At 67.9% G+C, this 55,310-nt stretch carries 53 protein-coding genes, 1 tRNA gene and 2 pseudogenes (2 of these 56 only partly in view); 23 read left to right on the top strand and 33 right to left on the bottom strand.

Translation table 11 applies throughout. The annotated features are described in order from the left end of the window. Positions 1–575: the 3' portion of a helix-turn-helix transcriptional regulator gene (locus ACZ5SK_RS20170; RefSeq protein ID WP_334579567.1), read on the top strand. 310 nt of this gene lie to the left of the window's left edge; 575 of the gene's 885 nt are visible here — the last part of the coding sequence; its start codon lies beyond the left edge, outside the window; its stop codon occupies positions 573–575. A 22-nt stretch (positions 576–597) separates the two neighbouring features. On the opposite strand, the gene ACZ5SK_RS20175 is transcribed toward ACZ5SK_RS20170, so the two are convergent. The 3 genes from ACZ5SK_RS20175 to ACZ5SK_RS20185 form a co-directional block, all read right to left on the bottom strand. Continuing rightward, positions 598–1,149 (bottom strand): hypothetical protein, encoded by a 552-nt coding sequence (locus tag ACZ5SK_RS20175; protein WP_334579568.1) that lies wholly within the window; start codon positions 1,147–1,149, stop codon positions 598–600. 277 nt (positions 1,150–1,426) lie between these two features. Further along, positions 1,427–2,719: a serine--tRNA ligase gene (gene serS, locus ACZ5SK_RS20180; RefSeq protein WP_468576377.1), complete on the bottom strand. Its 1,293-nt coding sequence runs from the start codon at positions 2,717–2,719 to the stop codon at positions 1,427–1,429. A 290-nt stretch (positions 2,720–3,009) separates the two neighbouring features. Continuing rightward, entirely contained in the window at positions 3,010–3,567 is a 558-nt protein-coding gene (locus ACZ5SK_RS20185; protein WP_334581327.1) for a DUF6879 family protein, read from the bottom strand. 85 nt (positions 3,568–3,652) lie between these two features. Between ACZ5SK_RS20185 and ACZ5SK_RS20190 the strand changes: the two genes are divergently transcribed. Continuing rightward, positions 3,653–4,510 (top strand): hypothetical protein, encoded by an 858-nt coding sequence (locus tag ACZ5SK_RS20190; protein ID WP_468576378.1) that lies wholly within the window; start codon positions 3,653–3,655, stop codon positions 4,508–4,510. A gap of 153 nt (positions 4,511–4,663) precedes the next feature. On the opposite strand, the gene ACZ5SK_RS20195 is transcribed toward ACZ5SK_RS20190, so the two are convergent. The 3 genes from ACZ5SK_RS20195 to ACZ5SK_RS20205 form a co-directional block, all read right to left on the bottom strand. Beyond that, on the bottom strand, positions 4,664–5,083 hold the full coding sequence (locus tag ACZ5SK_RS20195) for a hypothetical protein (protein ID WP_361700926.1): 420 nt from the start codon (positions 5,081–5,083) through the stop codon (positions 4,664–4,666). A gap of 85 nt (positions 5,084–5,168) precedes the next feature. Then, the gene (locus ACZ5SK_RS20200) at positions 5,169–5,609 is read right to left on the bottom strand and encodes a glycine-rich domain-containing protein (RefSeq protein WP_334579571.1); all 441 of its coding nucleotides are present in this window, start codon (positions 5,607–5,609) and stop codon (positions 5,169–5,171) included. A 33-nt stretch (positions 5,610–5,642) separates the two neighbouring features. Further along, on the bottom strand, positions 5,643–6,215 hold the full coding sequence (locus tag ACZ5SK_RS20205; RefSeq protein WP_334579572.1) for a hypothetical protein: 573 nt from the start codon (positions 6,213–6,215) through the stop codon (positions 5,643–5,645). A 163-nt stretch (positions 6,216–6,378) separates the two neighbouring features. Here ACZ5SK_RS20205 and ACZ5SK_RS20210 point away from each other — a divergent pair, with 163 nt between their 5' ends. The 3 genes from ACZ5SK_RS20210 to ACZ5SK_RS20220 are packed head-to-tail and all read left to right on the top strand — an operon-like array spanning position 6,379 to position 8,022. Then, the gene (locus ACZ5SK_RS20210) at positions 6,379–6,636 is read left to right on the top strand and encodes a hypothetical protein (RefSeq protein ID WP_306952092.1); all 258 of its coding nucleotides are present in this window, start codon (positions 6,379–6,381) and stop codon (positions 6,634–6,636) included. Then, complete coding sequence (locus tag ACZ5SK_RS20215; RefSeq protein WP_334579573.1) at positions 6,611–7,147, top strand: DUF6879 family protein; 537 nt, start codon at positions 6,611–6,613, stop codon at positions 7,145–7,147. The genes ACZ5SK_RS20210 and ACZ5SK_RS20215 overlap by 26 nt, the downstream gene beginning before the upstream one ends. A gap of 23 nt (positions 7,148–7,170) precedes the next feature. Continuing rightward, complete coding sequence (locus tag ACZ5SK_RS20220; RefSeq protein WP_334579574.1) at positions 7,171–8,022, top strand: helix-turn-helix domain-containing protein; 852 nt, start codon at positions 7,171–7,173, stop codon at positions 8,020–8,022. A 55-nt stretch (positions 8,023–8,077) separates the two neighbouring features. On the opposite strand, the pseudogene ACZ5SK_RS20225 reads toward ACZ5SK_RS20220, so the two are convergent. The 4 genes and pseudogenes from ACZ5SK_RS20225 to ACZ5SK_RS20240 form a co-directional block, all read right to left on the bottom strand. Beyond that, positions 8,078–8,320 (bottom strand): annotated as a pseudogene (locus ACZ5SK_RS20225) (transposase); the annotation flags it as partial. 7 nt (positions 8,321–8,327) lie between these two features. Further along, complete coding sequence (locus ACZ5SK_RS20230; protein ID WP_266529664.1) at positions 8,328–8,726, bottom strand: hypothetical protein; 399 nt, start codon at positions 8,724–8,726, stop codon at positions 8,328–8,330. Next, positions 8,723–9,577 (bottom strand): IS5 family transposase, encoded by an 855-nt coding sequence (locus ACZ5SK_RS20235; RefSeq protein ID WP_266529666.1) that lies wholly within the window; start codon positions 9,575–9,577, stop codon positions 8,723–8,725. Before ACZ5SK_RS20235 ends, ACZ5SK_RS20230 begins: the two co-directional genes overlap by 4 nt. A 101-nt stretch (positions 9,578–9,678) precedes the next feature. Beyond that, positions 9,679–10,683: pseudogene (locus tag ACZ5SK_RS20240) on the bottom strand (IS256 family transposase); the annotation flags it as partial. 88 nt (positions 10,684–10,771) lie between these two features. On the opposite strand from ACZ5SK_RS20240, the gene ACZ5SK_RS20245 reads away from it, so the two are divergent. Then, positions 10,772–11,281, top strand: a complete 510-nt coding sequence (locus tag ACZ5SK_RS20245; RefSeq protein WP_334579576.1) for a GNAT family N-acetyltransferase — start codon at positions 10,772–10,774, stop codon at positions 11,279–11,281. A gap of 78 nt (positions 11,282–11,359) precedes the next feature. Here the strand turns inward: ACZ5SK_RS20245 and ACZ5SK_RS20250 are convergent, their stop codons facing one another. Both ACZ5SK_RS20250 and ACZ5SK_RS20255 read right to left on the bottom strand, forming a co-directional pair. Then, positions 11,360–11,476, bottom strand: coding sequence for a hypothetical protein (locus ACZ5SK_RS20250; RefSeq protein ID WP_334579577.1), 117 nt, complete (start codon positions 11,474–11,476; stop codon positions 11,360–11,362). Positions 11,477–11,486: 10 nt separating this feature from the next. After that, positions 11,487–11,795 (bottom strand): hypothetical protein, encoded by a 309-nt coding sequence (locus ACZ5SK_RS20255; RefSeq protein WP_334579578.1) that lies wholly within the window; start codon positions 11,793–11,795, stop codon positions 11,487–11,489. 195 nt (positions 11,796–11,990) lie between these two features. Between ACZ5SK_RS20255 and ACZ5SK_RS20260 the strand changes: the two genes are divergently transcribed. Then, on the top strand, positions 11,991–12,974 hold the full coding sequence (locus ACZ5SK_RS20260) for an HNH endonuclease (RefSeq protein WP_334579579.1): 984 nt from the start codon (positions 11,991–11,993) through the stop codon (positions 12,972–12,974). 34 nt (positions 12,975–13,008) lie between these two features. Here the strand turns inward: ACZ5SK_RS20260 and ACZ5SK_RS20265 are convergent, their stop codons facing one another. Continuing rightward, positions 13,009–13,221 carry a DUF397 domain-containing protein gene (locus ACZ5SK_RS20265; protein WP_334579580.1) on the bottom strand — a complete coding sequence of 71 codons (213 nt, stop codon included), beginning with the start codon at positions 13,219–13,221 and terminating at the stop codon, positions 13,009–13,011. Next, positions 13,218–14,066 (bottom strand): helix-turn-helix domain-containing protein, encoded by an 849-nt coding sequence (locus ACZ5SK_RS20270; protein ID WP_334579581.1) that lies wholly within the window; start codon positions 14,064–14,066, stop codon positions 13,218–13,220. Before ACZ5SK_RS20270 ends, ACZ5SK_RS20265 begins: the two co-directional genes overlap by 4 nt. A 215-nt stretch (positions 14,067–14,281) precedes the next feature. Here ACZ5SK_RS20270 and ACZ5SK_RS20275 point away from each other — a divergent pair, with 215 nt between their 5' ends. Further along, on the top strand, positions 14,282–14,911 hold the full coding sequence (locus tag ACZ5SK_RS20275) for an ATP-binding protein (RefSeq protein WP_334579582.1): 630 nt from the start codon (positions 14,282–14,284) through the stop codon (positions 14,909–14,911). 261 nt (positions 14,912–15,172) lie between these two features. After that, on the top strand, positions 15,173–17,068 hold the full coding sequence (locus ACZ5SK_RS20280; RefSeq protein ID WP_334579583.1) for an ATP-binding protein: 1,896 nt from the start codon (positions 15,173–15,175) through the stop codon (positions 17,066–17,068). Positions 17,069–17,173: 105 nt separating this feature from the next. On the opposite strand, the gene ACZ5SK_RS20285 is transcribed toward ACZ5SK_RS20280, so the two are convergent. The 10 genes from ACZ5SK_RS20285 to ACZ5SK_RS20330 form a co-directional block, all read right to left on the bottom strand. Continuing rightward, positions 17,174–18,520 carry a DNA cytosine methyltransferase gene (locus ACZ5SK_RS20285; protein ID WP_334579584.1) on the bottom strand — a complete coding sequence of 449 codons (1,347 nt, stop codon included), beginning with the start codon at positions 18,518–18,520 and terminating at the stop codon, positions 17,174–17,176. 9 nt (positions 18,521–18,529) lie between these two features. After that, a complete protein-coding gene (locus ACZ5SK_RS20290) occupies positions 18,530–20,368 on the bottom strand; it encodes a DNA cytosine methyltransferase (RefSeq protein ID WP_334579585.1) in 1,839 nt (612 codons plus the stop codon). Then, on the bottom strand, positions 20,368–21,264 hold the full coding sequence (locus ACZ5SK_RS20295) for a hypothetical protein (RefSeq protein WP_334579586.1): 897 nt from the start codon (positions 21,262–21,264) through the stop codon (positions 20,368–20,370). Before ACZ5SK_RS20295 ends, ACZ5SK_RS20290 begins: the two co-directional genes overlap by 1 nt. Beyond that, positions 21,261–23,252: a hypothetical protein gene (locus tag ACZ5SK_RS20300; protein WP_334579587.1), complete on the bottom strand. Its 1,992-nt coding sequence runs from the start codon at positions 23,250–23,252 to the stop codon at positions 21,261–21,263. The genes ACZ5SK_RS20295 and ACZ5SK_RS20300 overlap by 4 nt, the downstream gene beginning before the upstream one ends. Beyond that, positions 23,249–24,274 (bottom strand): PD-(D/E)XK motif protein, encoded by a 1,026-nt coding sequence (locus ACZ5SK_RS20305; RefSeq protein WP_334579588.1) that lies wholly within the window; start codon positions 24,272–24,274, stop codon positions 23,249–23,251. Before ACZ5SK_RS20305 ends, ACZ5SK_RS20300 begins: the two co-directional genes overlap by 4 nt. Continuing rightward, positions 24,271–26,820: a Z1 domain-containing protein gene (locus ACZ5SK_RS20310; RefSeq protein WP_334579589.1), complete on the bottom strand. Its 2,550-nt coding sequence runs from the start codon at positions 26,818–26,820 to the stop codon at positions 24,271–24,273. Before ACZ5SK_RS20310 ends, ACZ5SK_RS20305 begins: the two co-directional genes overlap by 4 nt. Positions 26,821–26,973: 153 nt before the next feature. Continuing rightward, positions 26,974–27,414, bottom strand: coding sequence for a very short patch repair endonuclease (locus ACZ5SK_RS20315; RefSeq protein ID WP_334581328.1), 441 nt, complete (start codon positions 27,412–27,414; stop codon positions 26,974–26,976). 223 nt (positions 27,415–27,637) lie between these two features. Further along, on the bottom strand, positions 27,638–28,537 hold the full coding sequence (locus ACZ5SK_RS20320; protein ID WP_334579590.1) for an RICIN domain-containing protein: 900 nt from the start codon (positions 28,535–28,537) through the stop codon (positions 27,638–27,640). A gap of 71 nt (positions 28,538–28,608) precedes the next feature. Next, the gene (locus tag ACZ5SK_RS20325) at positions 28,609–29,109 is read right to left on the bottom strand and encodes a hypothetical protein (protein ID WP_334579591.1); all 501 of its coding nucleotides are present in this window, start codon (positions 29,107–29,109) and stop codon (positions 28,609–28,611) included. Between the two features lie 100 nt (positions 29,110–29,209). Next, a complete protein-coding gene (locus tag ACZ5SK_RS20330) occupies positions 29,210–30,955 on the bottom strand; it encodes an ABC transporter substrate-binding protein (protein ID WP_334579592.1) in 1,746 nt (581 codons plus the stop codon). Between the two features lie 555 nt (positions 30,956–31,510). On the opposite strand from ACZ5SK_RS20330, the gene ACZ5SK_RS20335 reads away from it, so the two are divergent. Beyond that, the gene (locus ACZ5SK_RS20335) at positions 31,511–32,290 is read left to right on the top strand and encodes an SDR family NAD(P)-dependent oxidoreductase (protein WP_334579593.1); all 780 of its coding nucleotides are present in this window, start codon (positions 31,511–31,513) and stop codon (positions 32,288–32,290) included. A gap of 6 nt (positions 32,291–32,296) precedes the next feature. On the opposite strand, the gene ACZ5SK_RS20340 is transcribed toward ACZ5SK_RS20335, so the two are convergent. Together ACZ5SK_RS20340 and ACZ5SK_RS20345 are read right to left on the bottom strand one after the other, a co-directional pair. Next, a complete protein-coding gene (locus ACZ5SK_RS20340) occupies positions 32,297–33,313 on the bottom strand; it encodes a hypothetical protein (RefSeq protein ID WP_361700890.1) in 1,017 nt (338 codons plus the stop codon). Positions 33,314–33,463: 150 nt separating this feature from the next. Continuing rightward, positions 33,464–34,939 carry a glycoside hydrolase gene (locus ACZ5SK_RS20345; protein WP_468576383.1) on the bottom strand — a complete coding sequence of 492 codons (1,476 nt, stop codon included), beginning with the start codon at positions 34,937–34,939 and terminating at the stop codon, positions 33,464–33,466. A 201-nt stretch (positions 34,940–35,140) separates the two neighbouring features. Here ACZ5SK_RS20345 and ACZ5SK_RS20350 point away from each other — a divergent pair, with 201 nt between their 5' ends. Both ACZ5SK_RS20350 and ACZ5SK_RS20355 read left to right on the top strand, forming a co-directional pair. Further along, entirely contained in the window at positions 35,141–35,956 is an 816-nt protein-coding gene (locus ACZ5SK_RS20350; RefSeq protein WP_468576385.1) for a class E sortase, read from the top strand. A 136-nt stretch (positions 35,957–36,092) separates the two neighbouring features. Further along, entirely contained in the window at positions 36,093–36,545 is a 453-nt protein-coding gene (locus ACZ5SK_RS20355; RefSeq protein ID WP_334579597.1) for a hypothetical protein, read from the top strand. A gap of 167 nt (positions 36,546–36,712) precedes the next feature. On the opposite strand, the gene ACZ5SK_RS20360 is transcribed toward ACZ5SK_RS20355, so the two are convergent. Further along, positions 36,713–37,096, bottom strand: a complete 384-nt coding sequence (locus ACZ5SK_RS20360) for a GntR family transcriptional regulator (RefSeq protein WP_334579598.1) — start codon at positions 37,094–37,096, stop codon at positions 36,713–36,715. Next, on the bottom strand, positions 37,089–37,844 hold the full coding sequence (locus ACZ5SK_RS20365; protein ID WP_334579599.1) for a hypothetical protein: 756 nt from the start codon (positions 37,842–37,844) through the stop codon (positions 37,089–37,091). The genes ACZ5SK_RS20360 and ACZ5SK_RS20365 overlap by 8 nt, the downstream gene beginning before the upstream one ends. Positions 37,845–38,096: 252 nt before the next feature. Here ACZ5SK_RS20365 and ACZ5SK_RS20370 point away from each other — a divergent pair, with 252 nt between their 5' ends. The 3 genes from ACZ5SK_RS20370 to ACZ5SK_RS20380 all read left to right on the top strand — a co-directional run bounded on the left by ACZ5SK_RS20370 (position 38,097) and on the right by ACZ5SK_RS20380 (position 40,238). Then, on the top strand, positions 38,097–38,408 hold the full coding sequence (locus ACZ5SK_RS20370) for a DUF6412 domain-containing protein (protein ID WP_334579600.1): 312 nt from the start codon (positions 38,097–38,099) through the stop codon (positions 38,406–38,408). Between the two features lie 120 nt (positions 38,409–38,528). Continuing rightward, positions 38,529–39,227, top strand: a complete 699-nt coding sequence (locus ACZ5SK_RS20375) for a YidC/Oxa1 family membrane protein insertase (RefSeq protein ID WP_457494587.1) — start codon at positions 38,529–38,531, stop codon at positions 39,225–39,227. Between the two features lie 153 nt (positions 39,228–39,380). After that, the gene (locus ACZ5SK_RS20380; RefSeq protein WP_468576388.1) at positions 39,381–40,238 is read left to right on the top strand and encodes a fumarylacetoacetate hydrolase family protein; all 858 of its coding nucleotides are present in this window, start codon (positions 39,381–39,383) and stop codon (positions 40,236–40,238) included. A gap of 53 nt (positions 40,239–40,291) precedes the next feature. On the opposite strand, the gene ACZ5SK_RS20385 is transcribed toward ACZ5SK_RS20380, so the two are convergent. Together ACZ5SK_RS20385 and ACZ5SK_RS20390 are read right to left on the bottom strand one after the other, a co-directional pair. After that, positions 40,292–40,798, bottom strand: coding sequence for a heme-degrading domain-containing protein (locus ACZ5SK_RS20385; RefSeq protein WP_334579602.1), 507 nt, complete (start codon positions 40,796–40,798; stop codon positions 40,292–40,294). Continuing rightward, a complete protein-coding gene (locus ACZ5SK_RS20390) occupies positions 40,798–41,877 on the bottom strand; it encodes a Gfo/Idh/MocA family protein (protein ID WP_468415534.1) in 1,080 nt (359 codons plus the stop codon). Before ACZ5SK_RS20390 ends, ACZ5SK_RS20385 begins: the two co-directional genes overlap by 1 nt. A 56-nt stretch (positions 41,878–41,933) precedes the next feature. Between ACZ5SK_RS20390 and ACZ5SK_RS20395 the strand changes: the two genes are divergently transcribed. The 6 genes from ACZ5SK_RS20395 to ACZ5SK_RS20420 all read left to right on the top strand — a co-directional run bounded on the left by ACZ5SK_RS20395 (position 41,934) and on the right by ACZ5SK_RS20420 (position 48,366). Then, on the top strand, positions 41,934–43,406 hold the full coding sequence (locus ACZ5SK_RS20395; protein ID WP_468576390.1) for an ROK family protein: 1,473 nt from the start codon (positions 41,934–41,936) through the stop codon (positions 43,404–43,406). 174 nt (positions 43,407–43,580) lie between these two features. After that, positions 43,581–44,570, top strand: coding sequence for a hypothetical protein (locus ACZ5SK_RS20400; RefSeq protein ID WP_334579604.1), 990 nt, complete (start codon positions 43,581–43,583; stop codon positions 44,568–44,570). Positions 44,571–44,715: 145 nt separating this feature from the next. After that, positions 44,716–45,495: an HAD-IIA family hydrolase gene (locus tag ACZ5SK_RS20405; protein WP_361700866.1), complete on the top strand. Its 780-nt coding sequence runs from the start codon at positions 44,716–44,718 to the stop codon at positions 45,493–45,495. A gap of 104 nt (positions 45,496–45,599) precedes the next feature. Beyond that, on the top strand, positions 45,600–46,277 hold the full coding sequence (locus tag ACZ5SK_RS20410) for a hypothetical protein (protein ID WP_468576392.1): 678 nt from the start codon (positions 45,600–45,602) through the stop codon (positions 46,275–46,277). Between the two features lie 3 nt (positions 46,278–46,280). After that, on the top strand, positions 46,281–46,940 hold the full coding sequence (locus ACZ5SK_RS20415) for a class F sortase (protein ID WP_468415537.1): 660 nt from the start codon (positions 46,281–46,283) through the stop codon (positions 46,938–46,940). A 352-nt stretch (positions 46,941–47,292) separates the two neighbouring features. After that, positions 47,293–48,366 carry a glycoside hydrolase family 6 protein gene (locus tag ACZ5SK_RS20420; protein WP_468157121.1) on the top strand — a complete coding sequence of 358 codons (1,074 nt, stop codon included), beginning with the start codon at positions 47,293–47,295 and terminating at the stop codon, positions 48,364–48,366. Positions 48,367–48,421: 55 nt separating this feature from the next. Here ACZ5SK_RS20420 and glxA read toward each other — a convergent pair whose 3' ends face one another. The 3 genes from glxA to ACZ5SK_RS20435 form a co-directional block, all read right to left on the bottom strand. After that, positions 48,422–50,371, bottom strand: coding sequence for a radical copper oxidase GlxA (gene glxA / locus ACZ5SK_RS20425; protein ID WP_468415539.1), 1,950 nt, complete (start codon positions 50,369–50,371; stop codon positions 48,422–48,424). Further along, positions 50,368–52,314 carry a glycosyltransferase family 2 protein gene (locus ACZ5SK_RS20430; protein WP_334579610.1) on the bottom strand — a complete coding sequence of 649 codons (1,947 nt, stop codon included), beginning with the start codon at positions 52,312–52,314 and terminating at the stop codon, positions 50,368–50,370. Before ACZ5SK_RS20430 ends, glxA begins: the two co-directional genes overlap by 4 nt. A 262-nt stretch (positions 52,315–52,576) precedes the next feature. After that, positions 52,577–52,650: transfer RNA gene (locus tag ACZ5SK_RS20435), tRNA-Lys, on the bottom strand. Between the two features lie 194 nt (positions 52,651–52,844). Here ACZ5SK_RS20435 and ACZ5SK_RS20440 point away from each other — a divergent pair. Both ACZ5SK_RS20440 and ACZ5SK_RS20445 read left to right on the top strand, forming a co-directional pair. Continuing rightward, positions 52,845–54,386, top strand: coding sequence for a peptidoglycan-binding protein (locus ACZ5SK_RS20440; protein ID WP_468576394.1), 1,542 nt, complete (start codon positions 52,845–52,847; stop codon positions 54,384–54,386). A 67-nt stretch (positions 54,387–54,453) separates the two neighbouring features. After that, positions 54,454–55,310: the 5' portion of an SPFH domain-containing protein gene (locus ACZ5SK_RS20445; RefSeq protein ID WP_361700845.1), read on the top strand. It continues 253 nt past the right edge of the window; 857 of the gene's 1,110 nt are visible here — the first part of the coding sequence; its start codon is at positions 54,454–54,456; its stop codon lies off the right edge, out of view.

Genomic DNA, 55,310 nt, shown 5'->3' on the forward strand with positions numbered 1-55,310 from the left:
CGAGCGTGCACCGCATGCTCGACCGCCTCACCGGAACCCCGGTGGCGGTCTCCGACGCGGCCTGGACGCTCCTCCTCGCCAACCCCCTCTACACGGCCCTCATGGGCGAACGCCACGGCCGCGAACGCAACGGCGCCTGGCGCGCCTTCCTGGGCTCGGGCGACCGCATCCGCCACACCTCACAGGCCCGCCAGGCAATGGAAACAGCGGTGGTCGCCGACTTGCGCACAGCACAGACCCGCTACCCGGCGGACCAGCGCCTGCGCACCCTGATCGCGGACCTACGAGCAAACAGCCCCCGCTTCGCCGACCTGTGGACCTCGGGTGCCGTAGGCCACCACCAGGCCTCCCGCAAAACCATCGACCACCCCCAGGTAGGCCCGCTCACCCTGGACTGCGACGTCCTCACCGTCGCCGGCAGCGACCTCCGCATCATGATCTACACAGCCGAACCGGCCACCGAGGACGCGCAACGCCTCGAACTCCTCGCGGTACTGGGACCCCAGCCACTCGTCGAGGAGGAGCAGGCGGGTTCGGCCGCTGGGGTGCACGACACGGGGCAGCGGTCACCCTGACGGAGCCCACTTCCAGATCTGGTCAGCTGTCGTGCCGTCGCCCCAGCAAGTGGGCCTGCTCCCGCTTCAGCCGCGCGAACCCCTGGCGCGCGTACGCGGCGATCTCCTCGCTGGGGAACGACACGACCGAGAGGTGCTGGTCGTAGCTGCCCTGGGCCCATCGGGCGGCTGTGATCTCGTAGCCCGATACATGCGCGCACAGTTGAAGCAGGAGCGGCGGCATGTCCGGATCGCTCAACAGGTCGGCGTGCTTGATGACGAGGTCGCGCATGGCCTGGATGTTCGGAAGGAAGACGGTCATGACCCACAGCCGCCACTCGGCCAACTCCGCTTCGGTGGGAGGCGTCTCATGAGCGAAGGGCGATCTGCCGTCAGCACGAGCGTTGCCTTCCATGAACGCGCCGAAGACACGGCTGTTGGCCTCAGTAAGGGCGAACAAGGGGCCGTAGAAGTCGCTGAGCTGGCGATTCACGCGAGCGAGGCGCTCATGGCGCTGCGACAGGCGCAACCCGTTGAGGTAGGTGACGACATAGCCGACGAACGCCAGCCCGATGGTGACGACCACTGCGATCATGAAGACCGATGCTAGTGAGCACGGCGTCCTCTGATCAGTCCGCGGCACCAGGCCGGGGCCGCCACGACACCGACGAAGCCCACGACGCGAAATCTTTCACCCCTACGTCCGGTCCGCAGCGCCGCTGAGGCCTACGGCAGTCCCGTCGCGGAGCCGCACGCGCGGCTCGCCTGCGTGAGGAGCCATCGGGCCTGATCCGATCCCTGGGGTCGACCGCCGAGGTCGCCGGGGAGCCGCCACGGCGTCCGGCGGACAAAGTCGCGGACGCCGACGAGCACTATGCCTCCGGTGATCCGTCCGCCGAGATACGGCGGAAGCCGAGGTACGGGACGAGTGATTCGGGCAGGACGACCGAGCCGTCCTCTTGCTGGCCCTGTTCGATGAGCGCGGCCAGGGTGCGGCCGACCGGGAGACCCGAACCGTTGAGTGTGGCGACCAGCTTCGGCTTTCCGTCTGTACCACGGGTGCGGATGTTCGCGCGCCGCCCTTGGAAGGTGCCGAAGTTCGAGACCGACGAAATCTCGCGGTAGGTGCTCTGGCTGGGGAACCAGACCTCCAGGTCGTAGGTGAGCTGGGCGGAGAAGCCCGTGTCACCTGCGGCGAGGGTGACTACGCGGTAGGCGAGGCCCAGCTCCTTCAGACAGGTTTCGGCGTGGCCGAGCATCTTCTCCAGCTCGGCGTCGGCCTCCTCGGGATCACAGATCCGCACCATCTCCACTTTGGTGAACTGGTGTTGACGAATCAGGCCCCGGGTGTCGCGGCCGTACGAGCCGGCCTCCGAGCGGAAGCACGGAGTCTGTGCGGTGATCGCGATCGGCAGCTCGGAGGGCGGAATGATCTCGTCGGCGTAGAGGTTGGTCAGCGGGACCTCGGCCGTCGGGACAAGGAACAGCTCACGGTCCGCGACGCCGGTCTTGAACAGGTCTTCCTCGAACTTCGGCAGCTGGCCCGTGCCCGTCATCGTCTTGCGCGTGACCAGGAACGGCACCGAGTGCTCGATGTAGTCGTGCCGACGGGTGTGGAGGTCGAGGAAGAGCGTGGTGAGCGCCCGCTCAAGGGCGGCCCCGGCTCCTCGTGAGACGGCGAAGCGGGGCCCCGACAGCTTCGTGGCCCGAGCGAAGTCGAGGATGCCGGTGGCCTCGCCGAGATCGACGTGGTCCTTCGGGGTGAACGAGAACGACGGCGGAGTACCGACCCGGCGGACCTCGACCGCGAACTCCTCGGAGTCGCCATCGGGCGCCCTGTCGTCGGGGAGGTTCGGGATGGTGAGAAGGAGCGTGCGGAGAGCCTCCTGCACCCGTTCCTGATCGGCCTCGAGCTCGCGGACCTGATCCTTGATCTCGCGGGCCCGCTCCTTCAGCTTGGAGATGTCCCCGCCCTGTTTCGCAGCCTGCTGAACCTCGCCGGCCACGCGCTTGGACTCTGCCCGCAGCTCGTCGGCCGAGCGGATGTTCTGGTTGCGCTGCGTCTGAAGACTCTCCAGCGCGGACAGGTCCAGTGAGTATCCGCGGCGAGCAAGGCGACGAACCGCTTCGGCACCCATGTCGAGAAGGGCGCGGGCATCATGCATGAGGGGCTTCCTCTTTCTCCGGCGAGTGGCCAATCGCGTCGAAGGTAGCAACTGCCGCACCTGGGCCGATCCGCATTTTCGCGGCGCTGCCGTGAGCCTCGGAATCCTTGTGGACTTCTCGCACCGATCACACGATCCGGTAGTCGGAGTGAGGTACGCCCAGCTCCCAGACCGACTCAAAGGCGTCGGCGCACAGCTTGACCTCGTGAGGGTCCGTGCTGATGGACGGCTTTGCCGCAGCTCGGGAGGCCGCGCGCCCAGGGCCTCTCCGGCGGTCTAGTAGTCCGTGATCACACGGTGGAACGTACCCGCCTGGCGAACTCTTCTGTACGGACCGCATGGTGCCAGGCGGCGTCACGAGCCTGACAGGCTGCAAGGACGTCGGCCGGGTCTTCGGTGATGTACACGCCCAGGGTCGTGTCATCGTCGTCGAACGCGAACCGGGCGAGGACCTTCGAGTCGAAGAGCCAGAAGTCGTGGTCCGGCAGCCGCAGTTCACCAGCCTGGGTACGGCTGAGGTTACGGATGTCCTCGCCCGCGGCGACATTGCCGGGCGCGCTCGCCAGCAGGAACTGCTGTCCCGTCGTGAGCGGTTCGTCGACCAGACGGACCCGCTCGAAGCGCTTGCCCTGCGCAGTCTGCGCCCGGACGTTCTCACGCCAGTCGTTGTCGGGGTCGTGCGAGATGTCCTCGCCCGCGAGGAACCGTCCCCACTTGGGACTGTTGCGATCGGAGGCGTAACCCCGGCGCGTCTCCAGCCGCCAAGCGGTGTGCTTGAAATCGCGGAAGAGATGGGAGATGGAGGCGAACGGCTGAAGCAGGAGCGCCTGCTCACTGGTACGGAACATGCTCGTCACGTGGGTCCTTCTCTCTTGTTGGCGGTGGTCAGGAATGCCCCTGAATCGAGCGGACAGCACTGTTACGGTCGCCTTCATGACGCTCTCGGTCTCCGCTGGTCGTGCTGTTGATCTACGAGTTGAGCCGGTTGATGAGGTTCTTGACCGTGTAGAGCGGTCTCTGCAGGTGCGTTTGGACCTGGACACGGTGGTGCGCAAACGTCGTTCCGTGGGAGTCAGGACAGACCGCGGCACCTGGGTCCGGGTGGAACGTCGAGTGCTCGACAAGATCAGCGACCAGGGCTGGAACGGCACCGAGTCAGCCGCTCGTCTCCAACACATTGCCCAGCCCGCATGGCAGGGATGTGTGGTCTGGCGGGACCCTGAAGAGCCCGTGATGTGGCGGGCCGACGAGACCGACCTACTGCCCGGAAGTCCCGTCGGCACCGCCGTTCTGATCGACGACCCAAAGCTGACGGACACGTGGTGGCACGCGTTCAACGACTCGCTGGACGCACTCGCGGAGCAGCACACCAGGAGGGTCGCCACCCCGGACACCGTCACCATCACACAGGCTCTGGTCACCGAGGCCATTCGCACCGCGTTTCCCGGTGACTTCGACACGACCGTCGAACGGTGGGCGCCGGCGCACGCGGATCTGAACTGGGCCAACATGACCGCCCCCACGTTCTGTCTCTTCGACTGGGAGGACTGGGGGAACGCGCCGCGAGGGCTGGACTCCGCGACGCTGTGGGGAAGCTCGCTCGCCGTGCCGGCTCTGGCCGATCGTGTGCGGCAGGAACGACGTCATGACTTCGAGAGCCGGGACGGCAAACTGATGACACTGTTCACGTGCTCGAAGATCCTCGGGCCGGGCGCGCACCTGGAGGACCCTCGGTTGGAGCCCGCTCGCCGCATTGCGGAGCAGATCATCTCGGAGCTTCAGACGGTCTGACCACCTGGGCGGTCCCGCAGGAGCTTTCGGTACGCGCCGATCACGCGCTCATCAACTGGCAAGCCCGAGCGTCGATCAGCCGTCGCCCTCTCCCCAGCCTTTCGCAGGGAGGTCCCCCCCCAGGCCGCCCTGGCCGCGGCGGAGCCGCGCATGTCACGGCCCCGCGTCCCCTCGGCGCGCTTCCGAACCGCGCCGGATTTCGCCGGATCCGCTGAGAGTGATCCGGCCCGTCATGAGGACTTCGTGGTTCGCGAAGAGCGTGTCGAGTTCGAAGCGCCGACGGATGTTTGCCGTCCACTTGACGTCCGGCAGGTTCCTGTACGCGGCGACCACGCGGGCGCGGCTGGCCTGGGTGAGGATCCATCGGGCCTGGTCCGGGCCGTGGGGTCGGCCGCCGAGGTCGCGGGCGAGTCGCCACAGTTCCTCGCCGTCGGTCTGTTCGTCGACGACGGCGACGAGTCCGATGTCGCCGAGGCCGCGTGTGTCGCTGGAGTGGGTGGTGTAGGCGACGGTGAGGTTGCCGAGGGGGAAGACGGTGACGCGGCTGGTTGCGGTCAGCTCGGTCAGGGACACGTCGGTGGGTCCGTTCTGGCACGGGGAGGGGCGGGCCGGCCGGTCGTGGAGGACGGCCGACCCGCACTGAGGGGGAGGGGGTGTGTCAGCAGCCGTCGCCGTCGCCGCAGCAGGTGGGCGGGTTGCACTCGGCGGCCGTGCCCCACAGCCGCTCGTCGACCTCGAACCCGGCGGTACGCAACCGGCCGACGACGTCGACCATCAGCCCGCGCGTACGGACTGTGGAGTTGGGTTGGTGGTGCAGGAAGTAGCCGAAGCTGCGCTCGCACCAGTCGGCGTACCACCCGGTGTGCAGGATGAGCGTGTGCCAGCCGGGGTCGACCTGCTGTGACGGTGCCATGCTCGCGCCGTCGCCGCTGCTCCCCATGACGAAGACAAGGGCGAGCGCTTGGTCGACGACCCGGTCGGCGACACAGCGCTCGAGGCCATACTCATCGGCGCAGAAGGCGGCGAGAGTCTCGAACTCCGTGTCGGTGACGAGGGAACGACCGGTGCGGGGCTTGGCGGCGACCGCGGTGAGGGTCATGGGGTGGCTCCTTCGCAGTTGGAGGACTTTGCTTCACTGCTCGTCGCACGAGAGCCGCTTTCCGGCGGCGATGATCCGGGCGACGTCAAGTGGGCGGCACAGCTCGCCCGCCGAGGGCATGGGCACGGACCAGTAGGAGTGCCACACATGGGGGTTGAGGGAGTCGGCCCGCGGCTCCGGGACACCGAGGTAGGTGCCGCGGCCCAGGCACTCCACGCCCAGCGCATGCCATTCCACGGCGGCCACGTGCCAACTGGCGGGCATGCCGGCCGGGACCAGGGCGTAGTACCTGCACCCCTGCGGGTCGCAGATGACCGGCCCACCGTTGAGGGCCTCGTCGAGGAATGAGTCGACATCGTCGCGTCCGCATCGGTCGGCCACGGCGTGCACAAGGTCCTGTGGCAGCCGTACGGCCGACATGAGGGTGCCGAGGGGCAGCAGCGCGATGCCGTACTCCACCCACTCCGTCGCCGCCCGGCTGGGGGCGGGGTGAGCCGACAGCAGCCAGTGGGCGGTGGCCAGCTCGCGGTCGGCGCGTGGATGGATGAGGATTCCGGGTTCTGGTTCGGCGGGATGCAGAGCCCGCGTTCTCGTGTCCGTGGTCACCTTGCCGAAGCTAGGGGTGCGGTGTGCTCCTCCACCAGCAATGTGCACAGATGTGCATGGCACTTCAAATGCGATGTCTGGCTGCTTTGTGGCCTTGACTGGGCATCACAGAGCCGCGAAGTTTGGTGCACATCAGCGCACAGCATCGACAAGGGAGGCAGCCATGCGCTTACGGTTCATCGGGATCGACCCGGATACGGGAAAGAACGGGTCGCCAACAGCATGGGTGGATCTGGAAACCGCGGACATCGTGATCCAGAGCTACACGGCGGACGAGCCGACGCGAGCCCAGTGCGTGGACAACCCGGCACCCGGACACGTAAAGGGCATCCCCGACCACGAGACGGTGGTGCGCATCCCGGCCCGCCTGGTGCCGATCCTGAGGGAGGCCTGCGATGTCGCAGAACGTACCCAGCTTTGACGAGCTGATGGAGGCCGCGCAGCGCTCCGCCGTGCACCTGGAAATGCGCGACCAGTACGCGGTCGGCGATGAGGCCGACGACTACGACACCTGGCTGCGCGCCGGACGACGGGACGCGGATCCCACCTCGGAGTACTGGGCACCGTGGGTCGACCTGATCTCGCGAGCGGTCGCCCGCGGAGTGGTCGTACGACGTGCCCGCATCGTGTCCGAGCCGGTCACCGACTACATCCGCTACGAGCACGCCGGAACCGTCGTCAACCTGCACGCAGGCGAACTCGTTCGCTGGCTGCCTCGTCGGCAGGCGGCCGACCTGATGCTGCCCGGCGCCGACCTGTGGATCTTCGACGACGCACAGGTCCTCTTCAACCACTTCTCGGGCGACGGCGACTGGAGCGGTGACTCTCCCATGGAGCTACGCACTGAACCGACCATCGTCAAGCAGTGTTCGGACGCCTTCGAGGCAGTATGGGAGCGCGCCGTCCCCCACGACGACTACGAGATCCACTGACAGAAAGCACCCTCGGCCAGCTCATGTCCATATCCCCGTCCTCCTCCGCCCAAGCCGCTCGCGAGAACGTGGCGCGACGGCTACGCGACCTGAGGAGAAACGCCGGCCTCACGGTCACCGAGCTGGCCTCCCAATGCCGCTGGCACCACGCGAAGACCTCCCGTATCGAGAACGCCAGGACGCCACCGTCCCCTGCGGACATCCGCTCCTGGTGCCACGCGACCGGCGCCGAGGACCAGGCCGAGGACCTCATCGCGGCCTCCCAGGACGCAGAGAGCCTCTACCGCGAGTGGCGGCAACGCGTGCGGGCAGGTCTTCGCAAGCTGCAGGACAGCTACGTGGAGCTCTACCGGTCGACGGACCTGCTGCGCACGTACTCCCCTGTGCTGGTGCCCGGGTTGTTGCAGACAGAGGGATACGCGCGGGCGTTGCTGAGCACCAACGCCCGTCTCCTCGGCGTCCCCGACGACGCGGCCGAAGCCGCAACTGCACGCCTCCAGCGCTCCCGGATCATCCACGAGCCCGGCCACCGTTTCGTGATGGTCGTCGAAGAGGCCGTGCTCTACTACCAGCTAGGCGACGCGGACGCGATGGCCGCCCAACTCGGCTACCTGCTCACCGCCGGAGCACTCCCGGCGGTGTCGCTCGGCATCATCCCGATGTCGACGCGCGAACGGACTCTCTGGCCCCAGGAGACGTTCGACGTCCACGACGACACCCTGGTGTCCGTCGAGCTGATCTCCGCCGAGGTGAACATCACCCAGCCTTCGGAGATTGCCCTGTACATCAAGGCCTTCGAGCGGCTGCGCAGCATGGCCGTCTACGGAGCTGAGGCACGGGCCCTGATATTGAAGGCGATAGAGGCCCTGCAGTAACGGCGGATCACTGGCTTGGCGGCCAGGGTCACGTCCCCTGTGATGGTGTAGGCGATCAATCGTCCGTAGCGTTCGGGGTGTTGGGGAGTGCGCGGGTGGTGTGGTCGGCGTGTTCGTCGGCGTAGATGGCCGTCATGCTGGCTTCGGATAGGTAGCGGCGGGGGAAGGCGATCCATTCGTCGTGCATCTCGCTGAGCACGGCGGTGACCAGCCGTTCGAGGGCGGCCGGGTTGGGGAAGACCTGCACGACGTCGGTGCGGCGTTTGATCTCGCGGTTGATCCGTTCCAGGGGATTTGAGTGGACGTTAAGTCCGCTTCTGGTAGCGGCCTCGTCCGGGTTGAGTGAGGAAGCCTTGGCGGGTGAGGCGTCCGAGGCGGCTGCGGGTGATGTTGACGGATGCCTCGTCGGTGGGCATACCGAGGAGTTCGTGCAGCTCACGGGCTCGGAACCCTTGATCGGGATGCTGGTTGAAGGTGTTCACGATGGCCTGGTAGGCGGTGTTCGTCTCGGGCGGTGCGGGTTGGCCTGAAGCCGGTGCGAGTTCGGCGATGACCTTCTGGGTGGTGACCAGGTTCGCAAGTCGCGCTTCGGTCTCGGTCAGGGCGGCGGTCAAATGCTGGATCTGGTCACGCAGTTCGTCGGCACGGGCTGCGGTCTTGTCGTGCTGGGCCTGGAGGTCGGCCAGAAGCTCGATGACGTTCACGCGGCCAGTCCGAGGGTGTCGCGCCAGGCTGGACTCGGTGTGGTGAGGCGGCGGGTCATGTTCGCGATCGAGGCCCAGTAGACGCGCGAGGCGGACGTGTCGGGCCGGTGATCATACTCGCGGGCCAGCCGGCGGTGCAGCATCAACGTGCCGTTGACCTGCTCCACGATCCACCTCTTCGGTTGCGGGACGAAGCCTTTGCCCTGGTCATCCGGGTTGCGGCGGACGACTTCGACGTCGATGTCCAGCAGGGCACCGTGGATGAGGACCTCGTCCTTGAAGCCCTGGTCCACCAGAGCCTTCTCCAGACGCATCCCGCACCGCTCGGCGGCCTGGTCGAGCAGGGCGGTGCCGGCGGCGTTGTCGTGGGCGGATGCGGCGAGCACGACGACGCCGATGATCAGGCCCAGCACGTCGACGGCCAGTCCCCGCTTGCGGCCCGACACCTTCTTGTTGGCGTCCAGTCCCGTCGTGGTCTTCGGGACACCGGCGGCCCCGCGCACGGACTGGGTGTCGATGATCACGAGGGACGGGTCCTCTAATCGCCGGGCTCTCTCACGGACCTGGCAGCGCAGGAGTTCCTGGATCCGCTGGTCAAGGCCGTCCTGACGCCACAGCGTGAAGTAGTAGAACACCGCCGACCAGGCCGGCAGGTCATGGGGCAGGTAGCGCCACTGACAACCCGTCCGGTTCTGGTAGAAGATCGCGTTCACGACCTCCCGCAGATCGCACGCCCCGGGATCACCGGTCGCCGACCGCGCCACCCTCGCCTGCTTCCAGGCCGTGATCATCGGCTCAATCAACGCCCAATGCTCATCCGACAAGTCGCTCGGATACGGTCTTCGATCCATGCCCGCATCCCAGCATGCACATGACGAACGGTCGCCCCGCACGGCGATCAGTACCACGATCGAGCGATCACGAACCAGGGAAGATCGGACTTAACGTCCACTGAGGACTGGATCTTTTTCCAGTGGGAGATGGGGAAGGCGGCGAAGGCGGTCAGGTCATCCTTTGCGTCCAGGAGCATCTGCCTGACTTTGGGGAACTGTTGTCCGAGCATGTCGGCGACCGCATCGAGCTGGTGGTGGACGGCTTGGGCGGTGGGCTGGATGAAGATGGTGCGGATGGTGGCTGCGACCATTTCGCCGGATCCCTTGGGGATCACGGAGAACACATTTCGCAGAAAATGGACACGACAACGCTGCCAGGCGGCGCCGAGCATGACCTTGCGGATCGCTGCCACCAGGCCGCTGTGGCTGTCGGAGATGACCAGCCGGACCCCGCCCAGGCCGCGTTCGCGCAAGGAGCGCAGGAACTCGCTCCAGAACGCCTCGGTCTCGCTGTCCCCGACCATCACGCCCAGCACCTCACGGCCGCCGTCCTCGCTGATGCCGGTGGCGATGACCACGGCCTGGGAGACGATCCGGTGGTTCACGCGCACCTTGCAGTAGGTCGCATCGAGGTAGAGGTAGGGGAAGCGGCTGTGGTCCAGGGGCCGGCCGCGGAAGATGGCGAGCTGTTCGTCCAGGTCACCGCAGATCCGCGAGACCTCGCTCTTCGAGATGCCGCTGTCCGCGCCGAGCGCCTTGACCAGGTCGTCGACCGAGCGGGTGGACACCCCGTGCACGTACGCCTCCATGATGACCGCATACAGAGCCTGGTCGATGCGGCGCCGACGTTCCAGCAGGCTGGGGAAGAAGCTCCCGCTGCGCAGCTTCGGGATGGCCAGGTCCAGATCGCCGGCCTGGGTGGCCAGGGTCTTCTCCCGATGACCGTTGCGGAAGGCGGTGCGGGCGTCGGTGTGTTCGTTCCACTGAGCACCGATCCGGCCGCTGAGTTCAGCCTCGATCAGCTCCTGCAGCATGCGCTCGGCGACGTTGCGGACGAGGTCGATCCCGTCTGCCGTGCGTAGTGACTCCAGCAGGCGTTGTAGGTCAGACTGGGACAAGGCCATCGGGCACCTCCAGGGTTGAACTGGCCGTTCACCAGGGAGATTTGCACGATGGCCTGCCTTATGCGCAGGGAGCGGAAGCCATCAGCGGATGCACGCCCCGGGCACCCGCCCGCGCACACCCACACAGAGATCGCCTACACCACCACGCGGGACGCCATCTCCGCTCGCCGGGCGCGATGCCTTTGCCAGGTTCGTCGACCACTGGTCCGCGAACAAGGAGTTCGCTTGCGTCCTCGCCTACGACCGGGAACAGCCTGTCGGTTACGCCTACGGCGCTCCGCTCAGCCCGACCACGACGTGGTGGACCAAGGTCACCCCAACCCTGCCCGATGCATTCGTCGTCGAGACGGGCTCCCGTACGTTCGCCCTGTCCGAACTGATGGTTCGAACGCCCTGGCGAGGGACGGGCGCAGCGCGCCGCATTCACGACGAACTGCTCAGCTCACGCAGGGAAGAGCGGGCGACGTTGCTCGTGCACAAGGACCACACCAAAGTCCGGGCGCTGTACGAGAGCTGGGGATACGACCTCCTCGGCGAGGCGGTGCCGTTCGAAGGAGCGCCGCGACTGTGCGCGATGGTTCTTCCCCTCACGTCGTGATGAGACGCAGAACGGGGATGGTGGCGGAGCCACTGGCCAGGGCCTTGCCCCTTTGTGCAAGATGCTCTGAGGAACCCCTCAGCCCTCGGCGTCCTGCTTCACAGCACGTACGAAGGAGAACCAAGCCCCGCTGCGCACGGCGATCTCAGCTCCTTCCGCACTTTTCGAGTCATGTACCAGGGTGCCGTCATCCATCAGTGCGCACTCAATGCACTCCCCTCCCGCACCATTGCTGTACAACGACCTGAACCAGGTCGGACTGCCGTTCTTGCTGCTCACTGCAGCAGTGCTCCGCGTACGACAGCGCGAGCACTTTGAGCGCGTACGTGAGACCTGCGTGGCGTGCATCGGCTGGATCCATCGACTCGTAGTCCCTGGCCAGCATGTCGACCAGGTCGAGCATCGGTAGGTGGCTGTCGAGGAGGGCATCGCCGCCGAAGCGTTGGGCCACCTCGGCATAGGCGTGGTTGTCCGTCATGTTGCGATCCCGAAGGAATTTCACCAGGTCGTCCATGGGCTCATCTTCGTGCGACGGTCTTGTGAACGATGGCGAGAGGATGGGCGTACGGGCCCCTGCACGCCCGAGGATCGCAGCGGATTGCGCCCACCGTGCGAGGACTTGAGATTGCGCGCAAGCCGAATACACCCACCCCGGCCGGGACACCCAGGTCCGGAGTGTGATGTCAGTGCTGGCTCATAAGCTCGTGTCATGGACGAGACAGGGATGGTCACGGGGGAAACGGTCGGCAGGGCTTGGTCGTTCCTGATCGCGGGCGAGGATCGACAGTTCCAGGGGAACGCCGGCTACGAGGACGTCATCGAGGAGTCCTACAGCTACGACTCCACGGTGGGCAATCATCGACGGGTCGCGCTGGACGACCTGGTGGTGGTCCGAAGCGGACGTGAGGCTCTCGGCATCGGCTACGTCGAGCAGTTGGAGATCTTCCCCAACCAGGAGAAGCTCCGGAGCAGATGCCCTGGTTGCGGGAGCACCGGCTTCAAGGAGCGGACCTCTACGCTCCCCAGATTCAGGTGCAGTCCGTGCGGAGAAACCTTCGACGACCCTTCGACAGAGACGATAGAGGTGACCTCGTATCGGGCCCACTACGGAGGCACCTGGCAGGCCCTCGAGGGCTGCCTCGAAAAGGCCCTGCTCTCCGAACTCAGCTTGACCAATTCCGACCAGCAGTCGATCAAAGCCTTGGACCACTCCGGGGTCCTTGAAGCCGTGGCCTTCAGGGGTGTCCGGCTTCCCCGCAGAAGGCGGGCATCCGCCGGCGTGCGGCCTCGTCCCTTCGAGTTGCCCGGCGGGCGTCGGCGCACAACGGTGGCAGTGCGACGGGGGCAGGATGCGTTCCGCCGGGCGCTGGTCCGTCGATACGGGATGATCTGCGCGGTCACGGGGCCTGCTCCGGCGGAAGTGCTCCAAGCTGCCCATCTCCGGGCCTTCGCGATCACGGAGCAGCACAGAGAGGAGGAAGGCCTTCTCCTCCGCTCGGACATTCATCACCTCTTCGACAGCGGCCTCCTGGCCATCAGGCCCGAAGACTTCATCGTCCAAGTCGCCCCGAGCCTCGGCGGCTACGCCACGTACAGCGAACTGGACCGCACGTCGCTGCGGCTCCCGGACACGGACCTGATCGACCGGAGCGCCCTGGCGGAGCACTATGAGTCGACCGTGGCAACTTGGTGACGGGGGACGGCCTGCGAGGTGACCTGAGGGCCCCTCAGCCCTCGGCGCCCTGCTTCACAGCACGTACGAAGGAGAACCAAGCCGCGCTTCGCACAGCGATCTCAGCCCCTCCCACACTCTTCGAGTCACGAACGAGGGCGCCGTCATCCATCAGCGCGCACTCGACGCACTCCCCTCCTGCACCATTGCTGTACGACGACGTGAACCACACCGGACGGCTCTTCCCGCTAGGCGTTGCAATGCTCACCGTGCGTATTCCTTCAAGATTGTTTCGATCAACTGGGCCGAACGTTGAGGGCTCAGGGCGGCGGCTCGTAGGCCGTCGAACGCTCGGGTGTACTCACGAACATGATGCTCGCCCTCCAGGTAGACGGCATCCGTGATGCCGTCCCGATAGACGATGTCGGGATCCTCCTGTGCGGGAAAGCCCAGCATGGTGAATGAGCCTGTGGCCGGATAGGTGCCGGAGTCGAAGGGGAGGACCTGAAGGGTCACGGCTGGCAACTGGGCGGTGTCCAGGACGCGTTCGATCTGTTCGCGCATCACTGCTCGGTCCCCGATGACATTGCGCAGGGCGCCTTCGTTCACGATGAACCAGGCTTCGGGGGCGTCGGGTCCCTTCAGCAGGGCTTGACGCTCCATGCGCACCTGTACGGCCCTGTCGATGTCCTCGGCGGACATGTGCGCGCCGGTCCTGTGGAGCTCGGACGTGTAGGCGTGGGTCTGCATGAGACCGGGCACCAACTCGCACTGGTACTGGTGGAAGGTGGAGGCCTCCTGTTCCAGGCCGATGTAGATGTTGAACCACTCCGGAACACCTGACCCGTGGACCTGCCACCATCCTCGCACCTTGGCCTGCCGGGCGAGCGACTTGAGGAACTCGCGCAGCTCTTCGCTGGTGCCGTAGAACCGGCAGAGGGCGTCGATGTCCGACGGCTGCACCCGGCCGCTGCCCGTCTCCATGCGGTTGACCTTGGAACCGCTCCAGTCCAGGGCCGCGCCGACCTGGGCGCAGGTGAGAGTGGCCTGCTCGCGGAGCTTTTTCAGCTCGTACGAGAGGCGGCGACGGCGTGCCGTGGGTGATCCGGCCATATCAACCCCGTTTCGAATAGCGGGCGTTCAGTCTCGCGCCAAGGGGTGTGCTTGCCAATCACTCAGAAGTGGGAATCTCGCTGTGCACATTGCACGAAGGGATACGCCGGCTGCACTCTGATGGCAACGCAACTCATCGTGATACCCCGTGACGCTGTGTGGCTCATGGGGGGTCGCCTGCGACGAGAGGGGTTTTCGTGGGACAGGAAGCGTGCATGACGCGCAAACCGTGGGACCTGGCCTTCACGGCCGAGCCGGCGGAGGTCGCCTCCCTGCGCCGGGTCATGCGGCTGCACCTCGGCATCTGGGGTCTGCACGAGGTCACCGACGAAGCTCAGCTCTGTGTAAGCGAGTTGGCGTCCAACGTCATCACGCACGTCGGCCCCGGTACGCCGGCCACCCTCGCGGTCTCGATGAGCGGAGTGCATCTGCGTATCGAGGTCCACGATCCCGATACACGCGCCCTGCCCACCCTCCTCGACGCGAACGCCGACTCGGAGGGAGGGCGAGGCATGGCCCTCGTCGAGGCAATCGCCGCACGCTGGGGAGTGCAGCTCCGTCTCGACCGGAAGGTCACGTGGTGCGAGCTGGCAACGGGTCTCACATCGCCGAACGGCCATGTCGAACGCCCCGGTGTGCGGCGGGCCGAGGCCTTGCTGGAGCTCTACTCGGGTGTGAAACCGCCTCTCCGACCTGGCCCGGGAAGACTGGGAAGGGCCGTGGCCGAGGAGTCGGTGATCACGGTCATCACGGACCTCCTCCACTGGCTTCGTGCCCACGGCTGCGACGTGGACGAAGCCCTGGATCGTGCTCAGACCCGCTACGACGCCGAACTGGACAGCTGAGGATCACGGCGTCGCTGTGCGTGGCGAGCAGAAGTGCATCATGCAGGGCCATCCGGTACCCCTTGCCCTGGGAGGGATGGCCTTGCATCAGGGCGACAAGCCACTGCTCGCTGCGCCGGCAAAGCGACGGGCAATCGTGCATCGAGGCCCGTTCACCACGTCGGGGTCGCAAGCCGGGGCGTTGTGGTCAAAGCCCTGCATGGATAGCCCAGTTGCGACAAGATGATCACTTCAAGAGTGCGACGCGTGAGGTGATTCATAGTGATCAGTCCATACAAGATGGAGTTCGACCCGGCCACGATCAAGCACCTTGGCGTGCAGATGTACTCAACTCTTCCCCCAGTCATATCGGAGCTCATAGCAAACGCCTGGGATGCAGGCGCCAGCAAGGTTGAGATAGACATCCCCGAATCCAGGATGACGGATAGGTCCGTCATCATCGCGCAGGACAACGGGGATGGAATGAGTGATGAGGAAATCAGGCAGGGGTATCTTCTCGTAGGGCGGGATCGCCGAAAGGTGGAAGGAAGGGGAGAACGCGCCACGGCCCCGTTTCGTAGATACATGGGGCGCAAGGGATTGGGGAAATTTTCCGGATTTGGGATAGCCAGGGAAATTGAAGTCGAAAGTGCCAGCAGCGGCTCCATCTCTCGATTTATAATGGACTACGACGAGCTCGAGGCTGCGGCGCACAAGCGGGCCGCACAGTTCGACCCTCTTCAGCCTTCCGGAAGACTGAAGTCAGGTACCCGGATCACGCTTCGCCGGATAGAGAAATTCCGCACGCGATCCGTTTCCGTCCCTTCCCTCAGGCGTCATATTGCGCGCAGGTTCTCGGTAATTAACGATGACTTCCAGGTCGTCATCAACGGGATCCCGATTTCACCCGAAGAGCGCGACATGAAGTCGCTCCTTGCTCGCGATGTGAGTGGTGATCCTTATCTCTGGGAATATGATGAAGAAATATCTCCCGGGAGTGGCTGGCGGGTCACCGGGTGGATTGGAACGCTTCCTCACTCAAGTAATGTTGATGACGGCATACAGCGCGGAATTTCGATCATGGCGCGCGGAAAGCTTGTGCAGGAGCCTTTTTGGTTCGAAGCGAACACCGGCCAGCAGTATGCTCTCGCCTATCTCATTGGTGAACTCGTTGCTGATTTTGTAGACGAAGAAGAGGACACTGTGGGAACGGCCCGTAACTCCCTTGTCTGGGAAGCCGAAAGTAACGCTGCACTATTGGAGTGGGGCAAGCGGCAGGTCAATAGAGTGTCCCGGGACTGGTCACAGAAGCGACGCTACGACAACCTTCGCCAGCTTGAGGAAGCGCCAGTATATCGAGATTTTTTCAAGGCCACCGAGGGGTCCGAGCACAAGAGGGCGCGTCGTGTGGTCGACAAGCTCATTCAAGCGGCGGTCGGAAATAACCTGGTCGGGCAGGACGAAGAGGCTCAAAATATTCTGAAATCGTGTATTGACTTCTTGGAGTTTGATGCCTTCTGGGAGATAGCCGAGGAAGTTGGTGAGGCCGAGCTGAAGGACCCGGCGCAGTTGATCGCACTGTTCCGGGAATGGGAGATCGTTGAAGCGAAGGAGATGGCAAAGGTTACGAGAGGGCGGATTGCCACGATTGAGAAACTGGAAAAGATGATCGCGAACAACGCCCTCGAAGTCCCAGACCTCCATAATTTCTTTAAGGAGTTCCCCTGGGCTCTCGACCCGAGATGGCATCTGGTCGCGGACGAGATTCGGTACAGTCAGCTACTGCGCGAACATTTTCCGGAGGCCGAGGCGCCGGAGTCGGACAGGAGGATCGATTTCCTCTGTGTCGCAGAGGGAGACACGCTGGTGGTCGTCGAGATCAAGCGTCCTCATTCCGTGGCGAGACGCAAAGAGTTGGAACAGATTCGGGAGTACATTGTGTATCTCCGTGGGCTCCTGCGGCGATCCACCGATGATGCATATCGACCGAGCCATGTCATAGGCTATCTATTCTGTGGGTCGATAAGCGATGACCCGATGGTGGCCGAGGAAATGGAGATGCTTCGAGCAAGTCAAGTGTATGTCCGAAAGTATTCGGACCTTCTCGGCATGGTCAAAAAGAGCCACGGAGAGTTTCTGGAGCGGTATGAAGACCTGAAGCGGGTCCCACGGCCATAGTCCAGCATCTATCGGAATCCGGAGCTGGAGGATTTTTGCCTCCAGCTCCGATGCGCCGCGAGTCGGTCTTCGGACGAGTAAGCCCGGCGAACCGCGCTACCCGAATCAGGCGCGCAGATAGGCGTGAATTGCCGCCGCGATAGCCTTCCCCAGCGAAATGGGTACTGCATTCCCGATCTGGGTGGCAATCTCCGTCTTCGTGCCACACCATCGAAATTCTACGGGGAAGCCTTGGATGCGGGCCGCCTCGAAATGTGTGATGGGGCGATCCTCTGACGGGTGAAGGTAGCGCCCCTTCTCGGGCTTGAAGAATTCCGTGCGGATGGTCACCGATGGTTCGCCGAGGCGGAGCCTGCCCATGACGTCGCCGGTTCCGGAGTTGTGCTTGTCCCAACTGTCGGTCGAGAGATAGCCGACAGCGGTCCGCACGCCGGGGGGATTCTTTGTGTTGAAGTACTTGAATTCGCCGAATTCATCCTGGGTGTACCAACGGCCACTGAGGTGCTTGCGGTTCCCGCCAGCAGGAATGGCGCCGTATCGGGCCAGGGAGAGCGCCTCCGGGTTTCGGCCGAAGTGAAGATCTTCAGTGTTGAAGATACCGGGCAGCTCGGCCGTCAGCTCGGGCACGAACTTCTTCGTGTCTGGAAGTTCTCCAAGTGCGCGCTTGGAGGACTCGCGGAAGATGTCATCCACGGTCTCCCAGTACGAAATGCCCGCATCGACACCATCTATCGGTCGACTTGCTGGAGCGGACCCATTTTTCGGCCGACGGAAGTGTGACTTGACCGGATATGCCATCGTGTGGCCGTTTTCGGCATCGCGCCGAACTCCGATGACGATAGCTCTGCGGCGAGCCTGCGCGGCACCATAGTCGGCAGCGTTGAGGAGGTAGCGCTTGTTCTTTTCTTCCTCGGAATCGGTGGGCTCGTAGCCGGGGGGATCGACCAGTCGATACTCGGCGAGCTTGCCACCCTCCTTCACCTCGTTGAGGAGGTTCCGAAATTCGTCCGACTTCAGGAAGCGGTCCACATTTTCGATGACGAAGACCTTCGGGCGGATTTCCGCCACGATGCGAACGTACTCTTCCCACAGGCGGTTGCGTTCGGTGCCCTTTTTCGCGCGGTTCAAGGCTGAGAAGCCCTGGCACGGAGGACCCCCGACGACGACGTCCGCGTGCAGTGCCTCCGGAGTCGGCTCCCAGTCCTCGATGTCTCCGACATGCACGCGAGCTGCCGGCACCCGCCTGTCCTTGCGAAGCTCCCCGAAGTTCACTGCGTATGTGGCCGCTGCGGCACGGTTGTGTTCGACGGCCGCGATGCTGTGAAAGAGGGGCCCGGCACCCTGCTTCCCTGGGGCGCGAAACTCGTGGAACCCCTGGGTGAAGCCCCCGCAGCCACTGAAGAGGTCGACGACGGTGATGGGTTCGGGGGTGACGGAACGGGGCGTGAGCATAGGGCGATCTTAGCTTCGGAGTGCGGTTGCGAGGGACTGGCCGACGGCGGTGGCCAGTGGAGGCGGCATCGCGTGACCCACTTGACGATACCTGGACGTCTTGCCGCCGAAGAGCTTCCAATGATCGGGGAAGGACTGGATTGTCGCGGCCTGGTCGACGGTCAGCTTGGGCAGCTCGTCCACGGGGAAGTCGGCCCCGGGCGGCTCGTCCCCGAGGCTGTTGCCGTTGACTCCGAGTGCGGCCCACGCCTTCTTGCTGCCTGTCGGGCCGAGGTCGGCTCCGCCTCTGCGGTCGGAGCCACCGACGAGGGCCGGGGCGACCCGATTGGCGTTCTTGATCCAACGTGCGGCACCTGGCCAACCTCCGGCAGACATGGAAGCGCCGAGGACCTCTCCCACTGTGGGCGGCGGGTCGTCATTCGGCAGGGGCCACGAGAACCGCCCGAAATACGGCTCTCGTAGGGCGACCAGAAAGCCGCTCTTTCGGTTTTGGGGGACGCCGAAGTCCGAGGCGTTCAGGATCTTCCAACTGGTGCGGTAGCCGGCCTGGTTCAGCTCGTGGTCGATCCAGGCCCGATCCGCAGCAAAATCCGGTGCGTCGACCAGATCAGGGACGTTTTCGAAGAGTACGGCCTTCGGCCCGATGCCGCACGCTAGGCTGATCGCCGCGCGCAGGACCCGGCGTTCCTCCGTGTCTTCCGCCCGCCCGACTGTCGCCGACGACTTCACGCGTGGCAGTCCGCCGCTGATGAGATCGAGGTCGGTGGCGTCGGGTCGCATGCGCGGGCTGAATTGGGCCACGTCCATGCACACGACATCCCAAGCCGGTCGGTTGAGGTCGATCGAGAAACAGGCGTCCGCCTTGCTGTCGATGAGCAGCACCGGGTCGAATCCGGCGCGTTCGAGGCCGAGTGCCTGTCCTCCTGCTCCCGCACAGATCTCCATGGACCTGAATCGTCGGATTTCGGGGGAAGCCGGCGGTGTTTTTTGGGAAAGTGGCGGCTCCTCGTCGGGGGAGGCAGAAATGGGAGCGGGCCCGACTGCGCTGGCGGAAGCCGGCGGATCCGAAACGACCTGGGTCGCGTTCGGTGCGGATCTGGGGCGCTGGGCGTCCACCGACTCCTGGGCGACCGCTCGCAACTCGCCGTCGAGAGCGTGCTCCTCGATTCCGTCGAACAAGACGAACGGGGCGAGCCGGAGCAGCCGCTTCAGGAAGTCACGGAGGGTTTCGCGCTCATTCAGGCCGGCGACGTCGAGGTCTTTCCATACCCGCAGGATCGCCCTCACCAGGTGAGGACTTCCGCCCAGTGCGGCGCGGCGCGCGTAAATCTGGTCGAAGGCAGCCTCACCGAGGATCTCGAGGGCGCGGTACGGCTCCGACTCCTCCGGCGCTCGTACGAGCTGTGCCCGCCACCACAGACGGCCGAAGACGTGCCGGGTGAGGTCGGTGCCGAGGACCCGGTCCTTGGGCGGTTGCGGATAGCGCCAGAACGCGACATCGGGAAGAACGACGAGAGCGAGGAAGGCCCAGGCATCCCGGGATGCGGCTTCGGCGGGCACCATGCCCATCTCTCCGTGCAGCAGCGCGGCCAGTCGAAGGTCGAACTCGGCATTGCGCGCACGGTCGGACTCGTGGGGGAAGCCGGCGCGCTTCGCGAGTTCCAGCACGCCTTCCCGCAGTTCGCGGAGCTGACCGGAAGAGACTCGGTCTCCGCCCGTGGCCACGTACACCGCGGAGTCGTGCGTGAGGGCGATGCGTCGGGACAGGTCGGCCGGTGTGAGGTGCTGGTACTCCTCGAAAAGGGGCCTTGCCTGTTCGGCGAGGAGTCGAGGGTAGAGGAAGCTCATCATGACACCTCGAAGATCTTGACGGCGGCCTGCAGATCCGACGAGAACAGGGCCGGCGACTGGCGGTGACGGAGGCGTACGTCGGTGATCGACTGACCTGGGAAGAGCTGGTCGAACAAGCTCAGCAGGGTGGCGCCCAGCGAACCGTCAGGGAAGTCCATGTCCTCGACGAACTCTTCATGTGCCAGCGCGTGCTCGACCATGACCCGGGCGGCATCCGCGTACACCGCCGACAGAACGATCCGATCCACGGGGCGAGGCTTGCCGGCGTTCTGAAATGCCGTGGCGGTCACCGTGTTCTGCTCGTTGACGAGGAGCAGCAGGGCACCCATGGTGGCGCTTTCCAGGCCCCCACTGATTTGCAGGTGCCAGGCAGCGTCCTGCGGGAATGACGTTCGCGCGAAGTCGATCACGGCCATGGGGAACTGTGGAGCGTCGCCCTGCAGGCGAAGGGCCTCGCGATCGCTCCACAGCACGGATCCCGCTCGCCTAGGTGAGGAAGGCCGTGCGTCGTTGATGCGTTCGGCGAGCACGAGTGCGGTGTCCAGGAGCAATAGGCCACCGAGGTCGGCACCACGCAACCGGACATCGACTTCGACTGCCCTCGTACCGGCTTCGGACAGGCGCATATGCTTGGCAGGGCCGCTGAGGTTGGAACCTGTGGCAGTCCAGACCACCGACAGCATGAGTGCGGCGTGGGCCGACAGCCCCGTTTGCTGCCGGACCCGGTCCAGGTCGACACGGAGGGACCTGCGTACGTGCACGTCCATTTGGTAGTCCCAGTCGGGCAAGGCCTCGGGCAGGGCCACCTCGCCGTCTTCGGTCACCAGGCGCCAGGGGCCCGGTGCCACGACGTCCTCGGTTGGGGCGCGGTAGGGAAGAACGCGTCGCGTCACGAAGCCCTCACCGCCTCGACCTTGATGCCGATCTCGGTCATGGTGTCCGGAGCAGGCCTTACCATGGCACGCCAGACGGCCTCGCCGCCTTCGATCATTTGCGGATCGGAGGTGTGGATCCGTCCGGTGGCGTCCTCCCAACCGATCAGTACGGGCATGCTCGCCCCGATCGGGGGATCGGTCTCTCGCCCGCCGGTGCCGGGCAGCGTGACCGCCAGGTCGATGCGTACGCGCTGAGGTCCGGGCACGGGCAGTCGGAACTCCTGAACCAGCACGGAGGTGTCTCCGCGGTCGTCGTAGTAGGGGTCGCCGACGTAATGCACTCGGGGACGACGACGTGGAGCGTCGAGGGCGCCACCGTCCGATGTTTCTGCGGCCGGCCGGCCGTCGTGGCCGAAGCCCTCAGCAGGGTGTGCGCTGTCGAGGTCGGTCTGGTCCGCGAGCCCTGTCGGGGGACGTCGACCGCCGACGGCCTCGTGCGTTGCGGTGTCCTCGGCGCGGGACGACCTGAACGCACTCGTCATGGTGCTGCCCGGTTTGGAATAGGCGGTGCCTCCACCGATGCCCCAGGCTCCCCCGACCAATCCCGAAAAGAGCGAACTGGCCGCTCCCAGCGCGACGTTACTGGCACCGGGGCGCGCGGTGCCGCTCAGAGAAAGCAACTGGTCCAGGCCTTCGCCGATGCGCCGGAACGTCGTTTGTACGTAGGTGCTTTCGGGCCTGTCGAGGGACTGCGGGTGCCAGGCGTCATGAGTCGGCGGCTCGGCCTTGGCATACACCTCGTCCATGGCTTCATCGGCCCTGAACACCCCGGCATAGCCTTGATTTGCGCTCGGTGGCTTGGGCCCGGCGTGATACGTGACGACCAACTCCGCAGGGCGCATCAGGCAGACGTGATGGATCAGGTCCTCGATATCCAGCATGCGGGAGGCGCGCGTGGGCTCCAGCGAGGGCATGATGCGCTTCACCAGGCCGAGTCGCCCGAGGTGTTTCTTGGGCTTATGACATTCCAGGTCGCTGCCAGCCGGGCCGACCATCGTCTCGTATGCCGCGACGAACATGTTGAGAGGACGCATGGTGCGCGGATCGGGTACCGGGTGCTGAACTCCGTCGTAGGCCACGGAGAATCGCATGGCAGGTGGGCTACCCGCGCTGGAGATCATTTTGGGCCACAGATGCCAGGCGATGGTGTCGCCCAGATAGTCGGCCGCCTCCGAAGGCTCGAGGTCGTCCAGATTCGGATCCACTACAACGACCGTCGTGCCGGTCTCCTCCGGCCCGAAGGTCTTGAGGCCGAGGCGCTGAGCCACGGCTTCCGCCTCCGCGCCCACCAGCGGCTCGACCACTTCGCCCGACATATCGCCCCACCAGTGTCGACCGGTGTAGCGACGCCCGCCGTCGGATTCCGCCGCAACGTAGCTTTTCCAGAGGGAGCAGCCGATGAGACGTGTTTCGTGTCCGCCCGCAGCGGTTCGGCAGCGGGAATGGACGATGACGGTCCCAGGCCTGGACAGCAGGTAGAAAATGCCTTTGCCGAAGCCGTAGGTGCCGCCGCCGAGCGCCGTGTCGCGTGGTTCGCCGATGTTGCGGATAAAGGAGACGAAGTCACGGTCGGGCCCCACGGCATTGTCGGCTCGCGTTGGGCCGCCCAGCCCGCGGGTGCCACGATCGGACACGGACAGAACTCGGACGGGGCCCCGCTTGAGCGTGTCGCGAAGCGGAAAGTGCTCGGTGTTGGTCGGAGCCCCTGCCTGCAGGAGCTCTCGCCATGCACCGGCGTGGGCCGGTCCGACGGTCCACATGTCGATGCGGTAGTCCACGGGAGCCGAGGACCGCTCGAGCCGGGCATCCCAACTGTTCTGGGCCGACTCGCGCACCAGGATGGTGAGCAGATCGAGCTCGGGCCGACCGAGCTGATTGCGAATGCCTTCAGCGGCGCTCGCGCCTTCCGGAGGGTAGGGCTGGGAGAACCAGCGGGGTTCCGTCACGCCGACTCCTGGATCATGCGGTCGATCGTCCGGGACACCGCGTCGGGCGCCATGGGGGCCGGAGCCTCACCGGACAGGTCGATGGTGTACTCGACGTCGAGAACGGAAATCGGTACGCCTGCCGCGATGAGCGCCCGGCCGGTCAACGAGGGGAAGTCGGCGGTCACTTCGTACCATCGCTCCTCATCGACGACGAATCGCGCATCGCGATACCGCTCGGCATCGATGGACCGATAACCGGCCTGGGCGAGAAGTTCGAGGAGGGTGCTTTCGTCGTCACAGGATCGAAGCGTCTGTTCGAGCAAATCCAAGAAGCCGATCCCCGAACTGCCGCCGATGGTGCGATGGAGGCGGAACCAGGCCAGGCAGAGGTTCCCACCCGCCGGGGCATCGAGTTGGTCGAGCCCATGAACGCGTGGCCTTCGGCCTTCTCCTTTTACGCTCGTCTTCACTTCGACAGCGAGTTTTCCGGCGGTGAAGTCGTGGTGGTGACCTTCTGGTCCGTGCCAGAGGCGATGCGCGCTGGAGTCCAACTGCAGGAGTCGGTCGAGTACCAGCAGTTCCCCGAAAAGGCCCGCGAGCTGTTCGGGGCCCAGCACGACTCCCTGCGGTTGGAACAGAGCCTTCCAGCGGTCGAGGACCCGATAGAGCGCCTTTGCCGGATTGTTCGGCAGTTCCTCCGCCGCATCCAATATGTCCGCGCACAGCTCTGTGAACAGGTCATTCAGGTCCGTGCGCAGGCACGCGAGATCGGCGTACGTCTGATACGTCTCCTCATCCTCCAGGGGGCGTTTACGCAAGTGGAGGACAGGACCGTCGAGGCCGGAACGAATCTTCAAATTCGAGTGCACAGGCACGAGCACGTGGCGGAATCCGTCGTGATCGACCGCTGCCACCAAGGCACCTTGTTCGGTCACCACCGGAAGCTGTGAGACGCGGAGGCGACGCTCGCCGCTGGTCGGCGCTGCTTCGAGCGCGGCCCAATGCTCCTCGACAACGTCGCGGAAGTCGTTGGCGCTCATGCGTCTTCACCTTCGAGGAGGCTGAGGTCCTCGTCCTCCAAACGAACACCCGACAGGTGCGCGGAGATGTACTTCTGCACCGTGCTGTCCCCGTGCTGCGGTTCCGGAAAGACGAGGCCGACGCCGATCACGTCCTCCTCCGCGTTCAGAGGGGAACGCAGCTTCTTTCCCGGACCGGGCTCGGACGTCTTGTCGATCGGATACAGAACCAACAGGCCTGTGGCCGGAAGCTGGACCCGACGTTCGTCGATGATGCCCTTCTCGGTGAGCTTCGCCGTGTCTCCTGCCAGGTCCACGGCGGCATCACGGCGGCTCATGAGGGTCTTGATGTCGGCGAAGTCCGGAGCGGGGTTGGTCGTGGCAACGCGGCTACGGAGGTTGCGCCCGACGGATACGCCGGGCACGAACTCGAAGGGCTCTCCTGCGGAGCTGCCGACAATCGCGATGTTCCACCGGCGCAGCGAGCCGGCTGTGACCCGCTTTCGGATGTAGCCGCTGATCAGGTCCGCATCGTTTTCGGGTGACTTCTCGTGGAACTTGTAGGAGGCCAGGAAGTCGGTCACGACGTCGTACGGCACGTCGCGGAAGATGTAGCGACTCTCGGCCGACCGGTTCTCCACCCTGACGGCATTCGAGAGCGCGGCAGTGACCAATTCCCGCGCAGCGGTCGTGTTTCCACGGAGCCAGTCGGCGTTGGTGTGGAAGTAGTGGGTCTGAACCCGCTTGCCTCCGTATGAGGAAGCGGCGGTGACCGCATCGCGCATTTTGGCGGCCGCAGTCACCCGCAGAGCAGGGTGGGTACGCAGACGGACGGCGAAGGTGAGGGGCGTCTCGGACTCGGTTATGTAGATGTCGATGTCGCGGCGCATCTCGGTCTCGACCGTGGCCAGGTGCCGGAACCACTCGGCCAGTTCGTCGGTCATCCAGATGCGGGGCAGGTCGGCGTAGCCGTTCCGGAAGCCGAACCATCGGCCCATCTGCAGCAGAGTGTCGTATGCGGAGACGGCACGCACGAAATAGCTGACCGACAGGCCTTCGAGGGTGAGTCCGCGCGAGAGGGTGTTGCCTCCCACGGCTATTGCCACGACCGGACCGTTTTCGTAGTCGAGACGAGCCTCGCTACTGGAGTTGTCCATGACGATGCGGCAACTGCGGAGAACCCCCGGGAGTTCGGGCACCAGGTCCTCGAACGGCACCTTCGTTTCGCCGAAGTCTTCGGCCGGGACGCGGGCCGTCTCCTGATCCCAGAGATCACGCAGTCGGGAGAGGAAGACCGCGTCCGTCATGGTCTGCGCGGCTCGTTTCAGCAGGTGCTGCAGCGGTCGCTCGAAGCTGTTGTGCACGGACGTGTTGACGCTGGTGTGGATCAGCATCGTGCTGTGCGGATTGCCAGAGCGGCGAACGCGGCGAGCGGCCGTCGCAAGCCAGAAGTACTCGACCGCTCTGCGGAGTGTGTCGGTGATGACGGGCTCAAAGCCTTCGACGTCGGCCTTCGTCTCGGGGCGCACGCATGGTATGTCGTCCTCCGGCACGGACCGGATCATGTCGTGGCCGTCGTCGACCTGGTCGGCGTCTTCGCCGTCGAGTGCGTAGCGCCCGAACAGTACCTCGGTACCGAAGTGCCCTTCCGGCTTGGGAAGGTTGACGACGAAGTCCCGCGGGTAGAGGTCCTCGGCGCTCGGATCGATCAGCAGGTTGGCGAACGGCGACGCCGTGTATCCCACGTAAGCGGAACGCGGCAGGCTCTTCATCATGCTGAGGATCAGCGGATTGATGGACTTCGTCGCAACAGTGGCCTGGTCCGCCTCATCGTCGATGATCAGCGCCGGACAGTCCTTCAAATAGTCCGCTGCCTTGTCGAGCCACAGAGCGAGCTTGCGCAGTACGGTCGCGTTCTTCTTCACCACGCACAGCACGTGCGTCTTGTTGCTCTTCCCGAAGTATGAGGCTGGATTCGCCGTCGGGGTGAAGTCCTTGTCGAGATCGGTAAGTTGGGACCACAGCGAGGGGTTGGGCTCGACCAACTGCTGAACCAAGCGAGCCTGCGTCTGACGACGAAGGCCGTTGTGAATGCCCGCAAGAACAATGAACAGCTTGTAGCCCCGGTCGGCAGCCTTGGCCATGACCGACGTGAAGTTCGTCGTCTTCCCGGACTGGACGTAGCCGACCACGAGACCCCGTGTGGAGAACGCCTTTTCCTTCGGATGGTTCAGCAGCGAGACGACCCGCGTGGAGGAGTCGTCCAGGTTCCGGAGGGCCGTCCCCTTGGACCAGCCGTCCTTAAGCAGCAGGTCTTCGATCGCGGGCCAGCACTTGTCCTTCGGCTGAGGGCCGGTGTACCAGGTGTCACGGTTACCAAGGACGACGGTGTGAGGTTCCTCGAGCTCCTTGATCCGTATCGTCTGCTGCTCGTGACGATCGCGGATCTGCTGGATGACCTCCTCGCGGACGCCCATCAGCTCCAGTCGCTTCACGGCCTCCGACGGGGGAAAGGCGTCCAAGATCGCCTTGAACGTCTCGTACATGTCATCGAATTCGTCAGTCACAGGACTTGACCGCCCCCGCTCTCGCTAGTCACGCCGACCGACGGTAGAGATCTGCCGGCATGGCAGATCACTCCGAGGTGCAGGTCGGCACCCCACTTGCACAACTCCATACACATTATTGGTTGAGGTGGGTTGTTGATAAGTGAAACAAAGTCACGATTGGTTGTCGGAATCTTCACTCTCGGTGACGTCGACGGAGGGGCCGGGCCTCGCTGGGGGCGACTGCTTGGACATCAACGAGACGGCGATGCGGTCGGCGACGTCTGTAGCCGACTCGTGCTCCCAGAAGCGCAGCACGGTCCACCCCTCGGCGGTCAGGTGCGCGGTGGTTTCGAAATCGCGAGTCATGTTCTTGTCGAGCTTGATTCGCCACCACTCCGCGTTCGCCTTCGGATGCGTTGCGTGTTCGGGGCAGCCGTGCCAGAAGCAACCGTCCAGAAAGATCGCGATCTTGGCTTTGCTGAAGACAATGTCGATGGTTCGGCGGGGCATACCAGGTACAGGCACGTTGACTCGGTAGCGAAGACCCGCGCTATGCAGCAGACGTCGGACAGCGATCTCTGGGGCCGTATCGCGGGAGCCTTGGCGGCTCATGCGGGCAGAGACGGAGGGGGAGGATGGGATGGCGCCGGACACAGAAACATTCTGCCGGCGTGTCTGAGGCGTCGCTCAAGTCCTGTCCGCAGGTTTCGCCTCGACAGTCGGGAACGGAGAGACCAACCCCGGTCACCTACCGAAGCTAGGTTGACCATGAACCTCGGACACGCCGCTGAGCCCCGGTCCCGCAGCGTGGTCAGTGGTCGGGGGTGGCTGTGGCCTATTTCCATAGCTGTTCCCTGCGGGTGCTGTTGCAGGTCGTCACCATGACCTGCTTGGTGCCGCCGAAGGATGGGGTGGCGATCTCCAGGCAGTGGCCGGTGTTGGTGTTCTTCAGGGTCTGGCCCGCCGCGGTGGCGGTTCCGAGGCTCCATTTGACGTAGCCGGTTCCTCCTGGGGCGTCGCAGGCTTCCAGCTGGGTCGTGTAGTCGTTGTTGAAGGGCGCCGACAGGCATTTTCCGCTTGCGCGGTTGACCAGTTCGAAGGTGCCGCCGCCGGTGGAGCGCAGCGTCCATGTGTAGGCGTCGCTGGAACTGCAGGTTCCGAAGCCGGGGTAGACGTCGCCGTCGCTGCCGTACACGCACTGGTCGTTGGAGGCGTTTCGGAGGGTCGACACGGACCCCGGGGAGAGTGCGGCGGACTCGGACTTCGCGGGGGGCGGTGTCCCCGCGTCGGGCGTGCTCCCCGTGTTGGACCTGGGCTTGGTCCTGGTCTGTACGGGCTGGACCACGGGCTCCGCGGAGCCGCCGCTCGCGCCGGCGGCCGGGGCCGATGGGGAGCGGGTGGCGGGCGGTGATCCGGAAGGCGACGGCGATGGGGAGGCCGACGTGGAGGGCGACAGAGAGGGCGCCGGGAGAGTTCGCTCGGGGCCTGATGATCTGGGGGATGAGTCCGGGAGGCCGGGGAGGAGGGCGATGGCCGTGATCGTGCCGCCCGCCACCACGACGGGCACGATCACCATGCGCAAGCGGCGTACGCGCCGGTCCCGGCCGGCGACGCTCTCGGCGATGGCGACGTTCTCGGCGTGGCCGATCGCCACGCCCCCGCGGGAGGCGGTGACGGCGGTGTGGGCGGTGATGCGCGGGGTCCGGCCGCCGTCGTCGTGCGCGCCGAAGCCCAAAGCGGGCAGCAGCCTTCCGAAAGACGTACGGCGGCGGCTTGGCTGTTGTGGACCTGACGAGCCGGGAGCGGTCAGTCCTGGGCCGCCCCCGGCTTGGGAGGGTCCACGTGCACGCCTCCCTGCACATGCATCACGCCGGCAGCCACCGATCCGCCCGTGGCCTCGATGATCACATCGCCGTTGGCTGCGACACCGCCGGACCCGGCCGAGGCGCCGGAGCCCGGACTGTGCCGTCGGACATGCTCGACCAGCGACTTAAGCTCCCTGGCGACCTCGTTCCTCTCCCGTTCGGGGAGGTCCTGGAGCAGGTCCCTGAAACGTGTCGTCCAGGAGCTCGCCTGGTCGGCTCGTATGCGCACCAGCACTCTCTCCGCGTCGTCGCCGGCGGCTGCTCGTGCGAGGTCGGCGGCAGTCTGGTCGAGGCGCTGCAGCACCACCTCTTCGCGTTGGCCGTCTCGGCCCAGGAGCCGGGCCACCGTGGTTCTGGTCTCGATCCAGGCGTCGGTTCCCGCCGCCGTCACCACCGCCGTTCCGCCCGAAGCGGCAAGCGCGACCAAGATTTCCGACAACATCCACAGCCCCCTGTGACCAGTCGAGTGACGGACCTTCAGCCACGCCATTCAACAGGTCTCCCCGGGTGGAAGACCGACGAATCCGGCAACGGGCCGGAGGTCAAGGGGTGGCCTCCAGACGGTTGACGGTGACGGGGGCGGTGGTCCGGTTGCCGGTGGCGTCGATGCCGAAGCGGCCGACGGCGCCCGGGACGGCGTTGTCGGCCAGGGTGTAGAGCTGGTCGCGGACGGCGTAGCGACTGGGCAGGGCGGTGGCTGTGGTGGCGGCCTTGTGGATGGCGGTGGCGGCGGTCAGGACGGCGTCGTGAGCGAGGACGGCCGAGTGTCCGAGGGTCGCGTGGGCGGCGACGAATGCCTGTCCGTGATGGTCGCGGGTGAAGGCTTGCAGGAAGTCGTCGTACAGGGAGCGGTCGCGGTTGGAGTCGCTTTGCAGAGCGGTGGAGGTGGGGAGGGAGGCATAGAGCACGGTGATGGAGGCGTCGAGGCGGCGCAGGGTGTCCGTGGTGAGGTGCAGGTCCGCTGTGCCCGATCCGGTGACGACCGTGATCTGCTGCCGGCGACAGGGGCGTTGGCTGAGCGCGGTGAGGAAGTCGGGCAGGTATTTCTCCCGGGCGGCGAAGTACACCGTGTCGATGGCGGGGTCGATGTCGCAGAGTGGCCCGATGACGTTGAGGAAGGAGTCCGGGCCGCCGCTGGGGTCGACGGTGAATCCCGCTGCGGGGAGGAGATGCTTTTTGAGTCCGTTCAGGCCGAGGAAGTCGTGGTAAAGGGACTCGGTGTAGAGATCCGGACTTCCCTCGGGGGTCACTGACCTGACCACTGCGGCGGTGTGTTTCTGACCGGCCAGTTCTTTCCCGACCGCTGTGAGCAGGGCCGTGTTGGTGAAGCCGACGCGGATCAGGCCGTTGAACGACCCCTTGCCGTCGATGGCGCCGGTGGTGTCGAATCCGTCAGCGGTGATGAGGTCGGCGACCATCGGGATCCCGGCCTCGTCCAGCTCGCGTGCGGCGTCGACGGACTCAGCCTGGGCCAGTCCCATTCCGGTGACGGCGACCAGGTTCCTTACGTCTTTCAGCTGGTCGACAGCGTCCTTCCAGTGCCGTTCGCCGCTGCCCATGCCGGCCAGAACGAGACGTATCTTGACTGTGCTGTCGGCGGCGTTGGCCTGCTCCACCGCGGTATAGGCGCCCTCGGCCTCCGCGGCGAATTGATCCAGTGCCTGGCCCTTGGCTGTGCCCCGTGAGGACAGCGGTGCCAGGAACGCCACCGTGACGTAGCGGCCGCCTCGGGTCGCTTCGTTGTTCTCGGCGCGCATGGCGGCCAACAGGGGTTCAAGAGCGGTACCGAAGACGCCGGGACCGTCACTGCCGTCGGTGACGCCCGTGCACTCGCCGCCGGCCCTCGTCACCAGTGCCGGGTTCGACGTCCCGCAATGCTTCTGCCGGAAGCCCACGTGCCCCTGCTGGGCGTGGAGGTACAACGCGTACCCGCCTGTGGACCCGATGGCGGCCACCACGCCGAGTGCCGCGCTGACCGCGGCGGCCACGCCGGAGTGCCGCAGCCGTGTCCATCCCTTGCGCCACGGCTTGACCGCCGGACCGGACAGCGGTGCAGGTGCGCCGGGGCGTGCGGACGGGGCGCCGGCGAGGTCGGCGTCGACGAGATCGGAACCGAATCGGAGCCTGTCGGAGAGGAGACTGTCGGAGAGCGGAGGGCGTGCGGGCTGGAATGCCAGGGCCGCCCGGAACCAACTCCAGTAGGTGATGCGCGGCCTCAAGGGCGCCCGCGCATCGGACAGCGGCCCCGCCAGGGCCTGGCGGAACTGTTCGAAGTCGTTGGCAGCCATTTTTTATGCCCCCTCTTCGGGTGCGGTGACCTCGGAGGGCAGTAGAGCACTGGAAACGGGCAGTCGACGGGGCGCACGCTTTGGCTCAGGGGCAGGCGGAGGCGGGGCTTGAGCGGCGAGTTGAGCAATGGCGAGTGGCGCGGTGATACCCAGAGTGACAGCTGCCAGAGGGCCCGAGATCTGACTCGTGGACGCATAAAGGAACGGCACGCCGGTGCCCATGAAAAGGCGAAGCGCCAGAGCGCCGAAATAGGGGCTGAACCTCCTATTTCGTTTGGTTCTCCATGGCCATCCCGCGTCTTTCGACAGGAGCAGGGACAGCATCCACGCTTCGTTGAGGAGCACGCCAAGCCCGCCCCAAGCACACGCTTGCCAGACAAGCATGCAGCCCCCTCACGCCCGACCTCGCCGTACCTACGGCCGCCTTCGCCGAAGTTAACCGACGGTTTGCCTTTTTAGGGGACATTCGATATATCCGAAACAAAGCGTAATGAAATTAGCAAATTTCGACTACGTCGGAGCTCTGGGTCATCTGCCGAAGCTATGTTGTCCGCCATGACCAGCACCCCCGAAAGCGACCAGCCCTCCCGCCCCCTGACCGGCAAGGTCGTAGTGGTGACCGGTGCCGCCCGGGGCCAAGGCGCCGCCGAAGCCGAGGCTCTCGCTCTGGCCGGTGCCGAGGTGATCGCCACCGACGTCCGCCCGGGAGACGACGACTGCCGACGCCTCGACGTATCCAGCGAGGGCGACTGGGCTGCGCTTGCCGCCGAACTTCGTGAGACGTACGGGCGGATTCACGGGCTGGTCAACAACGCCGGCGTCATTCATCGGGCCCGGCTCGGGGAAGTGAGCCCGGAGGATTTCGGGCGGGTTCATGCCGTTAACACCGTCGGGCCGATGCTGGGTATTCAGCACCTCTCGCCGCTGATGCCGCCGGGCTCGTCCATCGTGAACGTGGGATCGTCCACCGCGTACACCGGCTACTACCCGGTGGCCTACACCGCCAGCAAGTGGGCGCTGCGGGGCGTGTCGAAGGTCGCGGCCACGGAGTTGGGGCCGCGGGGGATCCGGGTCAACACCGTGCACCCCGGCTACATCGAGACGGAGATGACGGCCGCCGCGACCCCGGCGTTCCGTGAGACGACCATCCGGGAGACGCCTCTGGGTCGCAGCGGCACCGTCGACGACGTCGCGCCCCTGATCGTCTTCCTGCTCTCCGACGCGTCCTCCTTCATCACGGGAGCGGAGATCCCCGTCGACGGGGGTTTCAGCGCGCACGGCGGCGTCAAGTCCATCTCGGACGCGCTGCGGCCCGACGGACCGAGCGTCGCCTGAGCCCTTTTACGCCCCCACCCCGTGGCACGCCTCGTAAGCCGTCCCCGACGCGCACCAGCACCCAGCGCCCCGCTCCGGAGGCCAGCCGACCGCCCGTCCCCGTGCCGCCAGCGTCGTCGCGTACTGGGGCAGCAGGTCCGCGTCGCCCGGGGAGGTCGCTTCCGAGGCCGCGAAGGCCTCGTACGACGGGACCGTGCCCGTGACGATGCCGAGGTTGCCCGTCCCCGAGGCCGACAGTTCCCTCAGTGAGGCCTCTATCGTCGCGAGGTGGGTCTCGTGGGAGGGGTACTCCGCCTCCAGCGTCGGGTAGGCGGTCACCAGCTCCGTCAGTTCGCCCGCCGGCCAGTGCAGGACCGCCACCGGGAACGGGCGGGACAGCTCCTCCCGGTAGGCGCCCAGCTCGGCGCGGAGACGGGAGATCTCGGCCTCCAGTTCCGCCGGGTTGTCCGAGCCCAGGGACCAGACGCGCTTGGGGTCGTGGAGCTCGTCCAGGGAGACGGGCAGCGAGTGGAGGGTGTCCGCCAGCAGGTCCCACTCGTCGTGGGCCACGCCCAGCATCCTGCGGACCCGGTGGCGGCCGAACAGCAGCGCATGTGACGCGTGCGGGGGTTCCGGCGCGTCCGCCAGGAGCAGGCTGACGCCCTCGGTGAACGTCTTCTGGGCCGCTTCCAGCTCGTCGTGGGATTCCAGGGACTCCGCGACGATCACCCAGGGGGCCGGGTCGCGGGGGGCCGCGGCGCGGATGCCGTCGATGATCGCCCGGGCCTCGGCCTCGTGGCCGTACTCCCAAAGGTTGGAGGCCTTCAGGGCGCGGACCAGGTGGGGGGTGTCCAGCCCGCCCGGGGCCGACAGCAGACGGTCGTAGAGGGTTGTGGCGGCGGGGCGGTCGCCGGCCAGTTCCAGATGGGCCGCGGCCTGCAGCAGCAGGGCTTCGGCGTCCTCGGGATACAGGCCGGCGGTCCGCTCCAGGCGTGCCGCTTCGGCGGTGTGGTCGACGTTCTCGGCAGGCGTGTCGGGGCGCATGGGGGACACCGTAGCGCCGCCCGGTGACGAAAGAGAGGTATCTGCAGGCCAGAGGCCCATATCACCTCACAGCCACTACTCGATCATCTCGGCCGTCTCGATCATCCCGGTCGTCCCGGCCGTCTAGAACGTCTCGGTCGTCCCGGCCGTCTAGATCGTCACTCCGTCCACCTGGAGCGTCTGTACCGCGCCCGCCGCGAACGGGACGCTGATCGTCTTGCCGCTCAGGTGGATGTCCGAGTGGGACGTGTAGAGGTCGCCGGAGCCGTTCGTCACCGTGTTCCAGCGGGGGACCAGGCCGCCCGATCCGCCGCTCACCGTGGTGAAGCGGGAGAGGTCGAAGGTCAGGGTCTGGGCCGAGGTCGAGGTGTTCGCCGCGACGATCACCAGGCGCTTCGCCGCGTTGTCGATCGCCGCCGCCGCGTAGCTCACGCCCGTGTCGAGGATCGTCATGCCGGGGCGGATGTGACGGCTGAACTGGGCCATCACGTAGTACTTCGTCGTGACCGCGCCGGCCGCCAGCGTGCTCGGGTCGTACGCGATCATCGCCCAGCCCGCCGACGGGTCCATGACCTGCCAGTAGACCCACGCCGTCGGGTGCAGCCAGCGGAAGTCGTAGAGCAGGTTGCTCGCCATCGTGAGGCCGGTGCCGTCCTTGTCGCCGGTCTCGGAGTTCCACAGGGCCTTGCCGGCCGTCGTCACCACGTCCGTGTAGAGCAGGTCGCGGCGGCCGCCCGAGCCCTGGTAGCCGTGGACGTTGACCCGGTTCACGTACCCCTTCGTCGTCGACGAGAAGGAGTTCCACGTCGTACGCGCCAGGTCGTAGCTCGTCTCGTCGGACGCGGAGATCTTCGTCCCCGTCAGGCCGCGCTTGTCCAACTCGCTGCGCATGTACGGCAGTACGGCCGACTGGACGGTCGCGTCCATGTGGCAGCCCTCCTGCGTGCCGGTCGCCGTCCACCAGGACGACGACGGCTCGTTGAAGGGGTCGACCGTCGCGAAGTTCACGCCCCAGTTGTTCTTGGCGTACAGCGCCACCGCCGCGAGGTGCGACGCGTGCTGGCGGTAGTTCCAGGACTGGAGGTTGTTGCCGCCGTCCGAGGCGCCCGACGGGTTGTGGTTCAGGCACATCCACCACATGGGGGAGTTGGCGAAGAGCTCCGTCGTGGCGCCCCGCGACGTCGCCTTCTGCAGCATCGCGCGCTGGTTGGCGTCCGCCGTCCAGTCCCAGGCCGAGGACGTCGGGTCCTCGTTGTTCCAGTCCTGCCAGTAGCCCTCGATCTGCTTGAACCCGGGGATGTTGGCGGAGACCGCCATCGACGCGCCGCTCACCGTGTTCCAGCTGCACGCGCCCAGGTTGTAGCGGGCGATGTTGAGGCCGAGGCCGGGGAGGGTCCTGCCGTTGTAGGACACCGACTTGGTCGTGAAGAAGATGTCGGCGAAGTCGTCCCGGGCGCCGAAGACGTTCGCCCACCAGGCCAGGGAGGTGCCCCAGCCCTCCCACGTGCCGTACGTCGTCGACGGATTGACGGAAATCGTCGCGTCGGCGTGGGCGGTGCCCGTCGCCAGGGCGCTTCCGAAGAGCGCGCCGCCCGTGGCCGCCAGCAGTGTTCTGCGTCGGATCATGGCTTCTCCGCTTCGAGTCGAGGCCGGTCCCGTTCGGCCGACACGAAGCATCAGGTGCGACGCCTGGGGTTGTCGAGAGTTCTGACAGCCCTTTCTCAAACCTGTGGAGAAAGGGCGGGGAGGGGTTCGACAGGGCGAACGGGACAGGTCTCGTATGTACGGCTCTGGAGACCTTGTCCCCCACCCCTTATGGTGCCCCGCGTGCGGATTCCCCTCGTACGGCACAGCACGCGGCGACGGCGCGCCCGGTACCGGCGGGTGCTCTGGAGCGGTGCCGAACTGCTCGTCACCGCCGGGGTGTTGGTCCTGCTCCTCGTCGTGCACCAGCTGTGGTGGACCAACCGGGAGGCGAGGGACGGCGCCGAGCGGAGGGTGGAGGCGCTGGAGCGGGAGTGGGGGGCCGCCGACGGGGACGTCGGCCCCACCGGTGACGACGCCATCGGTGACGCCGGCGACGACAGCGGCTCCGGGTCCGCTGCCGACGGCTCCGACTCCGGTCAGGCACCCGGGCAGTCCGGCGGCGGCACCGGGAACGGGTCGTCGTCCGCCGTGACCCCCCGCTCCTCCCAGGCGTACGCCGTCCTCCGCATCCCTCGCCTCGACCTGCGGGTTCCCGTCGCCGAGGGGACCAGCAAGCAGCACGTGCTCAACAAGGGGTACGTCGGCCACTACACCGGCACCCAACAGCCGGGCCAGGGCGGGAACTTCGCGGTCGCCGGGCATCGCAACACCCACGGTGAGCCGTTCCGGTACCTCAACCACCTCAGGAAGGGCGACAAGGTGGAGGTGGAGACCCGCAACGCGACCTACACCTACACCGTCGACAAGATCCTGCCGCAGACCTCACCCCGCGACTCGGGCGTCATCCGGCCCGTGCCCCGCTCCCTCACCAAGCCCGCCTACGGCTATGACACCCCCGGCCGCTATGTCACCCTCACCACCTGCACCCCCGAGTACACCTCCCGCTACCGGCTGGTGGTGTGGGGCAGGCTGGTCGCGACGCAGCCCCGCGCCTAGAAGGTTCGTCCTCGCCACTACCACCAGGGTTTACCCGGATTGCCCCCCTGGGATTGACGACGCTCAGCCCTGGACTTGGCAGGGTTGCGCCAAGCAGCGGGAGATGCCCGCAAAGCCCAAGTGATCAGGGGGATCCATGAAGACTGCACGTGGACGAGCCGTGCTCGCGTCCGGGATCGCGGCACTCGCGCTCCTCGGAGTGACCGGTACGGCGAGCGCGGCACCAGAGTCCGCGCTCGCGTCGTCGCAACGCAGGGACGTCTGCTTCACCGGCGCCTGCGGAAGCGGAACGATCACCTACTACGGGCCGGGCCGCACGTACGCCGACGTGGCCCTGTCGGTCAACGACACGGCCTGCGACAACCACAACCCGAAGATCCGAATCCGCGAGTACGGATTCGACGGCGGCGGCGTGCAATACACCAACTACGGTGCCTGGCATGTCGACACGAAAGGCTGCCACGGCGGCTACGCGTCGTTCAACGGCCTGAGCTTCGAGGACGTCCGGGGCATCAACGCCATCGCGGTCGAGATCTGCAACAACGGCACCTGCAGGGTCTCGGGGCAAATGGCGAACCCGTACTGGTGACCACGAACGTTCGCAGGGCCGTCCGGTGGCGGGCTCGTCCGCAGCCGCCGGACGGTCGGCGCCGTACCCCTTGCGCCTGCTGTTGGAGGCCACTGTTTAGGCGCCGCCCCGGGCCCCTCCTGTCCCCGTGTCCCTCCTGTCCCCGGGCCATGGTCTCGTCCATGGGTCTAGGTCTGCTCCTCCAGAGCCTCCCGTACGGCGTTCAGGATGGTCTCGGTGCCGGCGCCCAGGGCACGGGCCGCGGAGGTGAAGTCGCGGGCCAGGGTGGTGAGCCGGTCGGCGTCGGGGTGCTGGGGTTCGGCGGGGAGGGCCGCGACCCGGGTGCCCGCGCCCCGGCGGGTGCGGATCAGCTCGGCGGCCTCCAGCTCACGGTAGGCGCGGGCCACCGTGCCGGGCGCCAAACCCAGATCGGCGGCCAACTGCCGTACGGTCGGCAGCCGTTCACCCTCCACCAATCGGCCGGTGACGATGAACGAGGCCAGCTGGGCGCGGATCTGCTCGTACGGCGGCACCTGGCTGGCAGTGTCGACGCGGACGGCGGGTTCACTCATCGTCCACGGCCCGGGGCGCGACGATCGTGAACAGGGACCAGCCGAGCGCGAACAGGCTCAGCAGGCCCAGCGGGTAGATCACCAGCGCCGTGACGTTGCCCAGCATTCCGGCGCACTTCGAGTAGAACAACACCCTGGCGATCATCCCGACGACGAGCAGCAGTTGGCTGGAGACCAGCAGTCCCCAGGCTCCGGTGATCGCCCAACTGCGGTCGTGGCGCTGCTGGTTGTCCCCGGGGCGGTGGGCGATGCGGCGCAGGGACCAGACGCAGGCGGCGGTGCCGAGGGTGAGGGAGACGAGGACCGGGGCGGCGTAGTAGAGGCCGGGCCACGGGCCGAGGTGCCTGGTCACGGTGGAGCAGGTGACGGCGAGGGTGCGGCCCGTCCGGCCGGCCCTGTCGGGGGAGGCCGCGGCGGCGCCGATCGTCAGCAGGACGGCGATGCAGGCCGTCTGGAAGACGAGCAGGGGCGCCATGCGGGGCGGTACGTGGTCCCGGACGCGGCGCGGGGCGAGGACGGCGGTGCGGACCGCCTCCAGCGGGGCGGGGGTGAGGGAGTCGCCGAGCAGGACCCCGCCGACCGCGCACAGGCCGAACGCCGTGACGGCGGACACGAACGGCATGGCCATGTCGTCGCTGTCCATGGTGGCCAGCGCCTGGGCGACCACGACGCCCAACGCCAGCCCGGCCCAGCGGGCGCAGAGATCGGCGCGGGCGAGGAGTCTTTCGGGCGAGACGGTGTCGAGCATGTCGAGTCCCCCGGTGAGTCATGCGAACGATGAGCGTGCCGCTTGTATCAAGTGGTGAGTACAAGATGCCGTCGGCCGCACCTTGTGTCAAACACTTGATACAAGCCGGGAGTCGCCACCGCCGAGACACCTCGCAATCGCAACTGAGGTATAAACGAAGGGAGATCCAGGAGATCCAGGGGATCCAGGAAGATTCAGACGGATCCATGGGGATCCGTACCGAAGGTCCGGTGGAGGAAGGGGGGAAGCAGCGTGATCCGCAGTCGGTTCACCGCGCGCTCCGCGCCGCTCCTGTTCCTCCTCGTGCTCGACGTCCTCCTCCTCGACACCGGCAGCCTCTCCGCCGCCGTCGCGCTCGCCGCGACCGCCGCGGCCGGTTCGGCGCTCGCCGTCTGCACGCTCGTCGCCGCGCGCAGCGCCCCCGCCGTCCCGCCCACCCGGGTGCGCACGGCCATCAGGGACCGGGCCCGCCGTACGGCCTTCCTGCCGCAACGCGACCCCGACGCCTCCGGCCGGCCCCGCCCCAGGGCGCCCGGCCACGCCCTCCCGACGACCGTCGCGTAGGGCCTCACTCCCGACCTCGTGGCCCCGCGCGGGTCGTCCTGCCGCCATGCCCGGAACGTTCCGGCACCCATCCCGGCACGACGAGAACCCCCGGAGGGCTCCTCACCCATGTCCGTACTCATGTCCGTCTTCGCCGACCTGGTCGGCCATCTCGCCGACCTGCTCCACCCGCTGTTCGGCGCATCCGCCGCGGCCGCCGCGATCGTCCTGTTCACGGCACTCGTACGACTCCTCGTCCATCCCCTCTCCCGGGCGGCCGCCCGCGGCCAGAAGGCACGGACGGCACTGCAGCCGAAGGTCGCCGAGCTGCGCAGGAAGCATGCGAAGGACCCCGAGCGGCTCCAGAAGGCCGTGCTGGAACTGCACGCCGAGGAGAAGGTGTCACCGCTGTCGGGCTGCCTGCCCAGCCTGCTGCAACTCCCCGCGTTCTTCGTGCTCTACCGCCTCTTCTCCAGCTCCTCGATCGACGGGGCGGGCAACGAACTGCTCGACCACCGGCTGCTCGCCGCGCCCCTCGGCGACCGCTGGACCGACGCGCTCGCCGGGACCGGGCTCGTCGGCGGGGCCGGAGTGGTCTACCTCGTGCTGTTCGCCCTCGTCGCCGCCGTCGCCTCCTTCAACTACGTGCGCGCCAAGCGGATGCCGCTGCCCGAGACCGGCGGCCAGGACGTGCCCGGGGTCGGCGCCCTCACCAAGGTGGTGCCGTTCATGTCCTTCTTCACCCTGATCACCGTGGCCGTCGTGCCGCTGGCCGCCGCGCTGTACGTGATCACCAGCTCGACCTGGAGCGCCGTCGAACGAGCCGTCCTGTACAGGTGACGGTCCTGTACAGGTGACAGTCCAGTCCAGGTGGCGGTCCAGTACGTGAACCGGGTATTGCGGAGCGGACGTCCAGCTTGGAGGATCGAGCAGTCATCCGATGGCTGCACCCGTCGGCGGACGCTCCGCGATCTAGGAAGACGGTGACGGACCATGAAGCTGCTGCGAGTCGGTACGGCGGGCGTGGAGCGCCCCGCGCTGCTCGAAGCCGACGACACGCTGCGCGACCTCTCGGGTGTCGTGGACGACATCGACGGCGCGCTGCTCGCCGACGACGAGGCCCTCGGCCGGATCCGGGCCGCCGCCGACTCCGGCGGGCTGCCCGTCCTGGACCCGGCCGGGCTGCGGGTCGGGCCGCCGCTGGCCCGGATCGGCAAGATCGTGTGCATCGGGCTGAACTACCACGACCACGCCCGGGAGACGGGGGCCGAGCCGCCCGCCGAGCCCGTCATCTTCTTCAAGGCGGCGGACACGGTCGTGGGGCCGTACGACACCGTGCTCGTCCCCCGCGGGTCCGCGAAGACCGACTGGGAGGTGGAGCTGGCGGTCGTCATCGGGCGCACGGCCCGCTACCTGGGGTCGGCGGAGGAAGGGCTCGCGCACGTCGCGGGGTATGCCGTCGCGCACGACGTGTCCGAGCGGGAGTTCCAGATCGAGCGGGGCGGGACCTGGGACAAGGGCAAGAACTGCGAGACGTTCAACCCGCTGGGGCCCTGGCTGGTGACGGCGGACGACGTGCCCGACCCGCAGGAGCTGTCCCTGAGGCTGTGGGTCAACGGGGAGCTGAAGCAGGACGGGACGACGGCCGAGCAGATCTTTCCCGTGGGGGAGGTCGTGCGGTACGTCAGCCAGTTCATGACGCTGTACCCCGGCGACGTCATCAACACCGGGACACCGGCGGGCGTGGCGCTGGGCGCGCCCGAGCCCAAGCCGTTCCTGCGGGCCGGCGACGTGGTCGAGCTGGAGATCTCCGGGCTGGGCAGGCAACGCCAGGAGTTCAAGGACGCGTGACGCTCCGCCTCGGGGGCCGGGCAACCGCGCCCGCGCCCCTGAGGGCGTCTCACCTACAGGTACTTTTCCAGGAACTGTTCCAGTACCTCCACCACGAAGCGGTGGTCCTCCAGCTGGGGGAGGCCGGACACCGTCACCGCGCCCACGATGCCCACGCCCTCCACGTTGACGGGGAAGGAGCCGCCGTGGGCCGCGTACTCGTCGGGGTCCAGGCGGGAGGACTCCTCGAACGTCGTGCCCTTGGCGCGGTGGCGGGCGCCCACCAGGTAGGAGGAGGCGCCGAAGCGTTCCACCACCCGGCGCTTGCGGGCGATCCAGGCGTCGTTGTCGGGGGTCGAGCCGGGCAGGGCCGCGTGGAAGAGCTGCTGGCCGGCGCGGTGGATGTCGACGGCGACCGGCGCCTGGCGCTCGCGGGCCAGCTCCACCAGCAGTGAGCCGAGCGCCCACGCGTCGTCGTTCGTGAACTGGGGGAAGACCAGTCGCCGTTCCTGGCCCTGGAGCTCCTCCAGGGTCGGGGTGATCTCCGGGGTGAACTTCGGGGTGATCTCGTGGGTGCCCATTACAGCGTCACCGCCACCTTGTCTCGTGCCGAACGGCGGGCCGCCTCCAGGACATCGAGGGCGGCAGCCGCCTCGACAGCGGTCACCGGGTTGGGGCCGCCGTCGATCAGTGCCTTGGCCACCGCAGCGTAGTAGGCCGGGTAGTCGCCGGGGAGGGTCCGTACGGGTCGTCCGCCGCCGGTCAGCGGCGACTCTCCGGCGCCGAGACGGCCCCACAGCTCCTCGGGCTCCGTGCCCCAGCCCGCGTCCGCCGTCGCGCCCGGGCGCTCGCCTTCCCTCAGCGCCGCCTCCTGCGGGTCCAGGCTGTACTTCACATAGCCCGCCTTCGAGCCCAGCACCCGGAAGCGCGGGCCGAGCTGGGCGGTCGTCGCGGAGACGTAGAGGTGGGAGCGGACGCCGTTCGCGTGCGTCAGCGCGATGAACGTGTCGTCGTCGGTCTCCGCGCCCGGCCGGCGCACGTCCGTCTCGGCGTACACGGAGACCACCGGGCCGAAGAGGACCAGCGCCTGGTCGACGACGTGACTGCCGAGATCGTAGAGGAGACCTCCGATCTCTGCCGGGTCGCCGGACTCCCGCCAGCCGCCCTTCGGCAGCGGCCGCCACCGCTCGAACCGGGACTCGAAGCGCCATACGTCGCCCAGTTCGCCGTCCGCGACGAGCTCTCGCAGGGTCAGGAAGTCGTTGTCCCAGCGGCGGTTCTGGAAGACGGACAGGAGCAGGCCGCGCTCCTCGGCGAGGGCGGCCAGCTCACGCGCCTCGGCCGCGGTGCCGGCGACCGGCTTGTCGACGACGACCGGCAGACCGGCCTTCAGGGCGGCCGTCGCGAGCGGCACGTGCGTCTTGTTCGGGGACGCGATGACGACCAGGTCCAGCTCGCCGACCCGGGCCGGCAGGTCGTCGGGGGTGGCGGCGACGCGTACGTCCGGGAACTCGGCGCGGGCCTGCTCCTGCCGCTCGGGGTTCGAGGTGACCACCGTGTCGAGGACGAGGCCCTCGGTCGCGGCGATCAGCGGGGCGTGGAAGACGGAGCCTGCGAGGCCGTAACCGATCAGGCCCACGCGGAGAGGAGTACCTGTCATGGCACCCACTTTGGCAACGCTGTTGCCAAAGTGCAAGCAGAGGGGAGAATGGGGGCGTGAACAGGACGGACGGCGGCGGTCGCACCACAGGCGCAGGGGTGAACCTGCTCGCCCTGCGCAGCCACAACACCGCGCTCGTGCTCGACCTGCTGCGCACGGCCGGTCCGGACGGCATCAGCCGGCTCGAACTCGCCGAGCGCACCGGGCTCACCCCGCAGGCGGTCAGCAAGATCACCGCGCGGCTGCGGGAGGACGGACTGGCGGCGGAGGCGGGCCACCGCGCCTCGACCGGCGGCAAGCCGCGCACGGTCCTGCGCCTGGTCCCCGACGCCGGCCACGCGGTCGGCGTCCACCTGGACCGGGACGAGCTGAGGGTGGTCCTGGCCGACCTCGACGGCCGGGTGGTCGGAGAGCGGTGCGTCCCCCTGTCGCTGGGCGCGGGAGCGGAGGCGGTGCTGGGGGCGGTGGTGAGGGAGGTGACAGCGGTCGCATGGGAGGCCGGGGAGGCCATCGGGGGTGTCGTGGGCGGTGAGTCCCGGGCGGCTGTCGTGAAGGGCGGGTCGGTAAGTGTCGCGGGGGGTGAGGCCGGGGTGGCTGGCGTGCGGGGTGGGTCCGGGGTGGCTGGCGTGCGGGGTGGGTCCGGGGTGGCTGGCGTGCGGGGTGGGTCCGGGGGCGTTGTGCCGGGCGGGTCCGGGGGCGTTGTGCGGGGCGGACCCGAGGGGGTTGTCCCGGGCGGGTCCGAGGGTGTCGTGCCGGGCGGGCCCGGGGATGTTGCGCGGGGCGGGTCCGGGGGCGTTGTGCCGGGCGGGGCCGAGGGTGTCGGTGTCGCGTCCACCGCGGGGCGTGAACAGCGCCTCGCGCTGGGCACGCTCCTTGGGGTCGGGGTGGCTCTTCCCGGTCCTCTTGATCATGCCCATGGCGTGCTGCACCGGGTCACCGGGTTTCCCGAGTGGGACGGGTTTCCGTTGCGGGACGTGCTGGCGGCGCGGCTCGGGGCGCCGGTGGTCGTCGACAAGGACACCAACGCGGCCGCGCTCGGCCTCGCCGTCGGCGGTGAGCGCGGCTCCTTCGCCTGCCTCCACCTCGGGACGGGCCTCGGCGCCGGCCTGGTGATCGGCGGGACCGTCCACCGGGGCGCCCGCACCGGCGCGGGGGAGTTCGGACACCAGGTCATCCAGCTGGACGGGCCGCCCTGCACCTGCGGCAACCGGGGCTGCGTCGAGGCGCTGTGCCTGGCGGCCATCGGGCGGGGGGACGTGGCCGAGGCGGCACGCGTACTCGGCGAGGCCGCCGCGAACCTGGCCGGACTGCTCGACATCGACGCCGTGCTGCTGGGCGGTCGTACGATCGCGGCCGATCCGGAGCCGTTCGTGCACGGCGTCGCCGCCGTCCTCGACGCCCGCGCCCGGCGCGAGGGATCCCCGGAGGGCGCCGTACCGGTACGGCTCGCTCCCGGCGGCGCCCGAGGCGTCGCGGAGGGCGCGGCCCAACTGCTGCTGGCACCGGTGTTCGGCCGCGGGGACGGCTGACCCCCTCTCCTCGGCTCCCCATTTCTCGGCTCCGCCCCTTCGCCCCCAGTCCCCCAGTCCCCCCACTCCCTCAGTCCCCCCACTCCCTCAGTCCCTTCGCCCCTCAGTTCCTCCGCCGAACGAGGGGATTCGTACGGTCGTGCGGTGTGCCGGGGCTTTCCGCGCCGTTCCTTCGTGCAGGCTCACGTGTTCATGCGACTGTGCCCGCCTGTCTCCCTCTGCCTCGCCGTGGCCGCCGCCTTCCTCCCCGCGTCCGCGCACGCGGAAGCCGGCCCGAGTTGCGTGGGCCCCGACACCGGTGGCTTCCCCCTCACCACCCGCCTCCACGGCGGCCCAGCCTCCTTCCGGGCCGGGGGCGGATTCGGCATCTGGTATCTCGACCTCACCAACACCACCCGTCGTGCCTGCGAGGGCGTCCATCCGGTCGTCGTCCTGGTCGACGCCCGACGCGCCCTGAAGCCGTCCCAGCCGCACCTGGAGTTCTACGTCGGCAAAGAGCCGCACCCGGTCCGCTTCGTGCCCACGGAAGACGACGAACTGGTCGGGGCGTTCACCGATGAGCACGCCGATGAGCACGCCGACGAAGCCGACGACTTCCCCGGCTTCACCGTCGGCCCCGGCCGCACCCTCACCGTCAAGCTGCGCCTCGCGCTCGGCTCGGACGCCGTCCGGAACACCGTCACCGCCAACGCGGCCGTCGTCCAGCGCCACGGTGACGACGGCGACTGGATCGGACAGTCGAACGACTACCGCTTCGCCATCGAGTCCGACGCCACGGCCACGGCCACGGCCTCCACCGCCACCTCCACCGCCTCCACCGCCTCCACTGCCACCTCCTCCGCCGACACCCACACCGATACCGACGCTGACACCGACATCGAGGCCGGCACCGCCCCAGACTCGGGCGCCCTCACTCACGCCCCCACGGGCACCTCCCTCCCCACCTCCCTCCCCACGTCCCTCGCGGTTCCCCTCCCCACCCCCGCCGCCTCCGCCACGGACTCCGGCCACCTCTCCCTCGCCGACGAGGCGGCGGAGCTCGCCCGCACCGGTCTCACCTCACCTGTCGGCCTCGCCGCGGTCACCGCCTGCTTCCTCGCTGCCGGAGCGGCCCTGCTGCTGGCCCGCCGACCGGCCCGCCGAGCAGCGCGTCGACGTCGTTGACGCGGGGGCGTATCCCAGCCAGTGGACGCATGGAATCCGGCCATTCCCTCAAGATCGGGCCTGTGGCTAGGCTGGGGCGGCGTACGCAGCAACCGCGTACCCGCGCAGCAACCGCGTACAGGCGTACGGCAGGGAGATCCCGCACATGGCAGACCGCAAGCCCATCGAGTCGTGGCTCACCGACATGGACGGTGTGCTCATCCACGAGGGTGTGCCGATCCCCGGCGCCGACGCCTTCCTGAAGAAGCTGCGCGAGTCCGGCAAGCCGTTCCTGGTCCTCACCAACAACTCGATCTACACCCCGCGCGACCTGCACGCCCGCCTCCAGCGCATGGGCCTGGACGTGCCGATCGGCAACATCTGGACCTCCGCGCTGGCCACCGCCCAGTTCCTCGGCGACCAGCGCCCCGACGGCACGGCGTACGTCATCGGCGAGGCGGGGCTGACCACCGCGCTGCACGACATCGGCTACATCCTCACCGACCACGAGCCCGACTACGTCGTCCTGGGCGAGACCCGCACCTACTCCTTCGAGGCGATGACGAAGGCCGTCCGGCTCATCAACGACGGCGCCCGTTTCATCTGCACCAACCCGGATGAGACCGGCCCCTCCGCCGAGGGCGCGCTCCCGGCCACCGGAGCCGTCGCCGCGCTGATCACCAAGGCGACCGGCAAGACCCCGTACTTCGCGGGCAAGCCCAACCCGCTGATGATGCGCACCGGGCTGAACGCCATCGGCGCCCACTCCGAGACCAGCGCGATGATCGGCGACCGCATGGACACCGACGTACTGGCCGGCATGGAGGCCGGGATGCAGACCTTCCTCGTGCTCACCGGCCTGACCCGGCCCGAGCAGGTCGAGAATTTCCCGTACCGTCCGTCGAAGGTCGTGGACTCGATCGCGGACCTCGTCGACCGCGTCTGAAATCCGCACCACGGCGGAACCCACCCATACGGAGCAGTGAGGACCCGTCTGCGGATGCGCATCGGGTTCGGTCGGGGGACTCTCCAGACAGCTGGAGGTTCACCATGGGCTCATTGAAAGTCACTCTCTGTGTGGGTCTCGCGGTCGTCGCCGCGGTGCTCGTCCCCACGGCGTACGCAGCGGGCGAAGGCGGCCAGGACGGCGGCGGGAGCGGGGGCGGGAGCGTCTCCGTGACGCCGTCCGCGCCCTCGCCCGGCGCCGACGTCACGCTGAAGGTGGCCGGCTGCGGCGGCAGAACCGCCACCGCGGCCTCGGACGCCTTCGTCGCGGACGCCCGACTCGTCAGCACCGGCGACACCGGCGACACCGGCGACACCGGCGACACCGGTGTACTCGGTGTCAGCGGTGGTACTGGTGGAACCGGCGGTACAGGTGGAACCGGCGGCACGCTCGTCGGCGACACCCGGGTCCGCTCCTCGCTGGAGCCCGGCGGCTACGACGTACGGATCACCTGCGTCGGCTCCCAGCTGAAGGGCCGGATCGAGGTCGTCGCATCGTCGCCGTCGCATCGGTCGGCCACGCCCGCCACCACCCCCGTCGCGCCTGTCCAGGCGGGCGGCGGCGGTGCCGCCCCGCTCCGTCCGCTCGCCGTCGTCGATGACGCGCGGGCGGACGTCCGGGGCCCCGGCACCGCGCACACGGTCATCGGGCTGGTGCTCGCGGGCGTCGCCGCGACCGTCGTCGTGTTCCGCGGGATGCGCAGCAGACGCGGGGCGGAATAGGCGATGTCCGACGGCGAACGCTCTTCCGGTCGCTTCCTCACCGGCCTGGCCTGGGCGGTGCTGCTGCTCGGACTGTGGCTGTGGGGGCGTGAGGTGACCGACGTACGGCACGACATATCCGCCCCCGCGACAGGCGACATCGCCGCGGTGGGACGGCCGCCGGACGCCGAACTCCCGCCCGCGGCAAAGCCGTTGGGGCAGGCGATGCCGCAGCGCGTCGACATCCCCGACCTGGGCGTCCAGGCCCCGGTCGTCGCGCGCGGCCTCGATGACCGGGGGGCCGTCGACCCGCCGCCCTTCGACCAGGCGGGCGTCGTCGGCTGGTACGCCGGCGGTGCGCAACCCGGCGCCAAGGGCACCGCCCTGCTGGTCGGACACGTCGACACCGAGACCCGGCCCGCCGTCTTCTACCGGCTCAGCACCCTCAAGGCCGGCGAGACGGTCCGGGTGGTCCGGGACGACGGCAAGGTCGCCGAGTTCATCGTCGACGACGTCGAAGTCGTCCAGCGCGACCACTTCGACGCCCGTCAGGCCTACGGCCCCCGCCGGCCGGACCGCGCCGAACTGCGCCTGATCACCTGCGGCGGCACCTTCGACCGGGCGACCCGCAGCTACACGGCCAACGTGATCGTGTCGGCGTACCTGACGGGCACTACCGCCTGACCTGACCTGACCTGACCTGACCTGACGTGATGTCACATCACGTCACGTCACGTGCCCCGGCCCGGTCGACGATCCGCTCCCCCGGAAACCGCCGACCGAGCCGGTCCTCGACCGCGCGCGCTCGGATTGCGGGAGTAACCCGGCGACAGACGCGGGAGGCTGTCAGGTTCACCTACCCCCTTGGCGGCCGTAAAGACCGCTTTCCGGCGCCCTCGTGGGCAGTGCGGGTCTTATGTCAGGATTGATACCGGGGCAGGGCCGATGCGGAAGCCATGCGGAAGCCGTGCGGAAGTCCGTGAGCAGGTCCGTGAGCAGGTCCGTGAGCAAGTCCGTGCACCCAAGGGGGAGTTGGATGTACGTCAGGAGGGGGGCCGCGTCCTTGCTGGGCGCGGTGCTGCTGCTCACCGCATGCTCATCGGGCGGCGGCGGCGGCGACGACGACGGCGGCGGCAAGGCCGAAAGGCCCACGAGCGGACCCATGAACCGGCCACCGAGCGAGTCGGCGCGCGGGCCCGCGGTCACCCAACAACCCAAGGAGGCCGACCCGTTCTGGGTCAACCCGGACGGCTCGGCGGCCCGTCAGGCGGCCGTCTACGAGAAGGCCGGCGAGAAGGACGAGGCCGCCGCGGTCCGGAAGATCGCCGAGCAGCCGGCCGGCCAGTGGCTCGGCCCGGAGAACCCGGAACAGGAGGCCCGCGGCTTCACCGAGGCCGCCGACCGGGTGGGCCGCACCCCGCTCCTCGTCCTCTACAACATCCCGCACCGCGACTGCGGCCAGTACTCCCAGGGCGGCGCATCCGACGGGGCCGCCTACCGCGCCTGGGTCGCCGCCGTGGCCCGGGGCATCGCCGACCGCCCCGCGATCGTCGTCCTCGAACCCGACGCCCTCCTCCACCTGGTCGACGGCTGCACCCCTGCCGCCTTCCACGAGGAGCGCTACGACCTCCTGGACGACGCCGTCACCGCCCTCAAGGCCCTGAAGAACACGAAGGTCTACCTGGACGCGGGCAACGCCGGCTGGGGTCATCCCGACCAGATCCACGAGCCCCTCCGGCGGGCCGGGCTGGCCCGCGCCGACGGTTTCGCCGTCAACGTCTCCAACTTCTACTCCACCGAGGACTCCATCGCGTACGGCAAGCAGCTCTCGGCGAAGACGGGCGGCAAGCACTTCGTCGTCGACACCAGCCGCAACGGCAACGGCCCGTACGAGGAGGGCGACCCGGCGGAGCGCTGGTGCAATCCGCCGGGCCGCGCCCTGGGCCCCACCCCGACGACCCGGACGGCGGACCCCCTGGTCGACGCCTACCTGTGGGTGAAGCGCCCGGGTGAGTCGGACGGCGAGTGCAAGGGCGGCCCCAAGGCAGGGGACTGGTGGGCGGCGTACGCCCTGCGACTGGCCCGCGGAGATTCCGGCCTCGGCCGGTGATGCTGCCGCGCACCGGGGGCCTTGCCGCAAGCCCCCCCGGTGCGCTGCACGCCGGCTACGGCACCTTCACCCACCGTGCCTCACTGGGAACCCCACGGCTGTCGTCGGCGAACAGCATGTACCAGCCGCTCGGCACCAGATTCCGGTTCGTCGGCACGGTGACCCGTACCTTGTTTCCCGTGACGGTGAATTCGGCCGCGACCGACCGCTGATCCACGTCCGTCACATGCGTGGACGCACTCGGTCGAATCAGCCGTACTTTCCGAAGGGACGAAGCGTCCGCCGACGTGAACACCCCGGACGCGCCGCGGGCAATGCTCTTCGGCCCGCCGGAGAACTCCGGCCGCTCCCCCCGATACAGATAGGGCGGCGAATAGATCTCGATCCGCTGCTCGAACTTTCCGGGTTTCGTGTTCGCCGCGTCGCCGTACAGTGAGTCGGACCCGAAGAACATCACCCTGCCGTCGGGCAACAGCAGCGACCCGGAATGGTAGTTGCGGCCCACCAGTGGATCGGCGACCCGCTCGAACGCATTGCTCTGCGGGTGGTAGAGACGGGCCTGCAGAATGTTGGAGTCGCCCCGTCCCCGGTAGTCCTCCGAGCCGCCGGACACCAGCACACTGTCGTCGGGGAGCACGGAAACCTGCGGATACCGTGTTCCCTTCTCCAGCGAGGGGCCGTTCACGAAGCGCGGGCTCTCGTCGAGCAGGTCCACGAGCCGGGTCCGCGCGCTGGAGCGCGGCGACTCCCCGACGCCCCCGCCGCCGACGACCATGTACCGCTCGTCCTGCGCGGGCGGCAGCAGCACGGTCGCCGAGGTCTCCATCAGGTCCGGGTCGCTCAGGCCCGGCAGCCTGGTGAAGCCGTTGCCGGTCACGTCCCAGATGCCGGGATCGCGCCCCACGTCCGCGGGCCCGTACCCCGCGTTGGAACCGGAGTAGAAAATCTTTCCGTCCTGCATCAGGAACAACGCGGGATACGTGGGAAACTGCCGGACCTTCTTCGTGTACGTCCATTTCCCGGTGGCCGGGTCGAACACCTCGTTCTTGCCCGGTACCAACTGCCCGATGTCGTCGAGCCCGGAGACGCTGAGGATCTTCCCGTCGCTCAGGGTCGTGAGCGTCGGATACCAGCGGGCCTCGTTCATCGGATCGACCTTGATGTACTTCTCGGCGACCGGGTCGAACTCGTAGGCGTCCCGGATCCCCTGGAAGTCCTTCTTGTCGAGGGCGAGTTTCTGCGCGATGCCGTAGGTGTTGCGCGCGTCGACGCCGTTCAGTCCCCGGATCCGGTAGATGTCCTGGGTCCCGGTCTCGTACTTCGTCCCCGACTTCTGTGCCTCGACGTAGATCCGGCCGAGGCCCGGGTCGTTGCGCAGGAACTTCCCGGTCTTCCTGTCGAAGACCTTCGTCGCGCGCGGCACGAGAACCGGGTCCTTCGACACGAACGTCTTGCGGTTCTCGCGCCCGGTGAACGCCGTCCCCGCCGGCAAGGTGATCGGTTTGTCCGGGTTCTCGTTGTGGACGATCATCAGCCCGCCGGCCTTGGTGACGTCCCCCTTCAGTTTCTCGTACCGTTTCGTCCCGCCCGCGATGAGGACGGAGCCGTTCGCGAGCTGGGTGTGGCCGGTGCAGAACAGGTCGTTGGGGGTGGGCACCTTTTTCACGGTGCCCTTCGCCGGGTCCCAGATCCGGGTGTCGAACTTCTTCGCGTCGAAGTTGTCCTGGTTGTTGCCGGAGCCCGCGACCAGCAGGACCTTCCCGGTGTGCAGCAGCACCGCGTGGATGGTGTCCTGGCGATACTCCTTCGGGAACTCGACGATCTGCCAGTGGCCGTTGGCCGCCTTGTACTCGGGCTGGTCGATGGCGTACTGGTGGTACTTCTGCGTCCCGAAGCGGTAGAGCCACGGCCCGTTCATCCCGGCCAGCACGACGACGACCGCCGTGGTGAGCGCGAACCTGCGGGCACGCCGATGGACGACGAAACGGCCGACCTCGTCCCTCATTCCTCACGTCCCCCCAGGCCGCCCGGTCCGCCCAGGCCGCCCGGTCCGCCCGGAGGACCCCCCACCGGGACCTCCCAGACGGTCTCGACCGTGGGAACCGTGCCCTGCGGCGGCACTCGCTCGCCGTCCCGCGCCTCCTGCGGCGGCCGCGTTCTCGTCTCCCGCGTCTTCTCCTCCCGCGCCCTCGTCTCGCGTACCTTCGCCTCCCGTACGACCACCCGCCATGCCACGATCGGCGAGGCGGTGACCAGCAGGGCGAACGAGGCCCAGACGATCATCGCGGGCTGGGCGTGCCCGAACACGAACCCGGCGACGATGGACACGGCGAAGACCAGCACGAAGAACAGATGGATCCGGAAGGTCCCGAACAGCGTGTCCGGGCTGGCGGAGTCCCCCTTCGGCGTCACCACGAACCTGCTCCTGCGCCGCAGTACGGCGTCCATCAGCGAGCGGGCGTACACCGGGGCCGACAGCGCCGACATGGCCATGCCGGCCACCCCGCCCGACCCCTCCGGCTCGTGCGGGGAGACGTTGTGCCGCCGGTTCCACAGGTACAGGCCGATCTGCAACGCCGAGGCGTTGCCGTACAGCATCAGCCACACCGCCGGGTCGATGTTCACGCCCGAGGCGCCGAGGCCCAGGAACAGCGCGCAGCTCAGCGCGGCCAGGATCCAGTTGAGGGCCGACATCGGGTAGAAGACGATCATCATCGTGTAGTTGAAGAGCTTGCCCGGCGGCATGCTGAAGAAGCCCTTCCAGTACTGCTTGAGGATCGTCTCGTAGGTGCCGCGGGACCAGCGCAGCTGCTGGGTGAAGAAGTCGGTCCAGGCGGCCGGGCCCTCGCCGACCGCGAGCACGTCCGGGGTGTAGACCGACCGCCACCTTCGTCCCGTGGCCGGATTGCGGGTGCGGTGCATCTCGAAGCCGGTGGCCATGTCCTCGGTGATCGAGTCGTACAGCCCGCCGATCTGCTTCAGCGCGCTGATCCGCACGGCGTTGGAGGTGCCCACGAACATCGGGGCGCCGTAGCGGTTGCCGGCCCGTTGGATCAGGGCGTGGAAGAGGAACTGCTGGGACTCCGCGGCCTTGGTGACGAACGTGTCGTAGTTGCCGTAGACCTGCGGTCCGATGACGAAGCCGACGTCCGGGTCGCGGAAGTAGCCCAGCATCCGCTCCAGGTAGTTGGGCAGCGGTACGTGGTCGGTGTCGACGGAGGCGAAGTAGTCGTAGGCGTCGCCGTGGGCCTCCAGCCACGCGTTGTAGTTGCCGTGCTTGGTCTTCGCGCGGTGCGGGCCCGACGGCCGGTTCCAGCGCTCGACGCCCTTGCGGCTGAAGTGGTGCACGCCCAGGCGCGCGCAGACCTCCTTCACCTCGGGGTCGTCGCCCTCGTCGAGCAGCCAGACGTGCAGCAGACCCCGGTGGCGCAGGCGGACGGCGGCCTGAAGGGTCTTCGTCACCATCTCCAGGGGCTCCTTGCCGGGCACGAAGGAGGTGAGGAAGGCGACGCGGGTGCCGGTCTGGGGCACCACCGGGACGGGGTCGCGGGCGACCAGGGTGGCGTGCGCGTTGGACAGCACGTTCAGACAGCGGAAGAACTCGATCAGGCCGATCGACACCAGCATCACGATGTCGAGGGCGGGCAGGAAGCCGTGGGCCGGGTGGTCGCGCTCGGTCCAGTGCGCCGGCCTCAGCAGCCACACCAGCAGCACCACCGACAGCAGCGGCGCCGCGCAGAGCATCAGCGTGGCCCGGATCCGGTGCGGCTCCTGGGCCAGCAGCGAGCGGTAGCGGACGGTGTACGGTCTGCCCGGCTCCGGCTGGGTGAGGGGCCCCGCCAGTCGGCTGTAGTGCTCGTAGTCGTATTTCGGCAGCGATTTTCTGAGGCGGCGGTAGGTCACCGTGCCGCCGGAACGTCCCGCATGGTGGTGCGCAGGCACCGTCATGAATCATCCCCCCACACGCGGCTCGCACCGCGTGTAAATCCCCCCAACTGCCGCGAATCCGCAGCATCTTGAGAACCAGGGTTCTATGGGGTTCAGCATGATCGCAAGATGTGAAACGCTCTGTTTACCGGTCATACGGGCGCAATGTGGCGCATGTGGGAGTGTTGTGCGCTTCGTGAACCCGCTGTGGGTATTCGCACGCGGATACGAACGCGGATACGAACGAAGGCCCCTCGCTTTCGCGAGAGGCCTTCGGTGTCTGTGCGCCGCCAGGGACTCGAACCCCGGACCCGCTGATTAAGAGTCAGCTGCTCTAACCAACTGAGCTAGCGGCGCCTGCTGACGGGAGAACTCTACAGGACCCCCGAGGGTGCCCAGGACCACCCGTTCCCGGTCCCACTCCCCGCCGCCCCTGCCATCGGCGCGCGTACATCATTCGGACCGTCAGCATGCGCGTCGGGAAGACAGTTGAGAAACTGCCCTGTGTGCACAGTCGCGGACATTTCCAGCTGGAGTGTGAGGGGAATCGCATGGCGGCTCCGGTATTCGAGGAATTCGATCCCGAGAGCGACTGCGAATGCCCCGGATGCGTAGCGCGGCGGCGGGCGAGCCGGGATTCCCCGCCCGCGCCGTTCGGCGGTCGCCCGGCCGCCCACCGTGCCGTGGTCGTCGCCACCGTGACGGCCGCGGCGCTCGGCGCGGGCCATGCGCTGCCCGCCGTCGCCGCCGCGCAGGCCCCCGACCCGCCCGGCGTTCCCGCAGGTGACGAGCCCGACACACCCCAGGGCGGCAAGGCGCCGCTGCATGGACCGGCCGGTCAGTCGGCGCACCCCGGGGGCCTGGAGGGACCGGTCAGAACGCCCCCGACGACCCGGGCGGACATCATCGGACGGGCCAAGGAATGGGTTTCCGCCGAGGTGCCGTACAGCATGGACACCTACTGGTACGACGGTTACCGGCAGGACTGCTCGGGCTTCGTCTCCATGGCCTGGAACCTGCCCGGGAACGAGTGGACGGGCAGCCTCAACCAGTTCGGGACGCGGATTTCCAAGGAGGAACTCCAGCCCGGCGACATTCTGCTGTTCCACAATCCGACCGACCCCGAGAAAGGCTCGCACGTCGTCCTTTTCGGCGGCTGGACGGACTACACCCACAGCTACTACATGGTCTACGAGCAGACCCGCCCCACCACCCGCCGCCAGGCCACTCCTTACGCCTATTGGAGCAATTCCGACCGATACGTGCCCTATCGCTACAAGGGCCTCACTGCGACCACACCGGGCACCGGCACCGCGGCCGGTACCGGCGCCGGCACGGGCATCAGCACCGGTGTCGGTACCGGGACACAGGTCGCCCATGCCGGTGGTGGCGGGAACAGGCCCGCGACCGGGGACGTCGCCTCGACGCCGTATCCGGGACGGGCGGCTTTCGGGCCCGGCGCGAACAATCAGTACGTCACCCTGCTCGGCCGGCTCCTCGTCGAGCGCGGCGGCGCGCGTTTCTACGCCTCGGGCCCCGGTCCGCGCTGGTCGGCCTCCGACGGCTGGGCCACCATGGCCTTCCAGCGCGCCCAGGGCTGGAGCGGCCCCGACGCCGACGGCATCCCCGGCCCGCGGACCTGGGCCCTGCTCGTCACCCACCAGGGCAGGAACATCGAGGCCTCGCTGCCTCCCGGGACGACCACCGGCAGCGGGGGCAGCCCCGGCTCCGCCGCCGGCCCAGCCACCGCCGCCGGAGACGGGGCGGCCGCCGGAGACGGTACGGCCGCCGGAGACGGTACGGCCGCCGGAGACGGTACGGCCGGGCCGCCCGCCGCTTCCGTGGCGCCGCGCATTCCCCCGTATCCCGGCCGGGCCGCCTTCCGCCCGGGTGCGCAGAACGCCCACGTCACCCAGTTGGGGAAGCGGCTGGTGGAGAAGGGGTTCGGCAGGTACTACACGTCCGGGCCGGGGCCGCGCTGGGGCGAGTCGGACCGGCGCGCGGTCGAGGCCTTCCAGCGCGCCCAGGGCTGGCGCGGCGGCGCGGCCGACGGCTACCCGGGCCCGGAGACCTGGCGGCGGCTCTTCCTGTGACCGCGGTTCCCTCCCCACAACCCACTCACTGTCATGGCGTATCTGGCGCGGAGGCTGGAGGCACGCAATGCACACGACCACTTCACAGACGCCCGAGTCCGAGGGGCCGTCCAGGCCCGCCCGGCTCATCCAGAACGAGGCGACCACCGAGATCCCCGTCCATCTGCTGTTCCGTGACGAGCCCGAGCCTCGGCCGGTGCCGCTCGGGCCCGCCGTGGTGGGCAGCCGGGCGGGCACCGGCGAGCAGCCGCGGCTGCGCCGGCCGACGCCGGCCGTACCGCGGCCGGTGGCGCAGGTCGACCCCGAGTTGGCGGAGCGGCGGGCCCGGGTGCTGCCGGGCGCGGCGGGAGTGTTCGCCGGGGCCTGCGGGGCGGCGGGCTGCGTGGCCGCCTCGTGGTGGGCCGGGGTGCTGCCGCCGCTGGCGGTGCGGGCGTTGCGGCTGCCGGAGTTCGCGGGCGCCGGGCTCGGTCCGGCGCAGTGGGCGGCGTACGCGGGTGCGGGCGCGCTGGGTCTGTTCGGCTTCGGCGGTCTCGCCCGGGGGCGGACGGGGCGGGCCTGGGTGCTCGGTCTGTTCGGCCGCTACCGGGGGACCGTGCGGCGCACCGGTCTGCTGTGGGTGAACCCGCTGCTGCTGCGCCGCCGGGTGGACGTGCGGCTGCGGCACTGGCGCAGTGAGCCGATGCCCGCCGCCGACGGCAGCGGGGTCGCGCTACGGGTGGTGACCCTGGTGGTGTGGCGGGTGCGGGACACCGCGCGGGCCACGCTCGGCGTCGACGACCACGAGACGTATCTGCGCGAGTGCGTCGAGGCGGCCCTCGCCCGGATCCCGGTGGAGACGCCGGGCGCGGGACGGGGTTCGGTGGAGGCGGCGGGGGAGGCGCTGACGCGGCGGGTCGCGCAGGACGCGGGCGCCATCGGTCTGGA

Source organism: Streptomyces sp. NPDC031474 (assembly GCF_055581185.1).

What these genes read in the sequence shown, in the direction of transcription:
- ACZ5SK_RS20175 (WP_334579568.1), bottom strand. Translation starts at nt 1,149, where the DNA reads ATGATCGCAGTGGTCGTCACCATCGGGCTGGCGTTCGTCGGCTATGTC.
- serS (WP_468576377.1), bottom strand. Translation starts at nt 2,719, where the DNA reads ATGCATGATGCCCGCGCCCTTCTCGACATGGGTGCCGAAGCGGTTCGT.
- ACZ5SK_RS20185 (WP_334581327.1), bottom strand. Translation starts at nt 3,567, where the DNA reads ATGTTCCGTACCAGTGAGCAGGCGCTCCTGCTTCAGCCGTTCGCCTCC.
- ACZ5SK_RS20190 (WP_468576378.1), top strand. Translation starts at nt 3,653, where the DNA reads ATGACGCTCTCGGTCTCCGCTGGTCGTGCTGTTGATCTACGAGTTGAG.
- ACZ5SK_RS20200 (WP_334579571.1), bottom strand. Translation starts at nt 5,609, where the DNA reads ATGACCCTCACCGCGGTCGCCGCCAAGCCCCGCACCGGTCGTTCCCTC.
- ACZ5SK_RS20210 (WP_306952092.1), top strand. Translation starts at nt 6,379, where the DNA reads ATGCGCTTACGGTTCATCGGGATCGACCCGGATACGGGAAAGAACGGG.
- ACZ5SK_RS20215 (WP_334579573.1), top strand. Translation starts at nt 6,611, where the DNA reads ATGTCGCAGAACGTACCCAGCTTTGACGAGCTGATGGAGGCCGCGCAG.
- ACZ5SK_RS20220 (WP_334579574.1), top strand. Translation starts at nt 7,171, where the DNA reads ATGTCCATATCCCCGTCCTCCTCCGCCCAAGCCGCTCGCGAGAACGTG.
- ACZ5SK_RS20235 (WP_266529666.1), bottom strand. Translation starts at nt 9,577, where the DNA reads ATGGATCGAAGACCGTATCCGAGCGACTTGTCGGATGAGCATTGGGCG.
- ACZ5SK_RS20245 (WP_334579576.1), top strand. Translation starts at nt 10,772, where the DNA reads ATGCACGCCCCGGGCACCCGCCCGCGCACACCCACACAGAGATCGCCT.
- ACZ5SK_RS20250 (WP_334579577.1), bottom strand. Translation starts at nt 11,476, where the DNA reads ATGGATGACGGCACCCTGGTACATGACTCGAAAAGTGCGGAAGGAGCT.
- ACZ5SK_RS20255 (WP_334579578.1), bottom strand. Translation starts at nt 11,795, where the DNA reads ATGGACGACCTGGTGAAATTCCTTCGGGATCGCAACATGACGGACAAC.
- ACZ5SK_RS20260 (WP_334579579.1), top strand. Translation starts at nt 11,991, where the DNA reads ATGGACGAGACAGGGATGGTCACGGGGGAAACGGTCGGCAGGGCTTGG.
- ACZ5SK_RS20270 (WP_334579581.1), bottom strand. Translation starts at nt 14,066, where the DNA reads ATGGCCGGATCACCCACGGCACGCCGTCGCCGCCTCTCGTACGAGCTG.
- ACZ5SK_RS20275 (WP_334579582.1), top strand. Translation starts at nt 14,282, where the DNA reads ATGACGCGCAAACCGTGGGACCTGGCCTTCACGGCCGAGCCGGCGGAG.
- ACZ5SK_RS20285 (WP_334579584.1), bottom strand. Translation starts at nt 18,520, where the DNA reads ATGCTCACGCCCCGTTCCGTCACCCCCGAACCCATCACCGTCGTCGAC.
- ACZ5SK_RS20290 (WP_334579585.1), bottom strand. Translation starts at nt 20,368, where the DNA reads ATGAGCTTCCTCTACCCTCGACTCCTCGCCGAACAGGCAAGGCCCCTT.
- ACZ5SK_RS20305 (WP_334579588.1), bottom strand. Translation starts at nt 24,274, where the DNA reads ATGAGCGCCAACGACTTCCGCGACGTTGTCGAGGAGCATTGGGCCGCG.
- ACZ5SK_RS20315 (WP_334581328.1), bottom strand. Translation starts at nt 27,414, where the DNA reads ATGAGCCGCCAAGGCTCCCGCGATACGGCCCCAGAGATCGCTGTCCGA.
- ACZ5SK_RS20325 (WP_334579591.1), bottom strand. Translation starts at nt 29,109, where the DNA reads ATGTTGTCGGAAATCTTGGTCGCGCTTGCCGCTTCGGGCGGAACGGCG.
- ACZ5SK_RS20330 (WP_334579592.1), bottom strand. Translation starts at nt 30,955, where the DNA reads ATGGCTGCCAACGACTTCGAACAGTTCCGCCAGGCCCTGGCGGGGCCG.
- ACZ5SK_RS20335 (WP_334579593.1), top strand. Translation starts at nt 31,511, where the DNA reads ATGACCAGCACCCCCGAAAGCGACCAGCCCTCCCGCCCCCTGACCGGC.
- ACZ5SK_RS20340 (WP_361700890.1), bottom strand. Translation starts at nt 33,313, where the DNA reads ATGCGCCCCGACACGCCTGCCGAGAACGTCGACCACACCGCCGAAGCG.
- ACZ5SK_RS20345 (WP_468576383.1), bottom strand. Translation starts at nt 34,939, where the DNA reads ATGATCCGACGCAGAACACTGCTGGCGGCCACGGGCGGCGCGCTCTTC.
- ACZ5SK_RS20355 (WP_334579597.1), top strand. Translation starts at nt 36,093, where the DNA reads ATGAAGACTGCACGTGGACGAGCCGTGCTCGCGTCCGGGATCGCGGCA.
- ACZ5SK_RS20360 (WP_334579598.1), bottom strand. Translation starts at nt 37,096, where the DNA reads ATGAGTGAACCCGCCGTCCGCGTCGACACTGCCAGCCAGGTGCCGCCG.
- ACZ5SK_RS20365 (WP_334579599.1), bottom strand. Translation starts at nt 37,844, where the DNA reads ATGCTCGACACCGTCTCGCCCGAAAGACTCCTCGCCCGCGCCGATCTC.
- ACZ5SK_RS20375 (WP_457494587.1), top strand. Translation starts at nt 38,529, where the DNA reads ATGTCCGTCTTCGCCGACCTGGTCGGCCATCTCGCCGACCTGCTCCAC.
- ACZ5SK_RS20380 (WP_468576388.1), top strand. Translation starts at nt 39,381, where the DNA reads ATGAAGCTGCTGCGAGTCGGTACGGCGGGCGTGGAGCGCCCCGCGCTG.
- ACZ5SK_RS20385 (WP_334579602.1), bottom strand. Translation starts at nt 40,798, where the DNA reads ATGGGCACCCACGAGATCACCCCGAAGTTCACCCCGGAGATCACCCCG.
- ACZ5SK_RS20390 (WP_468415534.1), bottom strand. Translation starts at nt 41,877, where the DNA reads ATGACAGGTACTCCTCTCCGCGTGGGCCTGATCGGTTACGGCCTCGCA.
- ACZ5SK_RS20405 (WP_361700866.1), top strand. Translation starts at nt 44,716, where the DNA reads ATGGCAGACCGCAAGCCCATCGAGTCGTGGCTCACCGACATGGACGGT.
- ACZ5SK_RS20410 (WP_468576392.1), top strand. Translation starts at nt 45,600, where the DNA reads ATGGGCTCATTGAAAGTCACTCTCTGTGTGGGTCTCGCGGTCGTCGCC.
- ACZ5SK_RS20415 (WP_468415537.1), top strand. Translation starts at nt 46,281, where the DNA reads ATGTCCGACGGCGAACGCTCTTCCGGTCGCTTCCTCACCGGCCTGGCC.
- ACZ5SK_RS20420 (WP_468157121.1), top strand. Translation starts at nt 47,293, where the DNA reads ATGTACGTCAGGAGGGGGGCCGCGTCCTTGCTGGGCGCGGTGCTGCTG.
- glxA (WP_468415539.1), bottom strand. Translation starts at nt 50,371, where the DNA reads ATGAGGGACGAGGTCGGCCGTTTCGTCGTCCATCGGCGTGCCCGCAGG.
- ACZ5SK_RS20430 (WP_334579610.1), bottom strand. Translation starts at nt 52,314, where the DNA reads ATGACGGTGCCTGCGCACCACCATGCGGGACGTTCCGGCGGCACGGTG.
- ACZ5SK_RS20440 (WP_468576394.1), top strand. Translation starts at nt 52,845, where the DNA reads ATGGCGGCTCCGGTATTCGAGGAATTCGATCCCGAGAGCGACTGCGAA.